Origin of the sequence: Nocardia sp. XZ_19_369, from assembly GCF_015355715.1 — a bacterium.
In the GTDB taxonomy this organism is placed as follows: Bacteria; Actinomycetota; Actinomycetes; order Mycobacteriales; family Mycobacteriaceae; genus Nocardia.
Map to the genome: position 1 here is coordinate 228,225 of NZ_JACVED010000009.1, position 57,671 is coordinate 285,895.

A 57,671-nucleotide genomic window follows, 5' to 3' on the forward strand; every position below is an offset into this window, starting at 1 on the left:
GATCATCCTGGCGTTTTCCAGCTCGACCGGGTCGACGCCGCGGGTGACCACCAGGTAGTCGCGCATCACGATGCCGTGCCGGTTCTCCTCGGCGGTCCAGCGACCCACCCAGGTGCCCCACGCGCCGTCCTGCGAGAAGTTCTCCGCGATCACCCGGTGGTAGGAGGGCAGGTTGTCCTCGGTGAGCAGGTTGGTGATCATCGCCGCCTTGGCGACCTCGGACAACTGCGACTGGCTGGGGTCCCAGTCGACACCGCCCATCGCGGCGAAGTTACGACCCTCGTCCCACGGCACGTAGTCGTGCGGGTGCCAGGCCTTGGCCATCGACAGATGCCGATGGACGTTCTCCTCGGCGACGGGCTCGAGCTCCGTGAGCAGCTCGAGCTGGGTGAGATTTCTCCCCATTTGCGTTACCCCTCAGACGTTTTGGCTCACCTGGCGCTGGCTCGAGCACGACCGCCAGCGCGACAACCTCCGCGAGCCTACGGATCCGTAGGTGGCAATTCAACTGGCCATCCTGGTGCCCCCAGAACTGGTGGCAGTGCCGATGAGTGCGGTGTCGTGGGTGGCGGCGCGGAAGCGCGGGTGGTCGAGGATGTCGTGCAGAAACTCGGCGGTGGTGGCGATGCCTTTGCCGCTGATCCGGGTTTCGGCCAGGGCACGGCGCATGCGGGCGATGGCGGCGGGGCGGTCCGGCGCCCAGACGATGATCTTGGCGAGCAGGGAATCGTAGTGCGGCGGAATGGCGTAGCCGGGGCCCACATGGGTGTCGATGCGAACGAACGGGCCGCCGGGCAGGACGCACTCGGTCAGTGTGCCGGGAGCGGGTGCGAATTCGCGGGTCGGGTCCTCGGCATTGATGCGGCATTCGATGGCCACGCCGCGCGCGGTGGCGGATTCGGTGGACAGGGTCAGCGGTAGCCCGGAGGCGATTTTGAGCTGTTCGGCGACGAGGTCGATGCCGGTGACCATCTCGGTGACCGGATGTTCCACCTGGAGACGGCAATTCACCTCCATGAAGTAGAAACGGCCCTCGGGGTCCAGCAGGAACTCGAAGGTGCCCGCGCCGACGTAACCCACGGCTTGCGCGCCGCGCACCGCGGCGGCACCGATGCGCGCGACGAGTTCGTCGGACAGGCCGGGAGCGGGCGATTCCTCGACGAGCTTCTGGTGGCGGCGTTGCAGGGAGCAGTCTCGCGCGCCCAGGTGGACGACCGTGCCGTGGCTGTCGGCGAGAATCTGGACCTCGATGTGCCGGGCGGAGTCGAGGTAGCGCTCGACGTAGAGCCTGCCGTCGCCGAAGACGGCGGTGGCGTTGGCGCGGGTCTGCTGCCACGCGCCCGCGAAATCGGCCGGATCGCGCACGACTCGCATGCCGCGGCCGCCACCACCGGCTACCGCCTTGATGATCACCGGGTAGCCGATGCCGTCGGCGAGTGCCTGTGCCTCCTCGGCGGTGTCGAGCGGTTCGCGGCTGCCCGGTAGCAGCGGCAGTCCGGCCGCGGCCATCAGGGTGCGCGCTGTCGATTTGTCGCCGAGTTCGGCCATGACCGCGGCGGGCGTGCCGACGAAGAGGAAACCCTCGGCGGCACAGACCTCCGCGAAGTCCGGGTCCTCGGAAAGGAACCCGTATCCGGGGTGGATGGCGTCCGCACCGGTCGCCCTGGCGGCCTCGATGATCGCCGGGATGTAGGAGTAGCTGCGTTTGGCGGGACCGGGGCCGATCCGGACCGCTTGATCGGCGAGCTGTACCGCGGCGGAATCGGCGTCCGGGACCGAGTACACCGCCACCGTGTCGATGCCGAGTTCGGCGCAGGTCCGGATGACCCGGACGGCGATCTCACCGCGATTGGCGATGAGTACCTTGCGGATCGTCCGGGTGGTCACCGCACCACCTCGAGCACCAGCAGGGGTGCGCCGTGTTCGACCGCTTCGCCGTTGTCGACGAGGAATTCGGCCACCCGGCCCTCGCGGGTCGCGGTCACCGGGATCATCAGCTTCATGGCCTCGACGATGCCGATCTGCTGGCCCGCGCGCACCGGGTCGCCCTCGGTGACGAACGGTGCGGCACCCGGCTCCGGGGAGCGGTAGAAGACGCCGACGGTTTCCGAGACAACGGTGAAAGTGGTGGCGTCCGTGGTTGTTTCGCTGGGCGCGGGGGCAGGCGCATCGGTCGGCGGTGGTGTCGCGGTCGTCGGCGCGGACGCCGCATCCCAGCTGATCCGCAGCATCAGTGGACCATTGGCGACCGTCACCGACGTGGGCGCCGTCTGCGCGCGCACGGACAGCGCGTGCCTGGACAGCACGGCGAGTGCATGGTCGGCGTCGGTCGCGGGCAGCGCCCGGCCGACGGGCTCGGTTGCCACGGACAGCGGCGTGTCGGTCTCCCTTTCGCCACTGCTACTCGAGTCGCGATGCGTCGCGGTGGTCATGACATCTCCTGATGGTTCGTGGGCAGGCCGAAGGCCCGGAAGCGCTCGTGGCGCTGGTCGAGTAGTTGCCGGAGGGGCAGCCCGCCGAGTCCGGCGACGGCATGCCGCAGCGCCTGACGCAGGTGTGCGGCAGCGGCGGCCGGGTCGCGGTGTGCGCCGCCGTCGGGTTCCGGCACGACCGCATCGGCCACGCCGAGTTCGAGCAGGGAGGTCGAGTCGACCCGTAGTGCGGCCGCCGCCCGCGGGGCGGCGGACGCGTCCTTCCACAGGATCGACGCACACCCCTCCGGGCTGATCACCGAGTAGACCGCGTTCTCGAGCACCAGCACCCGGTCGGCGACGCCGAGGGCGAGCGCTCCCCCGCTGCCGCCCTCGCCGGTCACCACGGCGACCACCGGGACAGGCAGTCCGGCAAGCAATTTCAACGACTCGGCGATCGCGACCGCCTGGCCCTGCTCCTCCGCTGACACGCCGGGGTAGGCGCCCGCGGTGTCGATCAGGGTGATCGCGGGAATTCCGAGCTTCGCGGCCAGCCGCAGCGCCCGTGCGGACTTCCGATAGCCGCCCGGGGTCGGCATTCCGAAATTGCGCTTGGACAGCTCGGATGCGGTGTGGCCTTTCTGTGTTCCGATCACGACGACCGGTGCGCCGTCGAGGCGGGCCAGTGCGGTGACCATCGCCGGGCAGTCGGTGGACAGCCGGTCGCCGTGCAGCTCCACGAACTCGTCGAACGCTGCCGCCAGATAGTCCAGCGTCGTCGGTCGGCCTAATTCTCTTGCCGCGCGGACGCTTTGCCACGCGTCCCGGATGGGCAGCTTTGCCGGATCCGTCCGCACCGGTGGAGTGGCCGCCACGAATTCGATCCGCCGTGGACTGTCCGCGGCCAGCGCTAGCAGCCGGGCCAGCCGGTCACGCAGCGCGGAGCGGTGGCAGATCATATCGACCACGCCGTGGTCGAGCAGGAACTCCGCGGTCTGGAAGCCGGCGGGCAGGGTTTCGCCGATGGTCTGCTGGATCACCCGCGGGCCTGCGAAACCGAGGCGCGCACCGGGTTCGGCGATGATGATGTCGGTGGAGGTGGCATAGGAGGCCGCGACGCCGCCGTAGGTGGGGTCGGTGATCACCGAGATGGTGAGTACACCGGCATCGTCCAGATCGCGCAGGGCCTGACTGGTTTTGGCCATCTGCATCAGGGCCAGGATGCCCTCCTGCATGCGCGCGCCACCGGACGCGGTGACCAGCACGAGTGGCACGCGGGTGGACAGCGCGGTTTCCGCGGCGGTGGTCACCGCCTCGCCTACTGCCGTGCCGAGACTGCCGCCGAGGAAGCGGAAGTCCATAACTGCCAGCACGACCGGGGCGCCGCCGATGGTCGCGCGCACGCAGCTGACGCCGTCGGCCATCCCGGTGCGGCGCTGCGCCTCCGCGTGCCGTTCGGCATAGCCGCGGGAGTCACTGAACCCCAACGGGTCTCGCACCGTCGCTGCTGGTTCGAGGCGCTGGGCCGAATCCTGATCCACCAGCGAAGCGATCCGCTGGTCGGCGGTCAGCACGCCGTGACCGTCGCAGTCCGGGCAGACGCGGCCGGCCCGGTCGTAGCGCTTCGCGTAGATCATGGTGCCGCAGGACGGGCACACCATCCAGGAGGTCCGGGTGTCCGGCCCGGTTTCGAGTGTCGTCATCGTTGCTCCATCGGTCGCGGAACGAATCGGGTGCAGCCGGCGGGTAGCCGTGCGCCCGCCGTGCGTAGCTGGGCAATGCGCGTGAGATAGGCGGCGCCGAGCATCATCTGGTCGGCGATATCGGCGACGTGCCGATTGCTGAGCGCAGCCAGATAGGTGCCGGCGACCCAGTTGTTGAAGCCGCCCATCGCCGGCCCGCTCCACACCTGGTAGTCGGCGACACGGTCGGCTTCGCCACGAATGCTCCAGCCGGAAGACAGACCCAGATACCACCGGAACACCAGGGCCATCTTGCGTTTCGGATCCTCGGCCGCGCCGACCAACTGCGCCGGGTCGCGCTCGGTGAAGTAGCCGACGCAGTCCTGCCACACCGCGTCCAGCGGCCGCCGGAACAGCGTGGCCTCGAGCTCGCGGCGCAGATCCGCCGGGATGTCGTCGAGGCCGGCGTAGGCGCGGTAGGTGTCGTACAGCCGCTGCGCGCGGGCGGCGAACATGGTGCCCCGGCGCAGCACCTGCACCTGCACGCCGAGTTCGAACATGTCGGAGGACGGCGCCATCGTGCAGTCGGCGAAATCCGCCTGGGCCAGTAGCTGTTTGGTGGTGTCGCACTGGGCGGCCTCGCGGGTGGCCTGATTGATCGAGCCGGTCACCACGTAGGCGGCGCCGAGGGCGAACGCCGCGGCGGCAGCGGCCGGTGTGCCGATGCCACCCGCGGCGCCGATGCGCACCGCCGCGGCGGCGGGCAGGGTGCTCCGATCGCGCGCGGCGATCAGTTCCGGCAGCAGCACCAGGAGCGGCCTGCGGTCGGTGTGCCCGCCGGAGTCGGCCTCGGCGGTGATGTCGTCGGCCATCGGTACCCGCTCGGCCAGCCGCGCCTGCTCGGCCGTCACGTCACCGGCCTCGACCAGTCGGCGCAGCAGCTTGGTCGGTGCGGGGCGCAGGAACGGCTCGGCGACTTCGACGCGGGACACCTTGGCGATCAGCCGGTTCCGGACCTCGAGCTGGCCATGCCGATCCACTCCGAGCCCGGCGACCCGGTAGCGGACGACCTCGGCGGTGAGGCCCATGAAGGCCGAGGCCTCCACACAGCGCACCTGATGGCGGAGACAGGAATCGACGATCGCCCGCTCCAGCGCCGGTTCGGATGGACTGTGAATGAGGTTGCAGGCGAATGGCTTTCCCTGCAACGTAGTGCTCAGCTCGGCCAGTGCCGCATCCACCGCTGCGGGCGTCACGCCTGCGGCGCCGTAGGAGGCGAGGTAGCCTGCCCGTGCCATCGCCGAAACCAGTGCCGGAGAAGCGATTCCGTTGGCCATCGCCCCTGCCACGTAGGCGGCGCGGACGCCATGGGTGGCGTGGAACTGTTTGTCACCGAGCAGCTGCGGCGGTAGCGGAGCGACCGCCGTGAGCACCTCCGAGCGGGCGACGATGCCCTCGTCCGAGGTCGCGCCCACCCGGCCGTCGTGGCGCACGATCCAGCACGGCCGCCGCACGTCGAGCAGCATGGCGGTGATGTCGTCAGCTGTTTCCGCGAGGACGCCCATCCGGGACGTGGTCATCGGCCGTCCTCTCGCTCGCCGAGTTCGACCGCGAGGTCGATGAGTTCGTAGATGCGCAGGCCGGGCTTCCACAGCGAGCCGTCGACAATGACCGTGACGCCGTGGGCGGTGCGCCGCACCTCCTTGATGTGCGCCTCGAGTTCCACCGTGCCGTCGGTGGGCAGGAACTGGCCGCGGTAGCGCCAGCTGAAGGGGATGTCGGCGGGGATGCGGAAGACCGGATCGCTGAGCTCGTCGGCGAATCCGGCGTCGACCAGCCACTCCTGGACCGCGTGGATGACCGACTCCACGCCGAGCGAACCGGGGATCACCGGGTCGAGATGGAAGTGCCGGTCGAAGTACCAGTCCGACGGGTCGATCGCGCGCAGCGAATGCAGGTAGCCCGCTTGGTATTTGCCGCCGCCGTCGACCACGTCGATGTGGTCGATCAGGGCCAAGGTCCGGCGGGCACACAGCTGGGCGTGCGGGTCGGCGCGGCGCGTGGCCACGTCGATGGTGCGGGTCGGCGCGTCCGGGTGCTCGTCGAGCCAGGTCGGGGCGGACTGTCCGGCGTCCAGGCCGGTCTGGTTCGCCAAGGCTTCGTCGCTGAAGTAGCCGAACATGGTCTCGCCGGTGTAGAACGGTTCGCCGTCCACGCTCAGCGTGTAGTCGAACGTCTGGAGCGATGAGCCGGGCAGGATGGTGGTCGACAGCAGCCGGGACGCCTGCTCGATCGTCTTGTCGCGCAAGTCGATCTGCCGCAGTACCGTCGCCGTGCCGCCGAGGTTGCGCAGGCTCAGGGTGACGCCGGGCTGGGTGAGCGTCGGGCCTGCGTAATAGCCCATCAGCAGCGCGGCCTGCAGTGAGGTTTCCATGTAGACGAAGTGCGGCATGGACTCGTTGGCGGTGTCGCCGTAGTACCAGGAGTCGGCGGGTGAGTCGTACTCGGTGCGGTACGCCGCGCTGTCCAATCGGCCTCGCGCACCGTCGAACTCGCGCACTCGGTCGACGAGCAGCAGGCCGCCGGTGGGCAGGCGGGTTGCCCGGACGCCGGTGTATTCCGCGAATTCCGGGCCCATGGCGATGCTTTGGTCGCCGCGGGACAGGTGCGTCATGTGGAACTCGTTGAGCAACAAGCCTGGTGCGGCTTCGCCCGGGCCGACGCTGGTGCCGGCGAGCTCGACTGCTGTGACGGTGACCTGCAAGTTCTCCTGTGTACCAGCGATACTCGCCGTTGCGGTGACGCGTGGTCTTGGTATCAGGTCGATCTCGGTGACGACGAGCTCCACCGTTCCGGTGGACGGCCCGGCGGGCGAACCATTGACCTGCGCGGCCAAGGTGCTTCCGGACAGGCACAGGGGCAAGCCGGTGAACAGGGCGAACACCTCCGCCGCCTGCACCGCCGCCGCGCGTGCGTCGCCGTCGAATCGCGCGACTACGCGGCCTCTTCCGGTGCCACCGCGCAGTTCGATCGTCGTGACCTCGGTGAGCACCAACGGACCGGCCGTGGCGAGCCTCGCCGCCGAGGTGACGCCGGGGCGCTGGTGGTCGGGGCCGAAGACACCGACGACGTCGCCCTCGGTGAGCCGCCGCAACGCGGCCGCATCGAGGTCGGCACGTCGGCTGCGGGCCAGCGGCTTGAACGCCGATTCCGATGCGGTGACAACTGGTTCGGCGTCCACCACGGCTGGGCGGGCGGATGTGATCGTGCCGCGGGCCGCCGGCCGCAAGGTTCTTTGCCACACGGCGCGCTGCAACGCCAACTGGGCCGCCAGTGCCGCGCGGTGGGCGGTCACCACGCCGGTTCGAACCTCACTGAGCGGGTTCGGTACTCGGGCTCCGCTGTCGACAGCTTGGGTCGACTCGGCGATGCGCCGGTCAGCTGCCGCAGCGGTCCGGTCAGGCATCGCCGGAGTGGTCGGGTGGCTCTCGGTCGCCGTCGCATCAGCCACCGGTTCGCGTTCCCCGACAGGCGAGTTCTCTTGTGACGGCTCGTTTCGCAGCGAACGAGGTGTGCGCGCACCGTCATCGGCCACCGCTGGGCCACCGCCCACCGGATCGAAGGCGATGCCGTCGAATTCGAGGACCGTCATGCCATCCACCGCCGCACCGAGGTCTGGAACTTCGCGGTCAGGTCCGGTGTCGTCACCACGGTGACGTCCGAGAAACGTTGCAGCACTGTGCCCTCCATCGTTGTCGCAGTGGCGTCTATGCGGGCGTCGACCCGTCCCGTGCGCGGGTTGTGCACGGTGAGCAGGAAGGGCTCGTCCGCGGGCAGCGGACGGTAGTAGTCGACTCGGCCGACTCCGAGGGGCAGGCAGGCGCCGCCGAGGAGGCGGTGACCGAGAACCGGTGGGCCCTGCAGGATCAGGTCGGCGAGGACCGGGTCGTGCAGGCGGCCCGCGTAGGCACCGTCGGCCACTCGCGTTGCCGGGAGCGAGCATTCGAACACGAGGGCGTCGGCGGCGGCCCGCACCAGGCGCAGGCCTTGTAGCGCCGGGGCGTGGAACTGGATGGCGTCGCGGTAGATATTGCGGTCATCGGCCGGTCCGCTCGGGATCGGCTGGAACGGCGGCTCGTCCGTTTCGGCGGCGAGCAATAGGGTGGTGCGGAAGTGCAGGACCTGGTCGCCGCGGATGTTCGCTTCGATCACTGTCCGGCCCGCCTCGGCTTTCCCTGGGACCAGTTCCAGTTCCAGTTCCGCCACCGGGTGGTCGAACACGATTCCCTTCAGGACCTGGAAGTTCCTGACGCCGACCACGGTCTGTCCTACCAGGCTGCGCTCGGCGAGGTTGATCATCGCGCCGAGGCCGAAGGTGGCGGGCAGCACGATGTGGTCGCCGATTCGATGGGCCTGGATGATCGGATCGTCGGTGAGTCCGGTGAGCAGCCGGGTAGCACGGAGCGCGCTCGCCTCTACGGCGCTGTCACCGGACAGGCCGTTCGCGGGGCCGACCAGGACCACGACGTCCTCACGGTGGTCCGCCGTGAACTGCTCGGTGAACGCCGCCGCGCCGACCTCGGGGTCGAGCAGTGCGATACCGCGGCTCAGGAAGTGACCGCGGAGCGCGGGCGTCACCATGCCGCCGTCCCAGGCGCCCCAGTCGATCGCGGTGACATGGCAGTCGGGATGATGGCGCCGCCAGCTCACCGCGAACCGGGACAGAGCCTCGTTCGCCGCCGCGTAATCGGCCTGGCCCGCGTTGCCGAACAGGCCGGCCACCGAGGTGAACAGCACCAGGTGCCGCAGGTCGCCGAGGGCGGCGAGTACGGTGGCCAGTCCGGCGATCTTGGGCTCCAGTACTCGCGCGATGGATTCGGCGGTCTTGTCCGTGATCATCGAATCCGCCAGTACCCCGGCCCCGTGCACGACACCGGTGATGGTGTCTCGCCACGGCGCGAGTGCGGCACGAACCGCGACGTCGTCGGTGGCATCCACCGCGAGATACTCGGCTCGCGAACCCAATTCGGTCAGCGTCGCCCGAATCTCTCTGGCGGCCAGCACCTCGGCACAGGCGCGCTCGATCTCGCGAGGTTTCGCGCCGGTACCGGCCAGGGCGCGGACCGCTGCGGGCTTGAGTTCGTCGTCGGAAACGCCTGTCGCCCAGTCGGGGTCGGGGTTCAGCTGCGAGCGGCCCAGTAGCACGAACCGCGCCTCGCAACGCTTCGCGAGCGCCGTGACACATGTCGCCGTGACGCCCCGTGCGCCGCCGGTGACCAGCAGGACATCCCCTGCCGACAGCAGGCTCGGCTGCTGCTCGGTGCCGGGCCGCACGATGGTGACGGACGCGGCGGGTGCGTAAGCGCTCGGCATCAGCGTCCACCGCTGACCTGTCGCGTCGATCCCGACTTCGAGGGTATCCCGTGCCGCGTCGAACAATTCGGCCGTCACGAGGCCGGCGAGCTGTTCCGGTGCCAGGGCCGGGTCGAGGTCCAATGCGCGGCAGAACAGCGACGGCTGCTCGGCCGCAAGCGTTTTCACGATGCCGCCGACTCCGCCGAGCAGGGCGCTCACCGGATCCGCCGTGCCCGCGAACCCCAGCTTTCCGTCGAGGTGGGTGACGGTGACGAAACATGCCCGATTGTCCGTATGCCGCATCAGCGGCACGGCCTGACCGGCGGCCAGGATGGTCGCGCCGATCCACTGCTGGGCCGAGTTCCAGTCGGCGGAACCGCCGACGAGGACGAGGCAGACATCTACCGACGTGAGTTGCGGCAGGTCCCCCGAGCCGTCGACTCGGTGGACCACCCAGCCGAGCGCACCGAACGCGGATTCGAGTGCGGCACAGTCCGGCTCCGCCGCGCCGGTGAGATCCAGCAGCGCGACCGTGGCACCTTCCCGGTAGGGCGCGTCCGCGCGGTCCAGCGAGGGCAGGGCGATCAGTTCGACGGCGTGCCGCGGCGTTTCGGCCGCGGCCTCAGCTTTTGGGTGGACATCACCGCCCACCGACGTGGCGAGCTCGTCGACGATCTGATCCAGGGTGCGCAGCGTGCCCAGCTGTTCCGGGCCGAGGCTCGGTAAGTCCGGAAACCGTTCCTGGAGTGCGCCGATCACCTGGACTCGCTTGATCGAGTCGACGCCGAGGTCGGCCTCCAGGTCCATCGACGGGTCGACCATCTCGACCGGGTAGCCGGTCTTCTCGGCCACCACTTCTTGCAGTGCGCGGCGCAGGATGTCACCGGTAGGCGAACCTGTAGCGATCGATGAAGCAGGAGCGTCGGCCGGTGCCGCAGGGGCGGGAAGGCCGGACTGATTCGTTCCGTTCTGAGCAGCTGTGGCTCCATTCGGAACGGCTAAGGCTCCGTTCGGCTCGGACTCGCCGAGTAGGCTTGCGATCTGGTCGAGCGTGCGCAGCGTGCCGAGCTGCTCCGGGCCGAGGTTCGGCAGGTGCGGGAAACGTTCCTGGAGCGCGCCGATCACCTGGACCCGCTTGATCGAGTCGACGCCGAGGTCGGCCTCCAGATCCATCGAGGGGTCGACCATCTCGACCGGGTAGCCGGTCTTCTCAGCTACCACCTCTTGCAACGCCTGCCGTAGCGCCTCGGCGGAGACCTGGTCGTTCGCTTGGGCCGAGTCGGTGTGAGAACCGTGGCCGTTGCGCTGTGGCTCCGGGACATCTTGTGCCGCAGCAGCTTCCACTGAGTGGCGATCCGTTATTACCGGCGGCACAACGCTTTCCACCGGCTGATGTTCGGCCGCCACCGGGGCAGTGGCGAGCGGCCGACGCTCCGGTGCCGACTCGATCGCGGGCTGCCGAGCGGACGCCACCCGACGAGTAGCCGGGGCCGCCACCCGCGGCGCCGGTGCGAAACCGCTTTCCAGCTCGGCCAACTGCGCGAGCACATCGCTGGCCCGCGAATGGCTTTCGCTGATCGCGACGCCGTGATCCTTGACGGCTTCGATGGCGCGCACCGTCGCCTCGTCGAGCGATCCGTTGCCGAGCACGCCGGCGAGTCCGCGGGCCATGTCCAACTGCCCGTCGAGGAATTGGCGGTGCGTCTGGAGGTGCTGCACGAGCGCACTGTCCAATGCGTCCGCGCCTGGATCGTAGGGCTGCGGGGATTGATACACGGTGGTCTCCGTTGGTTCGGTGAAAGTTTGAGCCACGGCCGGTGTTTCAGGCCGGCGATCGACCACGGTGTCGATAGGTGTGGGAGTCGGCGCCGCCACGCTGACCCGGTAGCCGTCGTCGAGCGCCGCGGCATAGGCCGCGCGCCGGCTCTCGGGCACGTACTCGGGTGCCGACATCGTCACGGTCATCGGGCGACTCGGCTTGTGGCGCACCGCGACCGGTGCCGCATGCCGGTTGATCCCGTGCAGGCCGAAGCCGAGCACGGCCAGCCGCACCGCGGCCCGGACCAGCGCGAGATCGCTGTTGCCGATCGGGCCGGAGTCCGTCGGGATGGCGACCACGTCGTCGCCGAGGGTGCGCCGCACCAGGGAGGTGAGCACCTGTTTCGGGCCGAACTCGACGAACACCGTGCAGCCTGCCGCGCGCATCGCCGTCAATGCCGTCGCGAATTCGACCGGCTTGCTGAGCTGTTCGGTCAGCAGGGCGCGGTTGGCCGCGACGTCGTCGCCGTAGTGGGCGTCCGGGGTGTTCGCGTAGACGGGTGCGTTCGGCACGCCGATGGACACCGTGGCGGTGGCTTTCGCGAACGCAGCCACCGCGTGCGCGACGTAGGGCGTGTGGAACGCGCCGGAGACCGGCAGCGCCCTGGTCGCCACGCCGCGCTCGGCGCTGCGCGCGACCACCGCGGCGACGCCCTCGGTGCCGCCGCCGATGACGACCTGGTCGGGTGCGTTGTGGTTGCAGATCCACACGTCCTCGACACCGTCGATCAGTTCCTCGGCGACGGCCCTGGAGGCGCCGAGGGACACCATCGTGCCCGCTTCGACACCTTCTTCTGGCGTCATCGCCACGCCGCGTGCCCTGGCGAGCTCGAAGAACTCCTCGGTGCCGAGCGCGCCTGCGGCCCACAGCGCGGTCAGTTCACCGAAGCTGTGGCCGAGGTAGCCGTCGGCACGGAACCCGTACCCGGTCAGCGTCTGGAACTGCCCGGCCGACAGCGCACCGATCGCGGGCTGCGCGAATTCGGTGCGGCGCAAGGCGGTTTCCTGCTCCCGCGCGGTGTCCTCGTCGAACGCGGGCGGTGGGAAGACGACCGACGACACCCGGGTCGGTGCACCGGCGAACGCGGTGTTGGCCGCGTCGAATGCCGCGCCGACCACCGGAATGTTCAGTGCCGCATCCAGTCCCATGTCGACGTACTGGCTGCCCTGGCCGGCGAACAGCGCGCCGACCTTGCGGTCCGGCAGCGCGGCGGCCCGGAAGTACACGCCCTCCGGGTGATCCCACGCCGCCGCATCCGGCCTGCGGACCAGCTCGTCGACGGCGAGTGCGCGCAGATGCTCGGCGTTGTCGTCGTCTACCGACACGAAGCCGATGCGCGCGTGGTCTTCCGGAATGTCGCCACCGTCGACCGGGTCGACACTGCGCACCGCGTCCACCAGAGCGGCGACATCGGGGGCGTGCCAGAGGTGTGCCTGCGCGGTCCGGTGCAGTACCGGCTCGGTGCGCGCCGCGTCGGCTTCTTCGAGCACCACGTGAAAGTTGGTGCCGCCGAAGCCGAATGCCGAGGCGGCGGCCCGGCGCACCGGGCGCTGCGGATCGCGGATCCACGGACGGGTGCGGGTATTGACGTAGTACGGGGCGTCCGGGGCGGCGATTTCCGGATTAGGCGCCGACACATTGATGGTGCCGGGCAACACCTTCTGGTGCAGTGCGAACGCCAGCTTCATCAGGCTCGCCGTGCCCGCGGCGCCTTTGGTGTGCCCGATCTGCGACTTGACGCTGCCGAGTGCGGCGAACCTCGGCTCCGAAGTAGCCTCGGCCAGTAGGCCTTTCAGCGCGGTGAGCTCGGTCTTGTCGCCGACCGGTGTGCCGGTGGCGTGCGCCTCGATGAGCGCCACATCGGCGGGTGAGCACTCCGCGTCGGCGTAGGCCCGGTCGAGCGCCACCCGCTGACCGCCGGCCCGCGGCGCGTAGATGCTCTTGGCCCGGCCGTCGCTCGACGAGCCGAGACCGCGGATGACCGCGTAGATCCGATTGCCGTCGCGCCGTGCGTCTTCCAGCCTGCGCAACGCCAGCATGGTGATGCCCTCGCCGAGCAGGGTGCCGTTGGCGTCCGCCGCGAACGGGCTGATCTGCCCGCTCGACGACAGCGCACCGACCTTGCTGAAGCACAGGTAGATGAAAATGGTGTTCTCGGTGTCCACGCCGCCGGTGATCATCATGTCGGCCCGGCCGTCCTGCAGCTCGGCGATGGCCGTCCGCAGCGCCGCCAGCGACGCCGCACAGGCCGCGTCGACGGTGCAGTTGATGCCGCCGAGGCCCAACCGGTTCGCGACCCGGCCCGCCGTGATGTTGGCCAGCAGACCGGGGAAGGAATTCGCCTCCCACGGCGCGAAGGCGGCAACGAACTTGTCCGCGATGGCGTCGGCGTCGGTATCGGACAGTCCGACCGAGCGCGCCGCCTCCTTCAGCACCGGCGTGGACAGCCGGGCGGCCAGCGGATGCATGAGCGGCACCGGGCCGGTGGTGCCGAGCACCACGCCGGTCCGGCCCGGGTCGTACCAGGGGGAATCCACCGCACCGGCATCGATGAGCAGATCACGGGCCACGCCGAGGCTCAGCGTCTGCATGGTGCTGGTCACCTCTAGCTGATTCGGCGGCAGGCCGAACTCGAGCGGGTCGAACTCGATATCGGGCAGGAAAGCACCGCGGCGCGAGTACGTCTTGTCCGGGGCGTCCTGATCGGCGTCGAAGTAGTCGTCGAGGCTCCATCGGGACGTGGGCACCTCGGTGGTGCAGTCCACGCCGTCGACGATGTTCTGCCAGTACTCACGATGGTTGTGCGCGTTGGGCAGCAGCCCGGACATCCCGACGATGGCGATCGGGTTGCGCGCCAGGCGTCTGTCGTCTGTCACGAAAGTTCCTCTCGAACCGGATGGAAAGATCAGGCGGCGACGGTGGTCGCTGTGCGCGACGCGATGAGCTCGGCCGCGCCCGCGGCGAACAGGTGGTGACCGAGCGAGCTCGGGTGCAGGCCGTCGGCGGTCCACACCTCGGGCAACGCCCAGTCCGGCTGGGTCGCGATATCCAGCAGCAGGGTGCCGGTGTCGGCGGTGACATCGGCGAGCACGGTGTTGGCGAAGTCGAACCGGGCGCGCAGCAGCGCACGGAAGTTGTCCGGCACCGGCAGCCGGGCCGGGATGTCCGGGTAGCTGGCGGTGAAAACTGTTGCGCCGCTGGAACGCAGCGTTGCGAAGATGGTGGCGAGGTTGCGTTCGAAGCGGTCGGCGTCGAAGTCGCTGACCAGATCGTTCACGCCGACGACCACGCCGAAGAGCGCGGCCCTGGCCGAAACTGCCCGGCGCAGTTGCTGTTCCACGACGACGGTCGTCGTCGCGCCGTGCACGCCGAGGTTGCGCACCGCGGCGGGGCGCAGGCCGAGCTGGCCGCCCAGTCTCGGTACCCAGCCGCGGTAGCCGCCCCCGGCCGCGGCGTCGCCGCGGCCCTCGACAAAACTGTCCCCCAATGCCGTCAGGCCGGGGATGCTCATGCGATGACCCCGTCCTTGGTGACATGCCTTGCGGCCATGGGGAAGTCGACCTTCTCGTACAGGTCGGCCAGCTCCTGTTCGCCGAAGTACTTTTCCGGCGAGTAGATGCCGGCGATGAGTCCGAAGAAGCCCTTCGTGTACTCCGCGTCGTAGCTGGTGGCGCGGAATACCGAGTCGTAGTACGGCGTCAGCGTGAGCTCCGAAATGCTCAGCGTCAGTTCGTAAGTGCTCGCGCTCTGGGTGTCGCGCTCACGCTCGTACTCGGCGAGCACCTCGGCCATCGGGCGGGCACCGGACAGGCCCTGGTGGACCAGGTCGGCCAGCAGCTGGGCGGACTTGAACGCGTCGGTGATGCCCCAGCCGGTGAACGGATCCTTGTGGTAGCCCGCGTCACCGACGAGCGCCCAACCGGGGCCGAACGAGCGGCGGCGGTAGTTGTCCGGGTACAGCATCGGCCGGAACTGCTCGACCCGCTTGCCCGTATCCTGCAGGCGCGCACCGAGTTCCGGGTCGATCTGGGAGACGATCTCCTGCACGCCCGCGTCGGGATCGGTGCGGAACTCGCGGAACCGGTCCCGCTTGCGCATCACCGCGACGAGCGAAAGCCCGTCATTGGTCGGCCAGGCGGCGAACTGCTGCTCGCCGAAGCCGGTGCGGTGCTGCATGCCCCAGTCGACGCCGTCGTAGTAGGAGTAGTAGATGAAGCACGCCGCCGGGGACCCCTCGTACACCTCGGCGCCGACCGCCTTCGCGACCGTCGAATTCGAACCGTCGGCCCCGATCACCAGCTTGGCGCGGAACTCCTGCTCGGCGCCGTCGCCGACCTGGCCGCGCAGGCCAGCCACCTGGTCGCCGTCGAAAACCAGTTCGTTGACGGTGAATCCGTTGATCACTTCGGCGCCCGCGTTACCGGCCGCGTCCACCAGGATCTTGTCCAGCACGGTGCGGCGCGGGCAGTACACGGCGTCGATGCCGTCGGCCGACACATCGGCGAAGCCCTTGATGACGATGTCGGTGTAGGAGAAGTTCAGGTGGCGGATCGGCGGGGTGCCGGACGCCACCACCTCGTCGAGCAAGCCCCACGACTGCAGCAGCCCGAGACCGGCCTGGTGGATGTAGTGGGTCGAGGGGGTGTCGCTGGGGAAGGTCGCCCGGTCCACGGCGAGGACCCGGTAGCCCTGCCTGGCGAGCAGCATGGCCAGCGGAGCACCCGCGACCCGAGTTCCGACAACAATGACGTCGTACATGGTGGCATCACTTTCCGGTAGTCGAATACTGAAATCGAGTCTGTGGCCGACCCAGGGGGAAAACCACCGGAGGCAGCCGTATTTCATCGGGCGATCGGCGTGGGCTATCTACGCAGTCCGATGGCGGCCGCACCCGATCGGGTAGCGCTATAACGCGGGTTGGCGCGACCGGTAGAGGTAATCGATATCGGCCGCATACGCCGCCGCGATGGCGGCTCGACGCAGTTTTCGTGAGGAAGTCAACAATCCGTCCTCGACGGTGAAATCACCGTCTACGATGCGGAATGCTCGAATGGACTCGGGCCGGGAGACAAGGGAATTCGCGTCGTCGATCGCGGACTGGATGGCGGCGGTGAGATCGCGGTCGGCGGTATTGTCGCGCCAGCGCAGCACCTGAATCGGATCCAACGTCACCAGCGCGGTGACGAAGTCGCGGCCGTCGCCGATGACCATGCAGTTGCTCACCAGCGGGTGCAGCCGCACCCGGTCCTCCAGCGGTGCGGGCGCGACGTTCTTGCCGCCGGAGGTCACCAGGATCTCCTTCTTGCGGCCGGTGATGCGCAGGTGGCCGTCGGCGTCGAGTTCACCGATGTCGCCGGTGTGCAGCCAGCCTTGCGCGTCGACGACGGACTGGTCGGCCGCGGCGCCCCAATAGCCGGGCGAGACATGCGGGCCGGCCACCAGCACCTCACCGTCGGTATCGGCGATCGCCACGGACGTGCCGGGGATCGGCCTGCCCACCGTGCCGAGGCGGTTGGTCTCCGGTGCGCTGACGGTCACCGCGGTCGCCGCCTCGGTGAGGCCGTAGCAGTTCAGCAGCAGCACACCGAAGCCCGCGTAGAAGCCGGTGGTGGAATCGTCGAGCGACGCGCCACCGGAGATGACGTGGCGCAGCCTGCCGCCGAGTGCGGCCGCGACCGGATGATCGGCCGGCTCGGGGGTGCCCTGCCCGCGCAGGATATCCAGGCCGCGCGCCACGGCCTCCTGCTCCTCGGTGCCGGACAGCATGGTGCGGCAGTACTTGCGAATCTTCTCCAGCCCGAACGGAATCAGCGCCAGGAAGGTCGGGCGCAGCGTCGGCAGCACCGGGACCAGGTCGGGAATGCCGGGCAGCAGGTGGGTGCGGCTGCCGCCCGCCAGGCAGGCGAACAGGATGGTCTGGCCGAACACGTGCGACAGCGGCAGGGCGAGCACGGTCGTCCCGTCGAACATGGCGCCGGTCTGGCGCACCGTGTTCACCGAGGAGACGAACATGTTGCGGTGGGTGATCAAGCAGCCCTTGGACACTCCGGTGGTGCCGCTGGTGTAGACGATCATGGCCAGGTCGTCAGCGCGCACCGCGGCGATGCGGTCGGCGAGATCGGGGTCAACCGCACCGGCGGCCCAGGTGGCGAGTTGTGCGAACGTCCACACCTCCCCCGCGCCTGCCGCTTTCAGTCGCACGGCGTCCGTCTCGTCCTCGGCGGCGAAGAACGCGCTGCCGCTGTCGGTGAGGATGTGCTCGATCTGCGACGCCGAGGAGGTCGGGTAGACCGGAACCACGACGGCGCCGAGTGCGAGCAGCGCGGCATCGAGCAGCGCCCACTCCAGGCTGGTGCGGCCGAGGATCGCGACCCGATCCCCCGCCGCCACGCCGCGCGCCGCCAGCGCCGAGGCCAGCGCGCGGGATTGCCGGTCGACATCGGCACAGGTGAGTTGCGTTCCGTCGGCGCCGCACAGCGAAAGTCGTTGCGGGTGCTCGGCGGCCGCACCGGAAATCACCGAGTACAAACTCGCGTCGTCCGGAAGGTCGATTCCATTCTCGGTGCTGGACACCGCGGTGACAGACAGTGTGTTCACAATGTTGAATTGTGGTCGCCCGCAGCGAATTACCGTCCGGTCGATATCGCGGTTCCTACCGCGCGAATGTCATGGCCTATCGACGAGACTAGGCCGACAACGCGCGGGCAATATCGATGCGTGCCGGTTCCGGGGATTCCACGCACTCCAGGAAAAGCGATACCGCCGGATTCGTCTCGTCCGCACGCCACACCGCGAACAAATCCAAGGTGGGCACCGGATCGAGCAATTTGACCGCCACCGAGCTGCTGCCCGGCGCACCCATACCCATCGAAATCGCCCGAGGTAGCGAAGCGAAGCCGACCAGCGGGCGCACCGAAACCATGTGCGCGGTCGCGCCGGGATCGTCCGCGGTCTGCGCGACCGAGAGGGTGATCCTGGTGTCCGCGGCCGCACGGAAGATCGAGTCGTACATGGCCGGACACTGTTCGCGAGCGAACAGCACACACTCCTGGCCTTCCAGTTCGGCGAACGGCACGCCGGGCCGGTCGGCCCACCTATGTCGTCGGCCGACGACGGCCACCAGCGGGACCCGGTGCAGCAGTCGGCGATACCGGAAATCCGTGGTGCTCGGGTGGCCGTACACCAGTGCCAGGTCGAGGGAGCCATCGGCGAGCGCGGCGAGCTGCGGCCCGGTGCGTTTCTCCCACAGCGACACCACGATGTCGGGGTGTTGCTCGGTCATCTTGATCAACGCGTCCGGCAGCACATGTCTGCTGGCGGGCAGGTTGTAGCCGATGTTGAGGGTGCCCGCTCGCCCCTCCGCAGTCGCCTTGGCGACCTGGGCGGCCCGGTCCATCTGGGCCACGATGATCCGGGCTTGACTCTCGAATTCCCGGCCCGCCGGGGTCAGCTTGACCTCGTGCGAGTTGCGTGCGACCAATTGCACGCCCAACGACTTCTCCAGCTTCTGCAGCTGGGCGCTGAGACTGGGCTGAGTGAGATGCAAGCGCTGCGCTGCGCGGCCGAAATGTAGCTCTTCGGCAATCGTGATGAATGAAACCAGATGTCGGAACTCCATGCCGCCGGCTCCTTTTCCGCGTACCCCGAAAGGTAAGCGGCGTCGGGTAACCCCGGATGAACCGCGATCGCACAGATGTTGCCGGGACCGTTGCGGGCAGATGAACCGACCCCGGTCGCGAGGCGGAGTGTGCTATCGCGAATCCCGTGACCATCCAGCATCCCCGATCGGACACCGGAGAGCAAGCCCCCGATGCTCCGGATAGTGCCGGAAACGTTGCGGGCCAGGCATAACACTGGGCACGGAAGGGTTTCGGGACGCGCGTTTCTTGTGTGATTGCCGCTCTGATCACCGGGTTGGCTCGGTACGCTCACAGGCGACGTGTGGACGGTGTCACGTCGTGAGGAGTGCCGCTATGCCCGAAACTCGCGCGCGGTTCGGCGTGCTCGGTGCGGTGGAGCTGACGATCGACGGTGTCGGGCAGTCCCTCGGTGGCCCGAAACAGCGGGCGGTACTGGCATATCTGGTGTGCAACGCGAATCGGCCGGTGTCGGTGGAGGCACTGGCGCAGGCGGTATGGGAGGACAACCCGCCGCCGGACATCAAGGTGAGTCTGCATACGATCGTGTCGAATCTGCGGAAGCCGTTGCGCGACAATGGACTCGATGCGCGCGCGATACTCGCTCAGGTGGGTGCGGGCTACCGGGTCGCGGTGGCCGACGGGGCCAGTGATGTGCAGCGGTTCCGGGTGCGCAAAGAGGCGGGCGTGCGGGCGCTGAGTGCGGGGCGTTTCCGGACTGCCAGCGAGTTGCTGTCGAGCGCGCTCGGCCAGTGGCGCGGGCCGGTGCTGGCGGATCTGCGCGGGCTCGGTTTCGCCGACTCCTATGCGGCGGCGCTCGACAACGATCGGCTCAGTGCCATCGAAGCGCGGGCCGAGGCCGATATCGCGGAGGGGCGAGCGGAGGCCGTTGTCTCCGAGCTCGCGCTGCTGGCGGCGGAGTATCCGCTGCGCGAACCGCTGTGGGAGCAGCTGATCACCGCATTGTATGTGGACGGCCGTCAGTCGGACGCGCTCGATGCGGCGCGCCGGTTGCGGGCCACGCTCGCCGATGAGCTCGGCATCGACCCGAGCCTGCCCATTCGGGAGTTGGAGGGGCGCATCCTCCGGCAGGAACCCGTGGACATTCGGGCGAAGGCGGCCGTCGCGTCGTTGCGTGCGACGACGATCGTGGACCAGAGCTCCGGCGGGCCGACGGCGCTGTTGCGCGAACGCTCAGGTGACACCTACGCGATCATGGGCACGATCACCCGGATCGGGCGGCTGCCGGACAACGACATCGTGCTCGAACACGGCAAGGTCAGCAGGCACCACGCGGCGATCCTGCACAACGGGCTCACCTATGTGATCAAGGATCTGCTGTCGTCGAACGGAGTTTTCGTCGACGGCATGCGCATCGTGGACAGCGTCGCACTCACCGACGGTGCGGTGATCCGGATCGGGGATTACGCGCTGACCTTCACGCTGGTGCTGCCGGACTGAGGCCGTTGGTGCGTCGTTAGTGGGCCGTTGGTGGGTGCGGCGACAGTGGTTCTCAGCCGAAACCGGCTGGTCAATGCCTGAAAGGACCACAGATATGTTCCGCACCTCCGTACCTCGCCCCCTGCGCGTACTGCCCATCGCGCTGGGAATCGCGGCGGTGGCCGGTTTCGGCGCCCTCCTCCCCGCGCCGGCGTCCGCGCTGCCCTACGGGCCCTACACCTGCCAGCAAGGATTCGTCTGGCGGGATGCCTACAACGGCGACACCGTGTGCGTGCGCCCCGGCGACCGGGACACCGCGCACGCCGAGAACGCTCAGGCCGGTACCCGGCGTTCGCCGAACGGTGGCGCTTATGGTCCGGACACCTGTAAACAAGGGTTCGTCTGGCGGGAGACGCGGCCTGCTGACCACGTCTGCGTGACACCCGATCGCCGGGACCGCGCCCGGGCCCAGAACAGCCAGGGCGCACAGCATTTCGCCGACGCGTCGCAGTTGCCCGTTGGCAAGGTGCACGTGCGCACGCAGAAGCATCAGCTCGGTGGCTGGATCTTCGTGGACAAGGCCAGTGGGCTGTCGCCGAACGCTCGGCTGGAGTTCTATGCGGCGGGAGTGAACACCAATGGTTTGCGGGCGCTCGGCGACCGGCAGACCGATGGAAACGGCAACTTGCCCAGGGAGACCGCGGCGCTGGCCGATGTGCGCTGCCAGATCCCGCGGGATCGTGCGGCGACGGTGATTGTGGTCGACACTCGGACCGGGATTGCTACGTCGGCTGGTACGACCTACGCGTTCAGCTGCTGAATGTTGTTGTCGCGCAAGTGATGCGATGGCCCGCGGTCTTGTACCGCGGGCTGTTCGGCGGGTGGTAGCTCACCGGCGTGGTGTGGTGGGTTGGGTCGACTGCGGGGTGGTTTGCGTTGGTCGGGTGGGACTGGTTGTGACAGTAGGTGTTCGAGACGGGCTGGTTGTCGAGGTAGTCGTCGGCGTGGGGTGGCAGGTTACGGTCCGGCTAGTTGTCGGTGTCGTCGTGCGGCCGGACTCGATCGACTGCTTCGTAGTGGATCTTGTTGTCGTGGTCGATGTTCGGGGCGGCGTGGTGGTGGTCGTCGATGTGGCGGGGCGCTGTGTGGTCGTCTGTGGTGAGGTGGACCGGCAGAACTCCGACTGACGGGGAGTCGAAGAGGTGGGCAGCGGTGGGCAAGTGACGCACGGGACCGGCCTGCCTTGGATGTCGATTGTCACCTCGATCGATAGCCCCAAGGGGATTCTCGGGAATTCTGTTGTGGTCGTGGGTGTCTGAGTCTCTGTCGTGGTCGAAGGGGGCGGATCGGTGGTCGTCGGCGGCTCTGTTGTGGACGCGGCGGCCAGCGGATCGGTGGACGTCGCCACGGGATCGATGGGTGGCGCAGGGTCCACGGGCTCGATGGGCGTCGAGTCCACCGGTTCGATCGGCGTCGAGTCCAGCGGATCTGTCGACGGTATGGAATCCAGCGGCTCGATGGGCGGGTCGAGGGCCAGCGGGTCTTCTTCGGTTGTGCCCGTATCGGTTTCGCCGAGATCGCCGCTGTCGGTACCCAGGTCGGTCTGCGGGAGTTCGACCGATTGGTCGAGCGTCGGATCAGGCAGGGTGACGGTGAGGGCGGAATCCTCCGGCGTATCCGGTCGCGCTGTGGTCTGCGCCGCCGAACCCGAGATCATCAAACCGGCGGCCAGTACCAAAGATCCAGTAATCGGACCGGATCTTCGCATCGTCCGTGCTGTCTGCCACCACTTTCCGAACATCCATCGAAGCATGGCACGACGGGCCGCTACCGTCGCTCCCCAGTCGAAATGGGGAATAGGTCGGCGGCGCTGGGATGTTCACACACAGATTGTGAAAAACCGCAGATCAGATGGGGTTTTCTATGGATCTCTTCGGCTCAGGTCGATAGGGTCTAGTACATGAGTTCGAGCGGTGAAGAGCATCAGGGGCGGGTCGCTGATCCGCTGCTGGGTGCTGTTGCCGATCTTCTCGAACGGCCGTTGACACCCATGTCGGACGACAAGATCATCGAGTTGTTGCGCGATGTCGAGCAGGCCACTCGGCGGCTGGTGGCGGTCGGGCATCGGCTGATCGTGGAAGCCTCGGACCGAAACCTCCCCAACCAGACGGGAACCGGCACCGCTAAGAAGTTTCTGATGCACACGCTGCGCCTGTCGAACGCCGAAGCGGGCGCGCGGGTCGCTGCAGCGTTGTCGCTCGGGTCGTGGCATGACATGGCCGGCGAGGTGCGGGCACCGCGCTTGCCGAGCACCGCCGCCGCGCAAGTCGACGGTGAGATCTCGGCTGACCATGCGCGTCAGATCGCAGCGGTGATGAAGCGCGTGCCGGGTTCGACGGCGAATGCGGAATTCGAAGCTGCAGAACAACTTCTGGCGGACTTCGCCCGGACCGGGTCGCCCGATGACATCGCCAAGGTGGGCGAGGCTGTTCTTGCCTACCTGGACCCGGACGGGGTACGCACCGACGATACCGACCGGGCCCGCATGCGGGGGATCACCATCGGCCGTCAGCGTGCGGACGGGATGTCGCCGATCAAGGGTGAGATAACCCCGACGCTGCGTGCACTGCTGGACCCTTGCATGGCGAAACTTGCCCGGCCCGGTATGAATAACCCCGATGATCCCGAAAGCCCCTCGGGAGAAGACGGGTTCGTGGATCAAGATCAACTTGCTACCGCCGCTCGGCGCGACGCGCGCAGCGCTGCGCAACGCACCCATGACGGGTTTCTCGCGTTGCTGCGCCACTGTGTCGCGCCGGAGAAGCTGGGAGCGCATCGCGGACTTCCGGTTTCGACGATCTTGACGATGAACATCGCGGATGTCGAGAAAGCCGCCGGGGTCGCGACCACCGCGACCGGCGGCATGGTTCCGATCAGCGAGGCACTGAAACTGGCTGCGGAGTCGGAGCCGTTCTTGATGGTGTTCGACACCGACGGTCTGCCGCTGCATCTAGGACGCACCAAACGTTTGGCTTCTGCCGCACAGCGATTGGCGTTGATCGCTGCCGTACGCGGCTGCTCGCGTCCCGGTTGTGATGCTCCCGCGAGTGTGTGCGCTATCCACCACGTCATGGACTGGAACAAGGGTGGGCCGACCGATATCGGCAACGAGACGCTGGCTTGCGACCAGTGCCATGCCTTGGTTCACGACGGGCCGGGCGGGTGGAAAACGGTTGTCCTCGGACCGGAATCGGCGCACCCCGGGCGGGTCGCGTGGATCGGACCACCACACATCAATCCCAGTGGACAGCCACAAATCAATAATCGTCACCGCCCGGGCGAACTCCTCGCCGAAGCGCTCTCGCGTATCCATGAGCGAAAACAGCACGAGGAGAACGAAAAACATGAGCGGACGCGGCAAGAACAGCGGTTGATCGGCGCTGCGTGAGCCGCTCGGGGCTGGCGTCAGTGCGACGCCAGCCGGGACGACCGGGCTGTCATGATGTCCCCATGTCTTCGGATATGCCGTGCGATCCGGCTCTGTCGTCCAGTACCGCCCTGTCATCCGATCCAGTTGCGCATGCCCGCCACACCCGTGCGGAGTACGACCGCTTGGCGCCGGTGTGGTCATCCGCGACCGACTCGGGGCCCTTCAACGGAGGACTGGAACGGCCGGCTGTCCGTGAATTGGTGCCCATCCCTTTGGACGGAGCGGCAGTACTCGACGCCGGCTGCGGCTCCGGCGCACAATGCGAGTGGCTGCTCGATGCTGGTGCGGAAGTGACCGGAGTCGACGTAAGCCCACGAATGGTCGAAGAGGCCGAGCGGCGGTGTGCAGGGCGTGGGGGCCGCTTCTTTGTGGCTGATCTGGCCGAACCTCTTCCGGTCGACCCGAATTCCTTCGACGGAATCACATGCTCGCTCATGCTGCACTACCTGCGTGACTGGACGATTCCGCTGCGATCCTTCGCGTCTGCACTACGTCCGGGAGGTTGGGTGGTGCTGTCCGCAGATCATCCGTTCGGGCCAGCGCTACCGACCCAACATGGCGGGTATTTCGATACCGAACTCGTCAGCGATACCTGGACCAAGAACGGCGTCGAAGTCACCCAACATTTCTGGCGCCGCCCGCTGTCTGCCGTCATCACGGACTTCAGCCGGGCTGGCTTTGTCGTCGATCGAGTAGTCGAACCTCAACCGAGCAGCGAGGCGCTCGAGCGTTGGCCCGACGAACTAGCTGGAGTCGTCGGAGTGCCGACCTTCATCGTGTACCGCTTGCTGAAGACCTGAAAACAGCAGGGGAAACACGCCAAAACTCTTGCGGCCTTTCAGTATCGGCGCAGGTTCTGCCGATAATTCGCAAGCGCAGTTTTCGTGTTTCGCAGGTCGGCCTCCGCTTTCGCCAACTGTCCCTGTGCATGTTGACTGTCGCGGGAGGTGCTTGCCCGATGAAGCTCAGCACGACGCTGCCGTAAGAAAACTTCCAACCGCGCCGACTCGCTTTCCAACCGCTTGATCTCGCGTTCGAGCCAGATCTTCTCGTCGGCCATATTCGCTCCCACCGTGTCGCGGGGTGTAGAGGTGGTTCCGCGCCGCCTAGACCCGCTGTCGTGTATTCACCCGAGTCTGGCAACCAGCAGCTACGGTGTCTGTCCCCTGAACATTCGACGTGCGACAGACCGACTTTGCGACGGTCGCGCACTGAACGAGCAGCGAGCTCGCTGTCGCGTGGACGAGGGCGGTAGGGGCGGGTAGGGTCTCCCCATTCTGATGAGGAGATCGTGATGAAAAGCATTGCCCTGCTGGCCGTTGGGGTTGCTCTGGCATTGTCGGCGTGTAGTTCTACGACAAGCACCGATGCCGCGCCGACAACCACGGCGAACGACGTGGTGCGGGGTAAGACGTGCGAGAACTACCTGCCGGTATTGAGCAAGTTGAAGGCCGCCAGCGAGGAGTCCGCGAACAGGACGGCAGAGGACACGATCGCGCTACTCCCCCAGTCCCCACAATGGTCGACTCTCAGCGAGGCGGACCGCCAGTCGACCATTGCCGGAATCCGGGACGCGGCCAAGGGAAAGTGCTAGTTCCCCCGATCTGACCGGCTACGAGCGAACAACTCCCGAGTCCAGCGAAACACCGAGCACGACCACGAAATACTCCCCCTTTAGCCATGCCCGGCAACTCGCGCACTGCGAATCACCGCCGATCAGCGAGTCGAGGACCCGCCTTCGCGACCGTGTTCACGACGGTGCAGGGCGAGCTGAATTTCCAGCAGCAGCCGGTCGGCGGGGTCGGTGAGGTCGATGCGGAGGATCTCCTCGACCCGACGGATGCGGTAGCGCAACGTGTTCGGATGGACCTGGAGTGCGGTGGCTGCGTTACGGACGTCGCCGTGTTCGCGCAGGTAGATGTCGACGCTTTCGCGCAAGCTCGCGGAATGCTTGCGGTCGTAGTCAGAGAGGGTTCGCAAGCGGGGGTCATGCAGTTCGGAGCGGGTACCGACGAGGTCGAGGATTTCGCCGAGCAGCACCGCGGTGCGAGATTCAGCGAGGGTGGTGACCCGACCGCGGGGGTAGGTGGCAATAGTGCTGTCGAGGACCCGGTCGACCTCGCGCCTGGCCCCGGCGACGCTGCTCAGGTCGGGCACCGGGCAGGCGATGGCCGCGCGAAGCGCCAGCCCCCGTTTGGATTCGAGCTGCTCGACCAGCTGGCGCGTCCACGCCGTAACAGCGTGCGCGGCTTTGTAACTCGGCAACAGCACATACACCCGTTCGCCGAGGGTGGCCGTCACCGAGTCGTTGCGAAATGAGCTGGCGCGCAGGCGAAGCATGCTGCCCAGCGCGGAAGGTTCGGTGGCGGGCGCACTTTCGGTAGCGGTGAGCGCGAAGCCGACCACGGCGGCAGGCCCGGTCATCGGCAGGTTCAGCGCACTCGCCACGGACACGACATCGACGGGCCCGCCCTCACTGAAAAGTCGTTGCACCAGCAGCGCTTCGGTGGACGGCGCGTCGAGGCTGCGCGAAATGAGACGGCCGGCGATGGCCGAGGCACCGCGCAGAATCTCCGCCGCGTCCGGCTTGAACGGCCGAACACCCTGCTGCAGCCAGATCGTGCCGAGCACCCGCGGCGCCCGCGCGGCACCGTCGGCGGGATGCCGGATGCTCACCGCGAGCCTGCGCTTGATGTTCAGCTCCTCGTGTTCCGGCACATCGATGACCTCGTCGGTCCGCCGCAGCCGGTCGAACACTCCCCACTTCCGCAGGACCGCCAAGTATTCGCGCGGCCCTTCCCTACCCAAGATCGACATCACCCGCATTTGATCGGCCGCCTCATCGGAGGCCGAATACGCCAGCACATGAGACTGCGGGTCTTCGATCGACACCATGCCACCCGCGTTCTGCGCAACGATCTGCGCCAAACCGAACAGGTCGATGTCCGCGGCAACAAGCCCACTATCAACAGCCACGTCTACGCCTTTCGGCCAACTCGACAACACACTCATCCCATCTTTGTCCTTTCGGCCCATTTCCCGGGCACTTTTCCGGTGTTGACTTCGGCTGACCTCACAAATGCCACATCCAGCAGGAGGAACTATGGACGCCATCGTGTCCACACCGCGTCCGGTGAACGAGCCGGTCGGCACCTTCGCCCCCGGTAGTGCGGAACGTACACGGTTGCAGGCGAAACTAACCGAACTCGGCGCGACCCAGACCGAGGTGCACCACGTCATCGGCGGTGAGCACCGGCGCAGTTCGGGCAAGACGATCAAGGTTGTGCAGCCGCACAAGCACGCCGCCGTGCTCGGCACCCTCACCACCGCGAAGCCCAGCGACGTCGAGGACGCGATCGCCGCGGCCACCGCCGCGGCACCCGCCTGGCGCGCGCTGTCGTTCGAGGACCGGGCCGCCGTGTTCCTGCGCGCCGCAGATCTGCTGGCCGGACCGTGGCGCGAAACCATCGCCGCCGCAACCATGCTCGGCCAGTCGAAGACGGCGTACCAGGCCGAGATCGACAGCCCGTGCGAGCTCGTCGACTTCTGGCGCTTCAACGTGCATTTCGCGCGCCAGATCCTCACCGACCAGCCGATCTCCTCCTCCGGCGTGTGGAACAAGGTCGAATACCGCCCGCTGGACGGCTTCGTCTACGCGATCACCCCGTTCAACTTCACCGCCATCGCGGGCAACCTGCCGACCGCCCCCGCGCTGATGGGCAACACCGTGGTCTGGAAGCCCGCGATGACCCAGTCGGTCGCGGCCTACTGGACGATGAAACTGCTCGAGGCCGCCGGCCTGCCGCCCGGTGTGATCAACCTGGTGAACGGCGCGGGACCGAAGGTCTCGGATGTCGCCCTGGCCGACCGTCGACTGGCCGGCATCCACTTCACCGGCTCCACCGCGACGTTCCAGCACCTGTGGCGCTCGGTCGCCGCGAACATCGCCGACTACAACGCCTACCCGCGCCTGGTCGGCGAGACCGGCGGCAAGGACTTCGTCGTCGCGCACAGCTCCGCTGATCCCGACGTGCTGACCACTGCTCTGATCCGCGGTGCGTTCGACTACCAGGGCCAGAAGTGCTCGGCCGCCTCCCGCGCGTTCATCCCGAAGTCGGTGTGGGCCAAGATGGGCCGCGATTTCCTCGACAAGGTCGCCACCCTGAGCTACGGCGACGTCACCGATTTCAGCCACTACGGCGGCGCGCTGATCGACAAGCGCGCCTTCGACAAGAACGCCGAGGCCATCGCCCGCGCCAAGGCCACCCCGGGTCTGTCGATCGCCGCGGGCGGGCACGCCGACGATTCGGTCGGCTACTTCGTCGACCCGACCGTCCTGCTCGGCGAGGACCCCACCGACGAGGCGTTCCACACCGAGTACTTCGGCCCGATCCTGTCCGTGCACGTCTACGACGACTCGGTCCGCGGCTCCTTCGAGCAGACCCTCGACCTGGTCGACAAGGGTTCGCCTTACGCGCTGACCGGCGCGATCATCGCCGACGACCGCGTGGCGATCGCCACCGCCACCGAGGGCCTGCGCTTCGCGGCGGGCAACTTCTACATCAACGACAAGCCCACCGGCGCCGTCGTCGGCCAGCAGCCCTTCGGCGGGTCGCGCGCCTCCGGCACCAACGACAAGGCAGGCTCGGCACAGAACCTGCTGCGCTGGACCTCCGCCCGCACCATCAAGGAAACGTTCGTCCCGGCCACCGATCACCGCTACCCGCACCAGGAGCTCTGATGGCCTTCTCCGCTCTGCTGCGGCCCGCCATGCTGGCCGCGTCCCGTTCACCGCGCATGGAGCGCACCATCACCAGGATGCCGACGACCAAGAAGCTGGTCGACCGGTTCGTCGCGGGCGACTCCGCGGACCAAGCGGTGGCGGCGGTCGAAACGCTGATCAGCTCCGGCCGCTACGTCACCATCGACTATCTCGGTGAGGACACCACCGAGATCGAGCAGGCCCGCACCACGGTCACGCACTACCTGCACATGCTGTCCGCATTGGCGCGCCTCGATATCACCGCGGACACGGAATCGGTTCGACCGCTGGAGGTTTCACTCAAACTCTCGGCGCTCGGCCAGTCGCTGCCCAGGGACGGGCACGCGATCGCCCTGGAGCACGCGCACCGGATCTGCACGGCAGCCCAGGAGGCGGGCGTCTGGGTGAACGTCGACGCCGAGGATCACACGACCACCGACTCCACCCTCGGCATCGTGGGTGAGCTGCGTGCCGACTTCCCCACCCTCGGCACGGTCCTGCAGGCGTATTTGCGCCGCACCGAGGGCGACTGCCGCGACCTGTCGGGCCCCGGCTCCCGGATCCGGCTGTGCAAAGGCGCCTACAAGGAACCGGCCTCCGTCGCGTTCCAAAGCCGGGCCGACGTCGACGAGTCCTACCTGCGCTGCCTGCGCCTGCTGATGCTCGGCGACGGCTACCCGATGGTCGCCACGCACGATCCGGCGCTCATCGAGGCCGCGCGCAACTGCGTCGAGACAACGCATCGCAAACCCGACGAGTTCGAGTTCCAGATGCTGTACGGCATCCGCGACGCCGAGCAGCACAGGCTGGTCGACGAGGGCAACCATCTGCGCGTCTACGTGCCCTACGGCGACCAGTGGTACGGCTACTTCATGCGCAGGCTGGCCGAGCGTCCGGCCAATGTCGCGTTCTTCCTGCGCTCGCTGAAACCCGGTAGCCAGCGCTGACGGGCGGCGCGGTCGCACCGCGCCCGTCCGGTTGGCCAACCACGCTGAACAATATTTGGCCAACTCGCCGATCACAGTCGCGCTGTGGTCGTATTTAGTAACCACAGCTCGAAGTGTGATCTGCGTTACGCATCGTTGCGGAGCGCGGAGGACGAAAGGAAGCACATGTCCATTGCGGAGTTGCGCAGTCAAATGCTGCGCCGCAAACCCATGGGGCAGATCGATGACGACAGCCCTGCCGATGAGCAGCTGGCCCGGTCGCTCGGCCTGTGGCAGCTCACGGCGATCGGCGTCGGCGGCATCATCGGCGCGGGTATCTTCACCCTGGCCGGCGCGGTCGCCAACTCCGTCACCGGTCCCTCGGTGCTGATCTCGTTCCTCATCGCCGGTGTCGCCAGCGCCGCCGCCGCGCTCTGTTACGCCGAGTTCGCCGGCATGGTGCCGAAGGCGGGTTCCGCCTACACCTACGGCTATGTGTCGCTGGGCGAGCTCGCGGGCTGGTTCATCGGCTGGGATCTGTTGCTGGAGTACATCGCCGTGGCGGCGGTGGTCGCCATCGGCGTCTCCGGCTACTTCAAGTTCCTGCTCGAGCAGGTGAACATCGATCTGCCCAACTGGATGCTGGGCGCCAGCGGCACCGGCGACGGCCACGTGGTCGACGTGTTCGCAATGCTGTTCTGCCTCGGTACCGCATGGCTGCTGTCGCGCGGCATCCGCAGCGTCGGCCGGTTCGAGGCCGTCGCGGTGGTCATCAAGGTCGCCCTGGTCGTGCTGATCATCGTGCTCGGTGTCTTCCACATCGACAGCTCGAACTACACCCCGTACTTCCCGTTCGGCGGCGCCGCGGTGTGGACCGGCGCGGCCACCGTGTTCTTCGCCGTGTTCGGCTACGACGCGATGAGCACCGCCGCCGAGGAGTCGACGGACGGCAAGAAGCACCTGCCGAAGGCCATTCTCTACTCCCTGGCCATCGCGATGGTGCTGTACGTGCTGGCCACGCTGGTGCTGACGGGCATGCAGAAGTACACCGAGATCAGCCCGACGAGCGGTTTCTCCACCGCGTTCGAATCGGTCGGCATGCCCGGCATCGCGAACATCATCGCGATCGGCGCCATCGTCGGCATCGTCACCGTGGTGCTCACCTTCATGCTCGGCGTCACCCGCGTCTGGTACGCGATGAGCCGCGACGGGCTGCTGCCCGAGTGGTTCGCCAAGACGCATCCGGTGCGCAAGGTGCCGACCAGGGTGACCTGGATCGTCGGCATCGGCGCCGCGGTGATGGCCGGCCTGCTCGATATCACCGTGGTCGCCGAGCTCACCAACATCGGCATCCTGATGGCCTTCATCGTGGTCTCGATCGCCGTGATCGTGCTGCGGCGCACCAGGCCCGATGAGCCGCGGGAGTTCAAGCTGCCGTTCATGCCGGTGGTCCCGCTGATCGGCATCGGCTTCTCGCTGTACCTCATCTGGTCGCTGCCGTGGGAGACCTGGGCACGATTCGCGGTCTGGCTGGTCGTCGGACTCGCCGTGTACTTCGCCTACTCCCGCACGCACTCCAAGCTGGAGCGCAAGGGTTCGGCGGAGACGGCAGAAGTTATCTGAAGGAACTCCGAGGGGCACCGACGCCAGCTCCTCGGGCCGGTTGGGTGGGTTGGCCGTATGGCCACCCACCCAGCTTGTTTCTCGGCGACGTATCGGACGGAGGTACCGCTTGAGTTCGCACAGGATTCTCGTCACCGGTGCGGGTGGCGGTATCGGCACTCTGCTGCGATCACGCCTACGTCGCCCCGATCGCATTCTGCGCCTCTTGGATTTGGCCGAACTCCCTACTCCTGCACCGGAAGAGCGAGTGGAGATCGTCACCGGATCGCTCACCGACGCCGACACCATGGCCGTCGCGTGCTGCGGCGTCGACGCGATCATTCATCTCGGCGGGATCAGCCGCGAGGACAGCTGGGAACGCGTGCTCGCGGTGAATGTCGATGGCACGCATACGGTTCTGGAGGCCGCACGACAAGCGGGCATCTCCCGCATCGTGCTGGCCTCCAGCAATCACGCGGTCGGCTACCGGGTAGTCGGCGAGGTAGGCCCGGACGGCATTGCCGGCGAGGCACCGCCGCGGCCGGACACCTATTACGGATTCAGCAAGGCGGCGATCGAGGCGCTGGGCAGCCTCTATCACTCGCGGTTCGGCATGGATGTGCTGTGCATCCGGATCGGGTCGTGCTTCGAGCGGCCGCATGATGTGCGCGGGCTGTCGCTGTGGCTGTCCCCCGACGACTGCGCCCGATTGTTCGAGGCGTGCCTGAACGCGAACAGCCCCGGCTTCCGGGTGCTGTGGGGCGTATCGAAGAATTCGCGCGCGGTCGTTTCCCTGCGCGAGGCCGAGGAGCTCGGCTACCGCAGTCTCGACGATGCCGAGAAGTTCGCTCCGGAGATTCTCGCCGCGGCGGCAACCGCGCCGCAGCACCTCGGCGGCGCTTTTCTGGAAACCCCGCTCGGCATACCGAATCCGCTCTGACCTGGCTTTTTACCACAAGGCCTGGTACGGGTCCGACATCTCACGCACACAATTCGCCAGAACACTGAACTCTCTGTGATTCGCATCCGTATTGATTGCGAAATGGTCATACGGCTATCTACTGTCGGGGCTGCGGCACGACGGCTCGGTCGTGCTGGTCACGCGTCGCGGCGTGGCCGAGAGGAGCGGTGGCAGATGGATCTCCAGGACGTCGTATCCGCGGGCGTGCTCGAACAGCGCGCACTGCTGGAGCAGGGCGCACTGTCCACGCACGACCTCGTCACCGCCACGCTGGACGCCATAGACGCGGCCGCCGACCTCAATGCTTTCACCCGCGTGCGCCACAAACAGGCTCGTGCCGAGGCCATCGAGCGGGACCGGGAGCGCGCCGCAGGCGCCGTCGGCCCGCTGCACGGCATTCCTATTGCGATCAAGGACGAGATCGACGTCGCGGGTGCGGTGACCTCCTTCGGCACCCGCGCCAACTCGACCCCCGTGCAGGCCGATGCCGAAGTCGTGCGCCGATTGCGGGCCGCAGGAGCCGTCATCGTCGGTAAGACCACGATGCCCGAGTTCGGCCAGTGGCCGTTCACCGAGTCGAGTACCTATGGCGTGACCCGCAATCCGTGGGATCGAACCCGGACCACCGGCGGCTCCAGCGGCGGCTCAGCAGCGGCGGTCGCAGCGGGCCTGGTCCCGGTCGCGATCGGCAGTGACGGCGGCGGCTCCATCCGCATCCCGTCGGCCTGCTGCGGCCTGTTCGGCCTCAAACCACAGCGCGGACGCGTGCCGGTCGCGCCCTTCGAGCATCTCTGGTGGGCGCTGGGCGTGACCGGACCGTTGACCCGCGGCGTGCTCGACTCCGCGGTCGTCAACGACGTGATCCGCGGCAACACCCCCGGCGACCGGTTCACCGCACCGGACCCGGTGATGTCGTTCGAACAGGCCGCGCGGCAAATCACCACGGGTCTGCGGATCGGGTACAGCACGAAATCGCCTTCCCCGCTGGCGAAGCCGGACCCAGAGCATGTACGCGCGGTCCTGGAGACCGCGAAACTCCTTGCCGATCTCGGTCATTCCGTCTTCGAGGTGGATCCGCACTACCCCGAGTCCCTGCACGCCTTCTTTCCGCAGTTCTTCGGCGGGGTCCGTGCCGAAGTCGACCATGTCGAGCATCCGGAGCTGCTCGAACGCCGCACCCGCCAGACTGTCGCGCTGGGCGCCTGGGCCCGGCGGCCTGTCGTGGAATGGGCGATCCGGCAGGGAGAAGCCGTGGCGCACAAGGTCGATCGCGTCTTCGCCGACTGCGACCTGCTGCTCACCCCCACCCTCGCGGGCCGCCCGCCGCGCATCGGCGTGCTCGACGGGGCGAATACGGTTCGCGCGCAACTGCGGTCCATCCCGATGGTGGCCTACACGGCGCTGTGGAACGTGACGGGTCACCCGGCGGCATCCCTGCCCGCAGGCGTCGGCGCGGACGGCCTGCCGCTGGCGGTGCAGCTGATCGGCCCGAGCAACGGCGAAACGACCATCCTGACGGTCGCCGCTCAGCTCGAACAGGTTCGCCCGCATCCTCGTCCACTGGGCTGAAACACGGTTCGGCGGCTATGGTGGCCGATGTGACCGAATTGGGCGATATCGCACCAGCTTTCGTGGAGCTCGCGCACAGCATCGTCTGGTGCACCGTGTCCACGACCGATCCGGCCGGGCGGCCGCGCAGCCGCGTCCTGCATCCGATCTGGGAGTGGGACGGCCAGGAGCTGACGGGCTGGATCTTCACTGGTCAGACCCCCGCCAAGCTGGCCCACCTCGCGCACAGCCCGTACGTGTCCTGCAACTACTGGGTCCCGACGCACGACACCTGCCTGGCGGAGTGCGCGGCCGAATGGGTCGGCGACCTCGAAACGAAGACCAGATTGTGGGAACTCTTCCGCAGCACACCCCCACCGCTCGGCTACGACCCGGGCGGCATCGGCGTCCCCGGCTGGAACGGGCCGGATTCACCCGGTGTCAGCCTGTTGCGCTTACGCCCGTGGCGACTACGCGTGCTGCCTGGAAAAGACTTCTTCAACGGCCTCCCCGCCACCTCGTGGCGGGAGTGAGCACAGTAACATTTCAGATTTATCGAAGATAATTCAGGACTAAGGCAGGATTTACGAACAAGATTCTGTACCGTCGAGGAATGCGGAAGAATGATTCACCCGGCGGCTCGACTCCACCCGCACCGCCGATCCACCCGCCGGCCGGTGTTCCGATCGATGATATCGACCGGATCCTGCTCGACCAGCTCGCGCGCGACGGCCGGATGACGAACAACGCGCTCGCCGCCGCGGCGGGCATCGCCCCGTCCACCTGCCTCGGCCGAGTACGCGCCCTGGTGGAGCGCGGCGTCATTCGCGGATTCCATGCCGACATCGATCCGGCCGCGCTCGGTCGCAGCCTGCAGGCCATGATCGCGGTGCGGCTGCGAGCCAGCGCCCGCCAGCACCTGGCCCAGTTCGGCGAGCAGATGTCGGAGTTCGAGGAGGTGCTCAACGTGTACTTCATCGCGGGCGCCGACGACTACCTCATCCACGTCGCCACCTCGCACACCGACGAGCTGCGCCGGTTCGTGCTGAACAACCTGAGCGAGCATCCGGCGGTCGCGTCCACCGAGACGATCCTCATCTTCGAGCACATGCGGCCACGGACGAACACCACGACATGACAAGGGCGGCCGATCCACCGGTCGGCCGCCCCTGCGAAACGTGTTACGCAACCAGGCTTTCGGCCGCGTAACCGTGCGCGGCCGCGACGGAAGCGGACAGCAGCACACCACCATGCGTACTGAGACCGCTCGCCAGGCCCTGATCCGCCGCCACCGCCTCGCGCCAGCCGTGCTCGGCCAGCGAAACAACGTACGGCAGAGTGGCATTGGTGAGTGCGACGGTCGAGGTGTAAGGCACCGCGCCCGGCATGTTGGCGACGCAGTAGAACACCGACTCGTGCACCCGGTAGGTCGGATCCGCGTGCGTGGTCGGACGCGAGTCGGCGAAGCAACCGCCCTGGTCGATGGCGATGTCGACGAGCACCGAGCCCGGCTTCATCTGCGCGACCAAGTCGTTGGACACCAGCGTCGGCGCCTTCGCACCGGGCACCAGCACCGCGCCGATCACCAGATCGGCTTCGCGCACGGCCTTTTCGACCTCGAGCCGGTTGGACATGATGGTCCGCACCTGCCCCTTGTACTGCGCGTCGATCTCGCGCAACCGCGCGATGTTCAGGTCGAGCACGGTCACCTCGGCGCGCATGCCGTGCGCGATGGCGATCGAGTTACCGCCCGCGACACCCGCGCCGATCACCACCACGCTGGCGGGCGGGGTGCCGGGCACGCCGCCCATCAGCACGCCGCGGCCGCCGCCGTTGCGCATCAGGTGGTAGGCGCCCGCCTGCGGGGCCAGCCGGCCCGCGACCTCGCTCATCGGGGCGAGCAGCGGCAGCGATCCGTCCCGGCCGGTGACCGTTTCGTAGGCGATCGAGGTGATGCCCGAGCTCAGCAGCGCATCGGTGCATTCCTTGGAGGCCGCGAGGTGCAGGTAGGTGAACAGCACCTGACCTTCCCGCATGCGTGAATACTCCTCGGCCACAGGCTCTTTCACCTTGAGCACCAGTTCGGCGGTGCCCCAGACCTCGTCGGCGGAGTTCAGCACCCGCGCGCCTGCGACGGTGTATGCCTCGTCCTCGAACGCCGACCCGCGACCGGCACCGGTCTCGATGTACACCTCGTGCCCGCGGGAAACGAGCTCGTGCACACCGGCCGGGGTAATCGCAACCCGATACTCGTGGTTCTTGACCTCGCGGGGGACCCCGATCTTCACCTGCGCTCCTGAATGTCGATGGATGTCGATAGTCGATCCGCATAATATGGACCGTTACAGGTAAAATTATGAAGATCATGCAAGATCAGGTCTAGATGTATGAAGATAATTCTTTGAACTGGCTGCTGCGCGGTTGAATCCTCAGTACAGGTCCAGCTTGGCGGGCCTCGCCCGCAAGATGTTCGACCAACTGGCCGCAGCGCAGCCGACTGAAGGTTCGCCACGCACCTCCCGCCGCCTCACGCTCGCCCCTAACCTCACGCACATCCCTCGACCTCACGCACATCCCCTCGACCTTGCGCCCGTCTTGGCTGGCCAGTTCGTTCACGAGCTAAGTGACGTGGCGGCCGGATACACGCAACCGCAGCGGTAACAAACCTCACAGTCGGTTCACGCTAAATCCTGCCTAAGATACAACTTGTGTCTAAGACGTATTCATCAGCCGAGCACGCCTACCGCGAGGTCAAGGAACGCATCCTGACCGGCGGTTTGTCCGGTGGCGAACTCATCAGCGAAGGCGAGATAGCCGCCGAGCTCGGCACGTCGCGGACCCCGGTACGCGAGGCCTTTCTGCGGCTGGAAACCGAAGGCTGGATGAAGCTCTACCCCAAGCGCGGCGCACTGGTGGTGCCGATCCCGCCCGACGAGGCCGAGCACGTCGCCTACGCCCGCTATGTCGTCGAGGCCGCCGCAGTGCGTGCGCTGGCAGGCACCGACCGGACAGCACTGACGTCGCTGTTCCGTTCGTCGCTCGACCGGCAACGCGAACTGGCCGCGGCAGGCGACCTCGACCAGTTCGCCCTGGTGGACACCGACTTCCATCGCTCATACGTGATCGCGGCGGGCAACCCCCTGCTGGCGAGCTTCTACGACTCATTGCGCGAGCGGCAGCGCCGAATGAACAGCGTCGCACTGCGCCGCGGCCCGATCGACATCGACCGGATCATCGAGCAGCACGCACACCTGGCCGGTCTGATCGAAGCCGGAGAGGTGGACCGCTTCGCCACCGCACTGGCCGAGCACCTCTCCGGCGTGCACCAGCTAGAACTACGGGGGCTGTGATGACGACGCTGACCACCGCGCTCCGGCCCACCGCCACCAAGGCCGCCGCCACGAAGGCATGGTGGGGCGTCGCCGCCGCGATGTTCGCCATCGCCTGGGGCGGCAACGAATTCACCCCGCTCCTGGTGATGTACAAAAACCACGGTCTGCCCATCACCACGGTGGATCTGCTGCTGTTCTATTACGTCCTCGGCATCGTGCCCGCGCTCTTGATCGGCGGGCCGCTGTCCGACCGGTACGGCCGCCGCGCGTTGCTGCGTCCGGCCCCGCTGGTCAGTGCGACGGGCTCGCTGCTACTCGCCTTCGGATCCGCTTCTGTGCCTGCGCTTTCCGCCGGTCGGGTGCTGTGCGGGATCGCACTCGGACTGGCCATGGCGGTCGGCAGCAGCTGGCTGAAGGAACTCGCGCAACCGCCGTTCGGTCCCGCACTGCCCGGCGGCACCGGCGCGCGGCGCTCGGCTATGAGCCTCACCGGCGGCTTCGCGGTCGGCGCAGGCTTCGCCGGAGTGCTCGCACAGTGGGCGCCGTGGCCCAACACACTCGCCTATCTGATCAACGTCGCACTGTGCCTGGTCGCCGCACTGTGGGCGGCACGGGCACCGGAAACGGTAGTCCCCCAAGAGAACCCGGGCCGCCTGCGCGATGACCTGAAGGTGCCCGCAGCCGGACATCGCCGATTCCGCTGTGTCGCACTGCCTGTCGCGCTGTGGTTGTTCACCTCCGCCGGCACGGCATACGCGGTCATGCCGACTCTGATGGCGCCGCACATCCACGGCGCACCCATCGCGTTCTCGGCGCTCGTCGGAGTCATCACGCTCAGTTGCGGTTTCGCGATCCAGTCCGTGGCCCGGCGGATCGACAAACCCGGCACCGCACGCGCGGCAGTCGTCTCACTGGCCTTCGTCACCTGCGGAATGATCACGGCGGCTTGGGCGTCCGGCGCGCTGACACTGTGGGCGACCCTGGCAACGGCCGTCGTACTCGGCGCTGGATACGGCATCGGTCTGGTCGCCGGACTCCAGGAGATCGAACGCATCGCCACCCCAGCCGATCTGGCCGGACTGACCGCAGTGTTCTACTCGGTGAGCTATCTGGGCTTCGGCGTGCCCGCTCTGCTGTCGTTCCTACACGAGCAGGCGGGCTTCGGCTACCCCTCGATGTTTGGCGTGGCGGCGCTCGCGGCAGCAGGCTGCCTGGCCCTCGTCATCCGGAATTACCGCACTGAATCACGGGCAACCTCCTTATAGGTAGGCCATAACCCGCCCCGTTGCGGCACACGGTAGCCGGGCGATCGGCCGCGATCGCCGACAGGACAGCGAGGCCGCCCGCAAAATCAGTGGCGACGGCGACCGACCCGTTGCTACGGTTGCCGCCGCGCTGGTAGAGCGCCCGAGAGATCGGTTTGCCCGGGCTGACAGCCCACGGAAGAAAGAGTGTTTATGACCCGGACCGCGCCGAGCGCGCCTCACCGCGTGGCGCCGAGCCGCACCGGTTCCGCCCACGCCCGCACAGCCAACCGCCGCTAAATACTTCCGAGGCGCGCTCGGCCTGCTCCTGCTGTAACTGCATCAAGCCCTCAGCAAAGGAGTAATCCGGGTGTCAGACAACACCTCTCACGGTCCCAGCGCATCGCTGCGTACCGACACCTTCACCTGCGTGCGCTGCGGCCTCGTCGTGGCCACGCTCGCGCCGGACAACAGCTGGCGTAACCACTGCCCGAGCTGCCTCAACTCACGGCACACCCACGACCACGTCGAGGGCGGCACCTCCGACTGCCGCGCCAGAATGGCGCCGCTGTCGATTGCCGTGCTGCGCACCGGCGAATGGGCCGTGGTGCATCGCTGCACCCGCTGTCACGAGCTGGCGCTGCACCCCGTGTGCGGCGACGACAACCAGCTCATCCTGATGCGCATGGCGGTCCGCCCGCTCGCCGAACCTCCGTTCCCCCTCGAAGTTTTCGGCGATCTGTAGGGAGGTGCGACATGCCACGAAGGAAACCGGCGGTCCGCCGCCCACAACGCACCAAGGACGTATTGCACGGCCGCGCAGGCGAATCCGGCGACGCGTTCCGCTGCGTCGGCTGCCGCATGGACGTGCCCGTCACCGCGCCGGGCACCGCCCACCGCAACCACTGCCCGCACTGCCTGTCCAGCCGCCACGTGGACCGACGCGTCCCCGGCGACCGGGCCGAGCAGTGCCGGGGCCGGATGGAAGCGGTGAGCATGTCCGCCCGCGACAACGGCGAATGGCAGCTGGTGCACCAGTGTCTCGCCTGCGGGGCCCTGAAAGCGAACCGCATCGCAGGCGACGACAACGCCCTCGCCCTGATGCGAATCGCCTTGCGCCCGTTGGCCGATCCGCGCATCGGCCACCGAGCGCTACTCGCGCTGTGAACCAGCCCGGTGCCTGCCGATCGCTCGGTAGGCACCGGAACAGCGGGGCAGGCCCGCCCGACTACTCGCCTTCGCTCACCGATCCGGCTTCGGCCTCTTGGTTGTCGGCCTGGATCGCACGCCGCACCTGGGCGGCCTCCGCGTCGAGCGCCGCTGCCTGCAGGTACGCGGCAGTCGTTTCGGTGAGCAGAGTCGTCCACCGGGCGAGACGTTCGGTGCGACGGACAACTTCGCGCTCGGCTGCGGCCAGTGCCGCGTCATCCCCGCCGGCCTCCGCCTCAACTGCCGCTGCGTGCGCCGCACGCAGCTTCTCCTCGGCACGGAACCGGAGTTCGCGGCAATGATCCGGATCGAAAACTTCGGCACGAATGTCGGCGGCTTCGCCTTCCAGTTCGGCGATTCGAGTCAACCGCGGGTCGGTCTGATCGATCGCTTCGTCCGGAACCCATTCCTCTTCGGTGGATTCCCATGGCAGGTCGAAGGTTTCGTCGGTCAGTGTCTTGCGCTGGAGAAAGCGGCGATGGTCTTCTTCGGCCCACTCCAGGTATTCCCGGTACTCCGTCATGTCCTTGTCGGTGATCGGCCGATGCCGCGGATGAGCCGTCATGGATATCGCGACGCTGCCGTCGGCATAGCGCAGCAGCACGGTGACCACGGTGACCGGGCGCGGTTCCGGGTTCCCGTCGACGCGCGCCATCATCACCTCGTACCGGTGTTCCTCCACCACCGTGTCGCAGGCCTGCTCGAACAGTCCGCACGCGACCTCGTAGTACTGCCCCGCAGTGCTACCGGTCAGCGGATGCGGTTCGCCTAGTCGGCTTTCCCCCGAATCAACGGTCACCCCGTCATGGACGATCTCCCAGGTGTAGCGCTCCGCGAGCTCATCCGCGGCCGCACCGGGCGGCGCCTCAGGGGTATCGGTGACCTCGTGCACAGTCCGCTCCCATCTCGTGGCGAACAGCGGACGCGGCCCGGCTTCGAATCGCCGCTCCCGCTGGCGGTTGCACGCCTATATTTCTCCTTCCGAGCTCAGCACGCCAGCGGCAAATCTGGGGATTTTCGAAGAAGCGGAAATCCTCCGGTGGCTCAGTCCGCCGACGGAAAGGTGAGCCGGAAGAGCGCGCCGCCGCCCGGAGCGGATTCGGCGGTGACTTCGGCGCCGTGCAGAGCCGCTACCTGCTGGACAATGGCCAGGCCGAGGCCGTGTCCGGGTTTCGCCCGCGCGGTCGTGGAGCGGTAGAAGCGATCGAAGATGCGCGGGAGATCTTCCGGCGGTATCCCGGGCCCATGGTCCCGCACGGTCAATTCGTTGTGCCGCAACGCAATCTGGACGACGCCTTCGTGTGGACTGAATTTGGCGCCATTGTCGAGCAGGTTGGTGACAGCGCGAACGAGCCGAGCATGCGCACCGCTGATGGTGACCGGCTCGAGCTCGGACTCGAATGTCAGTGTCGGCCAGTGCCGTTCAGCGGTCCGGACACAGTCCGCCACCAGCAGGTCGAGCCGTAGTTCCTCGAAGGATTCCGGCGCGGCGGCCGGGTCGTCGGCACGCGCGAGGTCGATGAGATCGGTGACCAGACCGGACAGCTCCTCGGACTGAATACGCAAGGCGGACGCTGTTTCATCGAGTTGTTCGCCGCTGAGGCGGGCGGCCCGGCGCAGCAGATCGATGTTGGTACGCAGGGCCGTCAGCGGCGTGCGCAGTTCGTGCGAAGCGTCGGCGATCAAACGGTGTTGGGCCGCACGGGAGTTCCGCTCGGCGGTCAGCGCCTGATCGAGCTCGTCGAGCATGGTGTTGAAACTGCTTGCCAGGCTGCGCAATTCGTCGGGTCCGGTGACGGTGATGTGCTGGCGCGGATCCCTGGTGCTCGCGATGCGCTCGGCGGCCCTGGTCAGCGTGGTGACCGGCGCGACGGCCCGACGCGCGACAACGAACCCCGCCCCGATGGCGAGCAACGTCCCGACCGCCGCCGCGGCCAGCAGGGCGTAGGCGACGCGGCGCAGGCTCGTATCCACAGGATCAGCGCGCTGCGCGATCTGCACCGCACTACCGGAACGCAATGGCGCGGTGTACATCCGGAGCGGATACCCGTCGAGCCGGATATCACTGAAGTACGCAGGTCGCGTGCCTGCCGCTACCGCTGCGGTAGCCGCATCGACCGGCAGCGGCTGGTTCGGGTCGTGCTCGGACTCGATCCGCCCGTCCGCGCCCACCACCTGTACGCAGCTCGGCGCGGTCAGGTACCGGCACGGCCCGGACGCAGTCGCCACCTCGGGGTCGGTGGCCACCGTACGGCTGATCCGGGTGGCTTCCCGGCGCAGTCCGAGGTCGAGCGAACGGTCGAGTTCATGCGCGACCACCACGTAGGCCGCCATTCCCATCCCCGCCAGCGCGACCGCAATCGCGACCACGCAGAACAGCGCGATACGGGCACGCAGCGAACCCGGCAGCCTCACGGCGGAGCCAGCCGATAGCCGATACCGCGCAAGGTGTGGATCAGCCGGGGTTCGTTGTCGGCCTCCAGCTTGCGCCGCAGATACCGTATGTAGACCTCGAGCGAGTTCGACGTCGAACCCACCCCGGCCCCCCACACGCGTTCGATGAGCGTCTCCCGCGGCAGCGCCTGACCTTCGTTGCGCAACAGCACCTCCAGCAGCGCGAACTCGGTGCGACTGAGTTCCACCAGCCGGGCGCCCCGTCGAACCTCGTGCGCGGTGGTGTCCATGACCAGATCCGCGCAGGACAGCACAGCACCGTCATCGGGGTAGGTGCGCCGAACCAACGCGCGGACCCTGGCCAGCAGTTCATCCAGGTCGAAGGGCTTGACCAGGTAGTCGTCCGCGCCGGCATCGAGCCCGTCCACCCGATCGGCGACCGCATCGCGAGCGGTGAGCATCAAGATCGGAGTGCGATCCCCCCGCGCGCGCAACTGCCTGCACGCGGTCAGCCCGTCCATGAACGGCATCAGCACATCCAGCAGCACCACCTCCGGCTGCCACCGCTGGATCTCGGCGAGCGCGGCCGCACCGTCCCCCGCAGCGCGGGTTTCATAACCCTCGCTGTCCATCGCGCGCACCAGCGCCTCCCGGACCGCGTCCTCGTCGTCCACCACCAACACGCGCATCTTCCGGATACTACGGATCGGATCCGCGCAGGCCGGGGACCCTCATGTCGTCTCATCGAACTCTCATCCGGCTTCGGCAACGTGCCGGGCATGAGACGTCGGAGCATCGAACACACCTACCGAGGTATCGCCTTCACCACCGTTCTACTGATCGCGGGCCTCACTATCACCGCCTGCGACAGCAACCCCGACAACACGCGACCACAGCAACGCGGCGACCACGTGCTCGTACCGATCGCCGGCGGCCAGGCGGAGGTGGACACCGCATCACTGGCGATCACCGGACTCGTCGACGACGGTGCACGCATCGCCATCTCCGATGGCGCGCCCGGGCTCGGCGCCGCAGGTCCGATCCGGATCACCGGCGACCTGGCCACCTGGACCTACCCCGACAAGGGCTTGACTGCCTCCGCCGACGCCGCCGACGGCCGCCTCCGCGTCGTCCTGCACAGCGACCGCGACGAGCGCCTGGCCTGGCCGGTCACCGGCACCGACCCCGCCGCGGGCGCCCTCCAGCTCCCGCGCGGCGAGGGACTGTCGCTCCCCGTCGACGACCCCTTCTGGAACTCCCCCGACGCCACCCTCATCGACAATCCGCTCGACCTGACCGCCGGACTGACCATGCCGTTCTGGGCCTACCGCATCGGCGACCGCGGCGTCAGCTACCTCGCCCCCACCGACATCGGCACCACCCTGACGGTCAACTCAGTCGGCGGGAAACTCCGCGCAACAGCTGAACACGACTTCGCGGCCAGAGCGGATACCCGTGACTACACAGTCACTTTCGCACTGACCGACGCGTCACCGGTTGCCGCGGCCAAGGACTACCGCGCCTGGCTGATGCAACACGGCCAATTCAAATCCCTGACCGACAAGATCCAGCAGAACCCCGCGATCTCCCAGCTCCTCGGCGCTTTCCACGCCTACCTCTGGGGCGACGGCCGCACCCCCGACGCCATCCGCAAGATGCGCGACCTCGGCCTGACCCGCATGTGGCTCGGCTACGACGCGGGCGACGACCCGATGACCCGCGAGGCCATCGACGCCGCCAAACAGGCCGGATACCTTGCCGGACCCTACGATTCGTACGCCAACGCCCAGGACCCGGCCACCGCCGACAACCCGAGCTCCCGCTGGCCCGACCCGATGTGGCCGACCGGCTGCGTGCACGACGCGGACGGCAAGCCGCGCACCGGCTTCGGCAATCGCGGCTGCTACCTCAGTTCCCAAGCCCTGGCCCAACATCCGCGCCTGCTCGACGACAGGTACGCGAGCATCACCGCCAACGGCGCGAACACCTACTTCCTCGACGTCGACGCCGCAGGCGAGTTCTTCGACGACTACAGCCCCCAGCACCCGATGAACCAGCAGCAGGACCGCACCAACCGGCTGTCCCGCATGCGCGCCCTGGCCGAGGACCGCAAGCAGGTGCTCGGCTCGGAGTCGACAGGCGCGTGGGCAAGCACGGTGCTCGCCTACAGCCACGGCTCCCAGACACCGGTCTCGGATCTGCTGTGGAAGGCGGAGCGCGACAAGGAAACCTGGGGCGGCTGGGCGCCGGCGCGCGCCCCGCGCAACTTCTTCCAGCCCGCCGAACTACCCGCAGCTGTAGCGAAGGCCATGTTCGACCCGGCCTACCGAGTCCCGCTCTACGAAACCGTGCTGCACGACTCGGTGATCAACCTGGACCGCTGGGAGTTGCCGTACTACAAACTGCCGCAACAACAAACGATGCGGGCGCTGACTTCGATCTTGAACAACACCCCCCTGAACCTCGTACTGGACCAGGAGCAACTCACCACCCATGGCGCCGAGATCGCCCGCCTGCAACAGTATTTCGCACCGCTGCACGAAGCAGCCGGCACCGCACCGATGACCGACTTCCAGTGGCTCACCGCAGATCATCTGGTGCAACGCAGCACATTCGGCGACGGCACACTGACGGTCACCGCCAACTTCGGCACACAAACCTACGAAGACCTCCCCGCGGGCTGCGTAGACGCGAAGCTCGAGACCGACAACGCACCGAGGCGACTCTGCCCCGGGGCATAAGCGAGCGAACCCGGTGCCCCTCCGGCACCGGGTCTCGCATCTCGACCCGAGGCCGACTAGACAGGCGTAACTCGCGTGGGCAACGACTCCAGCCCACGGATCACGACATTCGGCTTATACGGCGGCGTGTCGGTCAGCACCTCGATATCCCGCACCTTACGCAGCAACACCTCGAGCAGCACCTCCATCTCCAGCAGGGCCAGCGGCGCGCCCAGGCAGTAATGGATGCCGAGGCTGAACCCGAGGTGCTTCTTCGCCGGATTCATCGGATCGGAGTACCGCGCCACGTCGACCCGATCCGGGTCGGGGTACGCGTCATCGTCGCGATTGGCCGAATTGATCAGCACCACAACGCCATCGCCCGGCTCGAAGTCGTGGCCGGCCACCGTGATCGACTTGGTCGCCGCCCGGGTGGTGATCTGCACCGACGGCTCGAGCCGGAGCAGTTCGTCCGGCGCCGCGGCACACAGGTCGGGACGCGCACGCAACGCGGCGATTTGATCTTGATTGCGCATCAGCTGCAGCAGGCCGGTGCCGATCAGATTCGCGGTGGTCTCGTGTCCGGCCACGAAAGTGGTGATGCAGGTGGCCAGCAACTCCTGCTCGGTGAGCACATCACCACGGTCCTCGACCTGCGACAGCACGCTGAGCAGATCATCCTTCGGATCCTTGCGCCGCTCGTTGAGCAGCTCCCGGAAGTAGCCCATGAATCCGCGCGAGGCAGCGCTACGTGCCCGCAACGCCTCCTCCGGCAGCGTGTAGTCGTGGTCGAAACCGCGCGCCAGATCCTGCGACCACTGGTGCACCTGGTTGTAGGCCTCCGGCGGAACACCGATCAGCTCGCACGCGATGATCAGCGGCAACGGGTAGGCGATGAACTCGACCAGGTCGAATTCGCCTGCCGCCAAAGCCTTGTCGACGAGTTGCTCGGTGAGCTCCTCGATGCGCGGCCGCAACCTGGTCACCATGCGCGGGGTGAAGCCCTTGGTCACCAGATTGCGCAGCCGGGTGTGGTCCGGCGGCTCCATCCAGAGGAACGAGGTGGGCAGTTCCTCGGGCGCGTCCTCCGGCGACACCGTCGGGTGCATCATCGCAGCCTCTTCCGCGTGGCTCCACGCGGTGGTCGACAGCACCGCGACGCAGTCCTCGTAGCGGGTCAGCAGGTGATGGCCGAGCGGGGTCTGGTGCAGTCGCCCCGCCTCGCGCAGCACCCGCGCGGGCGTATACGGGTCGGCTCGGCCCTCCGGGCCGAACAAGTGAGCGATCGCGGTCTGTACGGAATCCTGTTCCGCGACAACCGTGCTCGCGTGCGACGAATCCATGTCGGGTGGTCCCTCCTGTACGGCGCACCGAGCAGGTGCCGCCAGTCGTTCGGAATGCGTCAGCGTTCGGAATGGATAGGGAGGTGCCTGCCCGCGACGATGCGGTGCGTCACCTCGTCGGCTCGATGAGGATCGGGGTACGGTCGACGGACGTCTGCCCGCCGAGTTCGGCGACGCTGGCAGCTTTTCCATTGCCGCGCAGCAGGATTCGACGCACCATGCGCGGGCTCAGCAGCGCGGTCGGCGGCTCGACCAGGTTGGCCACGCGCAGAAACGTCCGCGCGACCAGCGGATCGACATGTGCGGCACGGTGCACGCGCGCCACGTAGGCATTGGTGAGGCGGGTCCGTAGTGTGCGCGGGCCGAGCACACCGGGGTGGCTCAGGTCCGCGCCGGCGGCGAGCTGCCAGGCGACGTCCACCACTTTGCCTGCGGCGCAATAGAACCTGGCAGGCAGCTCGTCCGCCTCGGCACCGTCGGCAAGACAATCACGCAGAGCGAGCGCCTGCTGGGCTGCCACCGCCATCCCCTGGGCGTACAGCGGATTGAAACTGCACAGCGCGTCACCGAGCACCAGAAACCCCGCAGGCACTGCGGCGAGCCGCTCGAACCTGCGACGCACCGGCGCCCGAAAGCGATGCGGCACAGCATCATCGAGCGGCTCGGACGACGTCACGAGGTCGTGAATGTCCGGCGCCGAAATGCTGCGTGCGAACGCCGCGAACCCCTCCGGATCGGTCGGCGGATGGTCGCCGAGCATCCCGGCCAACGTGACGTGCCAGCGGTCACCCTCGACCCGAACCGCCCCGCCGCCACGGCCGTTCGCGCCGGTAGAGATGATCACCGACGAGTGACCGCCCAGTTGCCCCGGTGTGCGCCGGAACATCCGCGACGCGTACCCCAGGTCGACCTCGAGCCGCTCCTCCGCAGGAGCCTGTGCGCCTAATGCGGTCAGCCACATCGGCGCCCGCGAGCCACGCCCGCTCGCGTCGACTATCAGATCCGCCGCGTGCGCCTGCGCCCCGTACGCACCGGAGACCGTGACCCCGCGCACCCGATCGGCGTCGCCGATCAGCCCACCGGCCACCCCTTCGCACAGCCGAACACCGGGCGTGGCCAGCGTGCGTTGCCGCAGCACGGATTCCAGCAGCGGCCTGGTCGCGATCACCGAGGTCAGTCCCGTCGACGTCGGCGCGACCCGCAATCCGCCGACGTGCCAGCGAGTTCCGACCAGCGCCTCCGCGGTGGTCGCGCCGCGCCCGGCCAGCTCGGAGGTGAATCCCGGATACAGCTGTTCGATGATGGTGCGCCCACGATCGAGCAGGCCGTGCAGGTGCCGTGCCTGCGGCACACCCCGTCGGACGCCCGCCCCCTCGACGCTGTCCCGCTCGACGATGGTCACCTGCGCGAAATGCTCGGAAAGCACCCGGGCGGCCAGCAATCCGGCGATGCCCGCGCCGAGCACGACCGCATGCCGTCCCTCGGTCACAGCGTCACCGGCAGCGCCATGATGCCGCGATGGATCAGACTCGGCTGGTATTCGACCACCTCGGCGGCCAACGCCAGCTTCGGCGCCTGCGCGAGCAGCTGGCCGATCGCCGCCTCGGCTTCGATCCGCGCGAGCGGCGCCCCGACGCAGTAGTGGATACCGAGGCTGAACCCGAGATGCTTACGCGCGGGCCGATTTCCGACGTACCGAGTGACGTCGAAGATGTCGGCGTCGGGAAAGACCCGTTCGTCCCGGCTCGCCGACGCGGTCAGCACGACCACGCCGTCGCCCCGCTGGAACCGATGCTCGCCGACCATCGTGTCCGCCAGCGCAACCCGAATGGTGAACTGCGTCGGCGCGTCGTAGCGCAGCATCTCCTCCAGCGCGGGCCCGATCAGCGCCGGGTTGTCCCGAAGCAGCGCAAGCTGTTCCGGGTTGCGCAGCAGCGCGAGCATCCCGTTGCCGATCAGATTGATCGAGGTCTCCATACCCGCGACCAGCGTGAGCAGCGCGATACCGATCACCTCGGGCTCGGTCAGCTGCCCGTCCGCGCTCGCCGCGACCAAGGTGCCGAGCAGATCCGAAGTCGGCTTCGCCTTCTTCTGCTGGATCAGCCGTGCGAAGTAACCCATGCACTCCATCGCCGCGGTGCCGCGCGCGGCCACCTCGTCCGGGCCGAGCAGCGAATCCGGGTCGCTGCCCCGGGCGATCGCCAACTGCCACTGCCGGAACAGCGCACCGTCGGCCGGGTCCGCACCGAGCAGCCGCACCGGCACCATCGCCACGGCCAGCGGCACGGCCAGGTCGTTCAGCACATCCAGCTCGCCGCGCCGCACCGCCGCCGCAATCAGATCGTGCACCACCTGCCCGGCCAGCGGCACCATCTCGGCCATCACCCGCGGCGTGAACGCCTTGGCCACCAGCTTGCGGTAGCGGCCGTGCTCGGGCGGGTCCATCCGGACGAACGAGCCGGGGATCGCGGCGGTGGTGTCGCGGAACGGGCTGATGCCCGCCGCGTACCCGTGCCCCCAGTCGGCGCCGGTCAGGATCGCGGCACACTCCTCGTAGCGGGTGATCAACGTGACCGGGACATCGCCGAAGGCATAGGGGAACAACGGCGCGGCGTCCCGCACCCGGCGATAGGCCGGATACGGGTCGGCCCGTTCGCTCGGCTCGAACGCATCGAAGGTGACATCGGCGGGAACAGCAGTGCTCATCGTGGCTCCTGTATCAGTGCGCGGCCGTGTCTCATCTGCCCTCCAGCCGGACGCGAAGCTGTGACATGCCGCGCACGACCACGTTCGGCCGGTACGGCGGTTCTTCGAGCAAGGTCATGACGCCGACGCACTCGGTGAGTGCGCGCAGCACCACCTGCATCTCCAGCCGGGCCAGCGGCGCGCCCAGGCAGTAGTGCAGGCCCAGTCCGAAGGACAAGTGCCGCTCCGACTTTCGGCCACGCGCATACCGCGCGATATCGAAGCGGTCGGCCTCGGGGAACGCCAGCGGATCCCGGTTGGCCGAGGCGAGCAGCACGATCACCGCGTCCCCCGGCGCGAAAGTGCGGCCGGCGAGGGTGATCTCGTCGTGTGCGGTTCTGGTGGTGAGGTGCACCGGCGCGTCGTAGCGCAGCACCTCGTCCACCGCGGGCTCGCACAGTTCTGGATAGGCCCGCAGCCGCTCGAACTCGTCCGGATTGCGGATGAGCGCCAGCACCCCGTTGCCGATCAGGTTCACCGTCGTCTCGTGCCCGGCCACCACCAGGATCAGCAGCGTGCCGAGCAATTCGGTGGACGTCAGCCGAGCACCCGCGTCGTCGGCCTGCACCAGCGCCGTGATCAGGTCCGCCTGCGGGGCTTTGCGCCGCTCCTCCACCAATTCGCCGAAGAAGTCCAGAAAGGCGTACACGGCGGCCGTCCGCGCGGCCAGCTCGTCCGGCGACAGCAGCACGTCCGGATCCAGACCACGCGCGATGCTCGTCGAAATCTCCCGCACGTGCTCATGCGCTTCGGCGGGCACGCCGAGCAGCTCGCACACCATGGTCAGCGGCAGCGGATAAGCTAGCGCGTCCAGCAGATCGACGTCCCGCTCCGCGAGCATCTTCGCCATCAGGTCCTCGACCAGCTGCTCCGCCCGCTCCCGCATGCCGCTGATGGTCCGCGCAGTGAAAGCCTTGCTCACCAGCCCGCGCAGCCGGGTGTGGTCCGGCGGCTCCATCCACAGGAACGACCCGGGTAGCTCGACATCGCTGTCGCCGTGCAGCAGTTGCGGCTCCTCCGCATGGCTCCAGCGCGGGTCCTGCATGATCGCCTGCGCCTCGTGGTGGCGGGTCACCAGCTGCATGTCGTGCGGGCCCGGCACGAACGGACCCGCGCCGCGCAGCACCTCGTAGCTGCCATACGGGTTGTGCCGCATGTGCGGTGCGACGCTCTCGATGACCGCCAGCTGGACCGGGGTCAATTCCTCGACCGCCGAATGGTCGGAACTCACCGGCAACTCCTGGATAGCTGGATAACTGAACAGAAAGGACGGCGCCGGCAAAAATTCAGCGGCACGTAATTCCTGGCTGTGCAAGTAATTTCGCGTACATCGTCGGCCTTCCCGACACCCGGAAGCTGCGGCGATCACCCGTTCCTATCGAGCAATAGTCGAATTCCTTTATCGTGCACTGCGATTGGTTGATCGCGCTTCTTTATCGAACACCGCAATTCACAATCAGTTCAAGGCGCCGTCACAATGCGCTGTTGTCGTGGCAGTCATGAATTCTGCGGAATCGGTCGAAACCCTGCACGGCCGCATGGCCGACATCGCGGCCGGACACCCAGCGGTGCCTGCCACGTTCTGGTCGGTGTCGGAGACCGTGGATTATGCCGAGCTCGACCGGCGCTCCCGCGCGACCGCCGCCGCACTGGTTCGCCGCGGCGTCCCGCGCGGCGAGCCGGTGGGCATCCTGTGCCCCAACGCGCCCGAGTTCCTGACCAGCCTGTTCGGGGTCGCCGCGGCAGGCGGCGCGGCCACTCCCCTGCCGTTGCCCGCAGGCGCGCGGCACCTGGGCGGCTACCCGCAAAAATTGGCCGCCATCGTCGCGGCCGCGGGCATGCGCAAGGTACTGATGTCGCACCGATTCGCGGACCTGGCCGCACTGCTCGAAGACGCGGTAGACGTCGAATTGATAGACACCGCAACACTACTCAGCGCGACCGACACCGAAGACGTTCCGCTGCCCGTACTCGGCGCGGACGACCTCGCCATCGTGCAGTTCACCTCGGGCAGCACCGCCACACCCAAAGGCGTTCGCCTGACCCACCACAACGTGCTCAGCGGCCTGGCCGCCATCCGTACCGGCATCGCACTGGACCTGGCCGACACCGGCGGTTTCTGGCTGCCGCTCTTCCACGACATGGGCCTGTTCGGCACCCTCTCGGCCATCCTGCGCGGCATCCCCGCGCACGTCTGGTCGCCTATGGCGTTCGTCAAGGATCCGGCGCGCTGGCTCGCTGAATTCGCTACCAGCGCAACGACGATCACCGCCATGCCGAACTTCGGCTACGAGGCACTGCTCGCCGCGATACCGCCGGAGCGGGTGCCCGACTACGACCTGAGCAACTGGCGGATCGCGTTCAACGGCTCCGAGCCGATCTCCCGCGACGTAGTCACCGCGTTCTGTGAGCGTTTCGCGCCCGCGGGCTTCGCGCCGACGACCATGTTCGGCGTCTACGGCATGGCCGAGGCCACGCTCGCCGTCGCCTTTCCGCCCTTGGGCCGAGAACCCTTGTTCGAGTGGGTCGATCGAGCGACGCTCGCGGACGACGCACAGGCACAACGTGTTTCCGCAGACGCACCTGGCGCGCGGGCGGTAGCGGGCGTCGGTTCCGCCGTCGACGGCCTGCGGCTGCGCATTGTCGGCCAGCACGACGACCAACACAGCGATCAGCCCGACCGTCAGCACGACGACCAATACCGCGAGCTGCCCGACGGCGCGGTCGGCGAGATCCTCATCCAGGGCCCATCGGTCACCGACGGCTACCTGACCGCGGCACCGGAAACGGTCGCCGGCTTGTTCACCGCCGGCTGGCTGCGCACCGGCGACCTCGGCTACCTGCGCGACGGCGAACTCTTCGTCACCGGCCGCTGCAAGGACATGATCACCGTGCGCGGCGTGAACTACTACGCCCAGGACGTCGAGGCAGCAGTCCGCGACCTCGACGGCGTCTTCAAGGGTCGCTGCACGGCCGCCACCGACCCCGACGGCGCCGACGTGATCGCCCTCATCGCCGAAACCGAACTGACCGGCGCGGCCGCCGCGGCACTCGCCGACCGGATCAAGGCTCGGATCGCGGCCGGGCTCGGGCTGGCCGCGGTCGAGGTGTATCCGGTCGCGCCGCGCAGCATTCCCCGGACCAGCAGCGGCAAGCTGCAACGGCTCGCCGCCCGCGAGCTCGTCGCCACTCGAAAGCACTGACCACCAAGGCTATTCGCCAACAACCGAACTGGAGTCACCGGTGCACAGCTATGAAGTCTTCCGCCATTACGAGCGCCTGCATTGGAAACTGGCCGACCTGGACCTCGACACCGTCGACCGCGCCCTGGTCCGCCCCGAATACGTGACACTGGCCAAGAGCGCGACGATGGGCGAGTCCAATGTCATCGCCGCCGTGCACGGCTTCATGAACGAATTCGTCGACGACTACGACTTCTCCACCTTCGCGGTCGTGTGGGGCTACCAGGAAGTGCAGCACCACTACGCGTTTCGCGCCTGGCTCGGCGCCGTCGGCGAGAGCGTCGACGACAAGGCGGTCGACGCCATGCGCGAGCCGTACGCCCCCGGCAGCACGCCGTCGGCCACGCTGGCGACCAACATCATCTCCGAGCTCACGGTCAACCACATCTATCGTGCGGTAGCCGCCTGGGTGCAGGAGCCGGTACTGAAAGGCTTGTTGCTCAACGCGAGTCGCGACGAGGCGGGCCACGCACGCGAATTCATCCACTACGCGACGAAGCGACTCGCACAACGTCCAGACGAGCTGCCCTCGGTACTCGAGACTCTGTACGTGTACAGCTCCGAGGCGAAGATCAAACATCCGGTAAGCACCTTCAAAGCCGGCATCAGCGAACTCGGCGACCACGAGACCATCGACACCGGCTTCGAGCTCTTCCTCGAGCAGGTCGCCGCGGAAGGCGAGCTGGAAGTACTGCACGACAAGGTGCGCCGCACCTTCGCCAACATGACGGGATTGGACCTGTCGAGCAATGGCAAGGTCCGCCGCGCGCTGGCCGACGCGATCGCTTAGCGCCATGGACCGCTCCCTTGCCGTTGACCAGCCCAAGCCCGCACCGCAGGCCGCGACGGTCCAGGTCCCATGGTCGGTCATCCCCGACTACCACTGCTTCGGCTGCTCACCACACAACCCGAGCGGCCTGCGATTGGCGTTCACCCCGCACCCGGACGGCTTGCAGGCCGCCTTCCGGCTCGGCCGTGCGTTCGAGTCGTATCCCGGTGTCGTGCACGGCGGCCTGATCGGCGTGATCTGCGACGAGGTGATGGGCAATCTCATCGTGCTCGCGCGCAACTACCCGGCCTTCACGGTGTCCCAGCGCACCCGGTTCCTCACGCCACTGCTCGTGGATCACGAATACCGCTGTGTCGCAACACTGTCCGCACCGGCACCGGACCGGCCGATCCAGGCCGCCGCCGAGATCCTCGACGGCAACGGCGCCGTCTGCGCCACCTCCACCGCCACCTACCAGCGGTTCGCGCTCGACGATGTGCGCCACCAGCTCACCCTGGGCGACGACGAGGTTACCCTGCTCTCCGACGCGCTGTCCGCCGCGAATACCTTCTCTACGAATGGAGTTCACTCATGACGAATCCCGCCGACATCCTGCGCACCGTCACCGAGATCGCCGCCGCCGAGACCGGCATCGCCGAGGCCGACCTGCGGCCCGACGTCGACCTGCGTGGCATGGCGGGCGTCGACTCCGTGCGAGTGCTGCGCATGGTCGCCAAGATCGAGCGCACCTATGACATCGAACTGGAGGACGAGGACGTCTTCGGCCTGTCCACCCTGAACGATGTCGTCAAGGTCGTGGATCGGACGCTGAGCGAGGCGGCCGCATGACCGTCACCGCCGACACCAACCAGCACTACGATCTCGATCCGGATATCTTCGGCCAGTTCCTCGATCCGCTGCGCAAGTACAGCTCCGCGCTGTACACCTCCGACACCGACACCCTGGAGCAGGCGCAGCGCACCAAGCTCCGGTTCGTCGCCGACCGGCTCGGCCTGCGTGGCGGCGAGCGACTCCTGGACGTCGGCTGCGGCTGGGGTTCGCTGATCCTGTTCATGGCCGAGGAGTTCGGCTGCGACACACTGGGTATCAGCCCGGCACCGCGCCAGCACGAGTACATCGCGGAGCAGGCGGCGGCGCGCGGGGTCGCCGAGCGGGTCCATACCCGGGTCGGCCATTTCGAACAGCTCGACCTGCCGCACCGCAGTGTCGACGCGGTGACCCTGCTCGGTTCGATCGTGCACATGCCCGACCTCGGCGAGGTCTTCCGGCGCGCCCGCGCGGTGCTGCGCCGCGGCGGCACACTGTACGTCTCGGAGAGTTGCTTCCGAAATGCCTCGGCGCGAACCGCTTTCGACACCCGGGTCGGCACCGAGTTCGTGCGCGAGGACATCTTCGGCTGGGGTGATCTGCGTCCGCTGTCGGACCTGGTGACCGCCGCCGAGGACGCGGGCTTCTCGATCATCGCGGTGGACGATCTCACCGACCACTACCGGCGCACCATCGACGACTGGATCGCCAATGTGTACGCCTCCGCCGAGCGCATCGACGCGCACGGGCCAGGCCTGGCCGCCAAGCTGCGGCACTACCTGGAGATCGCCAACGCCGGATGGGGCTACACCACAAAGCATTACGCACTGACGTGCCGTAACGCCCGCTGAGGGTCAGGAGAGGCACATGGATATCGAATCGACACTGCTCCCGGTCGACGAGGTGGCCGCGGCGGTCGACGGCTTCCTCGCCGCCTCCCCCGCCGCCCGCGCCTGGGATGTCGAGACCGCGTTCGACTGGTCCCGCGCGGACGCGGGCAGGCTCACCGAAGGGCAACGGTCGGCGGTGCAGTTCGTCACGCTGATCGAGGACCACCTGCCCGGCTATTTCGAGGTGTACCACCGGTATTTCCCGGTCGACGACACCGTCGACCGGGCCGCCTTCATCCATAACCGCGAGCTGTACCACTTCACCGTCCGCTGGGCCTTGGAGGAGGACACGCACGCACGCGCACTGACCCGCTACCAGGAAGCGGCCGGTATCGCCGAACGTGGCGCGCTGCGTACGGAATTGGCGGTCGAGGGGCAGAAACCGTTCGACCTGCCCTACGACCATCCGGTGCAGTTCTTCGCCTACGCGCTGGTGCAGGAGAAAGCCACCCAGATGTACTACCAGCATCTCCGGGACGTCGTCGACGACCCGGTGCTCGCCTCGGTCCTGGCGCGGCTGGCCCGCGACGAGGCACGGCATTTCAGCTTCATGGCCGACGTAGTCGGCCGATACCTGCGGGTGCACGGTGACGCGACGGTCGAACCGATCCGCGACGTGATCGCCAACTTCCGAATGCCGTTGGCCGACACCATGCGTGGGTACTGGCGCTGGGCGTTGAAGATCGCCGACGTGGCGTCCTACGACCACACCGAGGCGTACGAGCACCTGGTGAAGGTGCTCGATCGCGCCGTGGACGCCCGCACCGATCGGCTCGACGAGCTGGTGCACTTCATCGAGGAGTGCCGCACCGTCGCCTGAGCACAGTAGCGAAATGGCCCTGCCCCCGAGTGTGTCTCGGGGGCAGGGCCATTCGGCGCAGCTCACTGCTCCGGGTTGAGCACCAGAATCGTGGTGGAGCCGTGCGCGATCAGCTTGCCGTTGCCGTCGACGATCCGGCCCTCCGCCGTCGCGGTCCGCCTGCCGACGTGAATCGCGTTGGCCTCACAGGTGAGTCGCGAACCGTCCAGCGTGACCGAACGGATGAAGTTCACCTTGAGCTCCAGCGTCGTATAGGCAACGCCGTCACCGAGTTTGGTGAAGACGGCGCTGCCCATGGCGGTGTCCATCAGGGTCGCGATGACCCCGCCGTGCACGGTGAACATGGCGTTGATGGTGGCCGGATTCGGATCCAGGTAGTACCGCGTATAGCCGTCTCCCGCGGTCTCCAAGCGAATCCCCAGCGACGCGCCGACGCCGAGGTTCTCCTGCAGACCACGCTCGAATACCGTGGTCAGTTCGTCGACGCGGGACGCCACGGTGGCGTCGGCCCGCGTGCCTGCGCCGTTGGCGTGTGTGGCCGGCTCGTTGGCATGTGTGTCGGTGCTGGTCATGACGTGTCCTCCCTGGCGAACGATGCCAGGCCATTCGACCAGCGCCCGATGAACACCAGCAGGCTTGCCGCCCTTGCATTTTCAGCTTCGATCGGCTGATCGAAACGCCGAACGGCAGCACCCCAGGATCCCTGGCTACTCGCCTTCCGGCACGCCGAGCACCGACCTGCCGATCTCGCCGGCGATCACCTCGGTCGAGTACGCCATCAGCTGCCCCGCCTCGGCATCACGCAGATGGCGTTGGATAGGCGACTTTTTGAGATAGCCCGACGCACCACCCACCCGCACACCCAATTGCGCGACGTCCACGGCGATCTTGTTGGCGAGATACTTCGCCCGCGACAGATTGGGGAAGAAACTGGGCACTCCGTTGTCGGCCTCCCACAGCGCCCGCTCGTACAACGCATGCGCCGCCGCCAGTTTGGTCTGCACGTCGGCAACCTCGTACTGCACCCACTGCTGATGCGACAGCGGCTTACCGAGGATCACCCGCGCCTGCGCGTGCTCCACCAGCGCGTCCAGCGCCGCGTCGGCGATGCCGAGCGAGATGGCGGGCAGTCCGGCCGGAATCACCGCGAAGTCCCCGAACCCTGGTGCCCGGCCCCGATATTCGGCCCGCAGCAGCGTGTTGTCGAACGACAGCAGCTGACTGCGCGTCGCCCGCAGACCGAGGGTGTCCCAGATCGGAATGGTCGACACCGTCTCGTCGGGCACCACCCCGAAGAACGCGGGCACGTCATCGACGCGTGCGTTCACCAGCAGGTATTCCGCGATCTCACAGCCCGAGACGAATCGCTTGGCCCCCGTCAGCGACCAACCACCCGCGACCGGAACAGCGTCCTGCTGCGGATTGAGAAATCGGTTCCCGCTGGCGGGTTCGGACAGCGCGTTGGCAAAGCGCTTGCCCGTTAGGAACTCGTCGGCGAAGAACGAGCCGAGCGTTTCCTTGGTGAATTCCGCGAGCGCGACCCCGGCCCCCGCGTGCATCGTCCAGATCGTCGCCGTCGACGGATCCGCCTTCGCCAGCACGCACACCACGTGCCCGAACGCCGAGTAGCTCAGCCCGAGCCCGCCTACGCGTTCCGGTAACACCGCCCGATCGACGTCCGCGTCGTGTAGTGCCGTCAGGTGCCCCACCGCGATCTCGGCCCGCTCGTCGTACTCGGCCGCGACGGCCCGAAACCCCTCCGCCAACTCGGCGACTCGGTCGAGCACCTTGCGCTCGACATCGCGGACCGGAAAAGAAAACTGGGCAGTAGTCACGAAACGCTCTCTGGTCGAAGGGATTCGGCTGACCTGCGGTCGACTGGCGACTCGCCGACCCAGGGTACGCAGAACCCATGCCCATCGAAGCAGGAACGGACAAGCCCGGCACAACCACTGCGCCAGCCCGGAATCCCGCCTGACGTGCTACTCCGCTACCGGACGACCGGTTCCGCTGCGGCGCAAGCCTTTATAGTCGTACCACCGCGTGATCACCACGCCGAGCACGAGACCGATGGCCAGTCCGAGCGCCGCCATCCAGACGCCCCTGCTGAGCCCCGCCGGACCGCTCGCGTCGAAATAGAGGATCGCGCGCACCCCGAGGAACACCTGATGCATCGGCTCGAAAGACGCCAGCCAGCTGAAGTATTTCGGCGTCGCCTCGATCGGCACGGTGCCGCCGGAGGACGGCAGCCCGAGAATGATGAACAAGATCAGGTTGATCAGCAGGCCCGCCGACCCCACGGCCGCGAGCACCGACAGTCCGGTGACGCCGACGGCGATGATGGCCAGCGCGCTGTAGAGGAAAAGCCCGAGCGGATGATCGAGCGGCATGCCGAGCGCCTTCGCGACGAGCAGGAACACCCCCGCCACAACATTCGCGGTCACCACCATGACGCCCCACTTGATCAGCAGCGTGTGGAAGCGCGAGATCGGCGTCGGCGGG

The 57,671-nt window shown here is 67.6% G+C and carries 48 protein-coding genes (2 of these 48 cut by a window edge); 24 read left to right on the plus strand and 24 right to left on the minus strand.

Annotated elements, in window-relative coordinates; translation table 11 throughout:
• The 11 genes from IBX18_RS31695 to IBX18_RS31745 all read right to left on the minus strand — a co-directional run.
• On the minus strand, nucleotides 1–405 hold the start of the coding sequence (locus tag IBX18_RS31695; protein WP_135236822.1) for an acyl-ACP desaturase. It extends 600 nt beyond the left edge of the window; 405 of the gene's 1,005 nt are visible here — the first part of the coding sequence; it begins with the start codon at nucleotides 403–405; its stop codon lies off the left edge, out of view.
• 99 nt (nucleotides 406–504) lie between these two features.
• Nucleotides 505–1,887, minus strand: a complete 1,383-nt coding sequence (locus IBX18_RS31700) for an acetyl-CoA carboxylase biotin carboxylase subunit (RefSeq protein WP_306796503.1) — start codon at nucleotides 1,885–1,887, stop codon at nucleotides 505–507.
• The gene (locus tag IBX18_RS31705; protein WP_194837174.1) at nucleotides 1,884–2,432 is read right to left on the minus strand and encodes a biotin/lipoyl-containing protein; all 549 of its coding nucleotides are present in this window, start codon (nucleotides 2,430–2,432) and stop codon (nucleotides 1,884–1,886) included. The genes IBX18_RS31700 and IBX18_RS31705 overlap by 4 nt, the downstream gene beginning before the upstream one ends.
• Entirely contained in the window at nucleotides 2,429–4,114 is a 1,686-nt protein-coding gene (gene accD, locus IBX18_RS31710; RefSeq protein ID WP_194837175.1) for an acetyl-CoA carboxylase, carboxyltransferase subunit beta, read from the minus strand. The genes IBX18_RS31705 and accD overlap by 4 nt, the downstream gene beginning before the upstream one ends.
• The gene (locus tag IBX18_RS31715; RefSeq protein WP_194837176.1) at nucleotides 4,111–5,673 is read right to left on the minus strand and encodes a PfaD family polyunsaturated fatty acid/polyketide biosynthesis protein; all 1,563 of its coding nucleotides are present in this window, start codon (nucleotides 5,671–5,673) and stop codon (nucleotides 4,111–4,113) included. Before IBX18_RS31715 ends, accD begins: the two co-directional genes overlap by 4 nt.
• A complete protein-coding gene (locus IBX18_RS31720; RefSeq protein WP_194837177.1) occupies nucleotides 5,670–7,745 on the minus strand; it encodes a beta-ketoacyl synthase in 2,076 nt (691 codons plus the stop codon). Before IBX18_RS31720 ends, IBX18_RS31715 begins: the two co-directional genes overlap by 4 nt.
• Entirely contained in the window at nucleotides 7,742–14,143 is a 6,402-nt protein-coding gene (locus IBX18_RS31725) for a type I polyketide synthase (RefSeq protein ID WP_194837178.1), read from the minus strand. The genes IBX18_RS31720 and IBX18_RS31725 overlap by 4 nt, the downstream gene beginning before the upstream one ends.
• Nucleotides 14,144–14,172: 29 nt before the next feature.
• On the minus strand, nucleotides 14,173–14,778 hold the full coding sequence (locus IBX18_RS31730) for an SGNH/GDSL hydrolase family protein (protein ID WP_194837179.1): 606 nt from the start codon (nucleotides 14,776–14,778) through the stop codon (nucleotides 14,173–14,175).
• Complete coding sequence (locus IBX18_RS31735; protein WP_194837180.1) at nucleotides 14,775–16,025, minus strand: NAD(P)/FAD-dependent oxidoreductase; 1,251 nt, start codon at nucleotides 16,023–16,025, stop codon at nucleotides 14,775–14,777. The genes IBX18_RS31730 and IBX18_RS31735 overlap by 4 nt, the downstream gene beginning before the upstream one ends.
• A gap of 147 nt (nucleotides 16,026–16,172) precedes the next feature.
• Entirely contained in the window at nucleotides 16,173–17,864 is a 1,692-nt protein-coding gene (locus IBX18_RS31740) for an AMP-dependent synthetase/ligase (protein WP_306796504.1), read from the minus strand.
• Nucleotides 17,865–17,952: 88 nt separating this feature from the next.
• A complete protein-coding gene (locus tag IBX18_RS31745; protein WP_194837181.1) occupies nucleotides 17,953–18,885 on the minus strand; it encodes a LysR family transcriptional regulator in 933 nt (310 codons plus the stop codon).
• Nucleotides 18,886–19,240: 355 nt separating this feature from the next.
• Between IBX18_RS31745 and IBX18_RS31750 the strand changes: the two genes are divergently transcribed.
• From IBX18_RS31750 to IBX18_RS31770, 5 genes are all read left to right on the plus strand, one after another.
• Nucleotides 19,241–20,365, plus strand: coding sequence for a BTAD domain-containing putative transcriptional regulator (locus tag IBX18_RS31750; protein WP_194837182.1), 1,125 nt, complete (start codon nucleotides 19,241–19,243; stop codon nucleotides 20,363–20,365).
• A 94-nt stretch (nucleotides 20,366–20,459) separates the two neighbouring features.
• Nucleotides 20,460–21,164: a hypothetical protein gene (locus tag IBX18_RS31755; RefSeq protein ID WP_194837183.1), complete on the plus strand. Its 705-nt coding sequence runs from the start codon at nucleotides 20,460–20,462 to the stop codon at nucleotides 21,162–21,164.
• 136 nt (nucleotides 21,165–21,300) lie between these two features.
• A complete protein-coding gene (locus tag IBX18_RS31760; RefSeq protein ID WP_194837184.1) occupies nucleotides 21,301–21,531 on the plus strand; it encodes a hypothetical protein in 231 nt (76 codons plus the stop codon).
• Nucleotides 21,532–22,304: 773 nt separating this feature from the next.
• A complete protein-coding gene (locus IBX18_RS31765) occupies nucleotides 22,305–23,792 on the plus strand; it encodes an HNH endonuclease signature motif containing protein (protein ID WP_194837185.1) in 1,488 nt (495 codons plus the stop codon).
• Between the two features lie 173 nt (nucleotides 23,793–23,965).
• On the plus strand, nucleotides 23,966–24,634 hold the full coding sequence (locus IBX18_RS31770) for a class I SAM-dependent methyltransferase (protein ID WP_306796519.1): 669 nt from the start codon (nucleotides 23,966–23,968) through the stop codon (nucleotides 24,632–24,634).
• A 38-nt stretch (nucleotides 24,635–24,672) separates the two neighbouring features.
• Here IBX18_RS31770 and IBX18_RS31775 read toward each other — a convergent pair whose 3' ends face one another.
• Complete coding sequence (locus tag IBX18_RS31775; protein WP_194837187.1) at nucleotides 24,673–24,894, minus strand: hypothetical protein; 222 nt, start codon at nucleotides 24,892–24,894, stop codon at nucleotides 24,673–24,675.
• A gap of 234 nt (nucleotides 24,895–25,128) precedes the next feature.
• Between IBX18_RS31775 and IBX18_RS31780 the strand changes: the two genes are divergently transcribed.
• A complete protein-coding gene (locus tag IBX18_RS31780; RefSeq protein WP_194837188.1) occupies nucleotides 25,129–25,428 on the plus strand; it encodes a hypothetical protein in 300 nt (99 codons plus the stop codon).
• A gap of 122 nt (nucleotides 25,429–25,550) precedes the next feature.
• On the opposite strand, the gene IBX18_RS31785 is transcribed toward IBX18_RS31780, so the two are convergent.
• Entirely contained in the window at nucleotides 25,551–26,810 is a 1,260-nt protein-coding gene (locus tag IBX18_RS31785; protein WP_306796505.1) for a CdaR family transcriptional regulator, read from the minus strand.
• A gap of 127 nt (nucleotides 26,811–26,937) precedes the next feature.
• On the opposite strand from IBX18_RS31785, the gene pruA reads away from it, so the two are divergent.
• The 7 genes from pruA (at nucleotide 26,938) to IBX18_RS31820 (ending at nucleotide 34,771) form a co-directional block, all read left to right on the plus strand.
• The gene (pruA, locus tag IBX18_RS31790; RefSeq protein ID WP_194837190.1) at nucleotides 26,938–28,575 is read left to right on the plus strand and encodes an L-glutamate gamma-semialdehyde dehydrogenase; all 1,638 of its coding nucleotides are present in this window, start codon (nucleotides 26,938–26,940) and stop codon (nucleotides 28,573–28,575) included.
• Nucleotides 28,575–29,543: a proline dehydrogenase family protein gene (locus IBX18_RS31795; protein ID WP_194837191.1), complete on the plus strand. Its 969-nt coding sequence runs from the start codon at nucleotides 28,575–28,577 to the stop codon at nucleotides 29,541–29,543. Before pruA ends, IBX18_RS31795 begins: the two co-directional genes overlap by 1 nt.
• 165 nt (nucleotides 29,544–29,708) lie before the next feature.
• On the plus strand, nucleotides 29,709–31,145 hold the full coding sequence (locus IBX18_RS31800) for an amino acid permease (RefSeq protein WP_194837192.1): 1,437 nt from the start codon (nucleotides 29,709–29,711) through the stop codon (nucleotides 31,143–31,145).
• A gap of 109 nt (nucleotides 31,146–31,254) precedes the next feature.
• On the plus strand, nucleotides 31,255–32,064 hold the full coding sequence (locus IBX18_RS31805) for an NAD(P)-dependent oxidoreductase (protein ID WP_194837193.1): 810 nt from the start codon (nucleotides 31,255–31,257) through the stop codon (nucleotides 32,062–32,064).
• 195 nt (nucleotides 32,065–32,259) lie between these two features.
• Entirely contained in the window at nucleotides 32,260–33,654 is a 1,395-nt protein-coding gene (locus IBX18_RS31810; RefSeq protein ID WP_194837194.1) for an amidase, read from the plus strand.
• A gap of 29 nt (nucleotides 33,655–33,683) precedes the next feature.
• Nucleotides 33,684–34,166 (plus strand): pyridoxamine 5'-phosphate oxidase family protein, encoded by a 483-nt coding sequence (locus IBX18_RS31815; protein WP_373889243.1) that lies wholly within the window; start codon nucleotides 33,684–33,686, stop codon nucleotides 34,164–34,166.
• An 80-nt stretch (nucleotides 34,167–34,246) separates the two neighbouring features.
• Complete coding sequence (locus tag IBX18_RS31820) at nucleotides 34,247–34,771, plus strand: Lrp/AsnC family transcriptional regulator (RefSeq protein ID WP_107656113.1); 525 nt, start codon at nucleotides 34,247–34,249, stop codon at nucleotides 34,769–34,771.
• Between the two features lie 43 nt (nucleotides 34,772–34,814).
• On the opposite strand, the gene ald is transcribed toward IBX18_RS31820, so the two are convergent.
• A complete protein-coding gene (ald, locus tag IBX18_RS31825) occupies nucleotides 34,815–35,921 on the minus strand; it encodes an alanine dehydrogenase (protein ID WP_107656112.1) in 1,107 nt (368 codons plus the stop codon).
• A gap of 420 nt (nucleotides 35,922–36,341) precedes the next feature.
• On the opposite strand from ald, the gene IBX18_RS31830 reads away from it, so the two are divergent.
• The 4 genes from IBX18_RS31830 (at nucleotide 36,342) to IBX18_RS31845 (ending at nucleotide 39,376) form a co-directional block, all read left to right on the plus strand.
• Nucleotides 36,342–36,983 (plus strand): GntR family transcriptional regulator, encoded by a 642-nt coding sequence (locus IBX18_RS31830; protein WP_135236799.1) that lies wholly within the window; start codon nucleotides 36,342–36,344, stop codon nucleotides 36,981–36,983.
• Nucleotides 36,983–38,230, plus strand: a complete 1,248-nt coding sequence (locus IBX18_RS31835; RefSeq protein ID WP_194837196.1) for an MFS transporter — start codon at nucleotides 36,983–36,985, stop codon at nucleotides 38,228–38,230. The genes IBX18_RS31830 and IBX18_RS31835 overlap by 1 nt, the downstream gene beginning before the upstream one ends.
• 349 nt (nucleotides 38,231–38,579) lie before the next feature.
• Nucleotides 38,580–38,954 carry an RNHCP domain-containing protein gene (locus tag IBX18_RS31840; RefSeq protein ID WP_107656109.1) on the plus strand — a complete coding sequence of 125 codons (375 nt, stop codon included), beginning with the start codon at nucleotides 38,580–38,582 and terminating at the stop codon, nucleotides 38,952–38,954.
• Between the two features lie 11 nt (nucleotides 38,955–38,965).
• Nucleotides 38,966–39,376: an RNHCP domain-containing protein gene (locus IBX18_RS31845; RefSeq protein WP_107656108.1), complete on the plus strand. Its 411-nt coding sequence runs from the start codon at nucleotides 38,966–38,968 to the stop codon at nucleotides 39,374–39,376.
• 61 nt (nucleotides 39,377–39,437) lie between these two features.
• Here the strand turns inward: IBX18_RS31845 and IBX18_RS31850 are convergent, their stop codons facing one another.
• The 3 genes from IBX18_RS31850 to IBX18_RS31860 form a co-directional block, all read right to left on the minus strand.
• Complete coding sequence (locus IBX18_RS31850; RefSeq protein WP_194837197.1) at nucleotides 39,438–40,310, minus strand: hypothetical protein; 873 nt, start codon at nucleotides 40,308–40,310, stop codon at nucleotides 39,438–39,440.
• Between the two features lie 152 nt (nucleotides 40,311–40,462).
• Nucleotides 40,463–41,833 (minus strand): HAMP domain-containing sensor histidine kinase, encoded by a 1,371-nt coding sequence (locus IBX18_RS31855; RefSeq protein WP_306796506.1) that lies wholly within the window; start codon nucleotides 41,831–41,833, stop codon nucleotides 40,463–40,465.
• Nucleotides 41,830–42,501: a response regulator transcription factor gene (locus IBX18_RS31860; RefSeq protein WP_194837198.1), complete on the minus strand. Its 672-nt coding sequence runs from the start codon at nucleotides 42,499–42,501 to the stop codon at nucleotides 41,830–41,832. The genes IBX18_RS31855 and IBX18_RS31860 overlap by 4 nt, the downstream gene beginning before the upstream one ends.
• Before the next feature lie 90 nt (nucleotides 42,502–42,591).
• On the opposite strand from IBX18_RS31860, the gene IBX18_RS31865 reads away from it, so the two are divergent.
• Nucleotides 42,592–44,553 carry a glycoside hydrolase gene (locus IBX18_RS31865; protein WP_194837199.1) on the plus strand — a complete coding sequence of 654 codons (1,962 nt, stop codon included), beginning with the start codon at nucleotides 42,592–42,594 and terminating at the stop codon, nucleotides 44,551–44,553.
• 56 nt (nucleotides 44,554–44,609) lie between these two features.
• On the opposite strand, the gene IBX18_RS31870 is transcribed toward IBX18_RS31865, so the two are convergent.
• From IBX18_RS31870 to IBX18_RS31885, 4 genes are all read right to left on the minus strand, one after another.
• Nucleotides 44,610–45,875, minus strand: coding sequence for a cytochrome P450 (locus tag IBX18_RS31870; protein ID WP_194837200.1), 1,266 nt, complete (start codon nucleotides 45,873–45,875; stop codon nucleotides 44,610–44,612).
• 109 nt (nucleotides 45,876–45,984) lie between these two features.
• Nucleotides 45,985–47,364 (minus strand): FAD-dependent monooxygenase, encoded by a 1,380-nt coding sequence (locus IBX18_RS31875; protein WP_194837201.1) that lies wholly within the window; start codon nucleotides 47,362–47,364, stop codon nucleotides 45,985–45,987.
• Nucleotides 47,361–48,581 (minus strand): cytochrome P450, encoded by a 1,221-nt coding sequence (locus IBX18_RS31880; protein ID WP_194837202.1) that lies wholly within the window; start codon nucleotides 48,579–48,581, stop codon nucleotides 47,361–47,363. The genes IBX18_RS31875 and IBX18_RS31880 overlap by 4 nt, the downstream gene beginning before the upstream one ends.
• Nucleotides 48,582–48,612: 31 nt before the next feature.
• Entirely contained in the window at nucleotides 48,613–49,851 is a 1,239-nt protein-coding gene (locus IBX18_RS31885) for a cytochrome P450 (RefSeq protein ID WP_194837203.1), read from the minus strand.
• 268 nt (nucleotides 49,852–50,119) lie between these two features.
• Here IBX18_RS31885 and IBX18_RS31890 point away from each other — a divergent pair, with 268 nt between their 5' ends.
• Genes IBX18_RS31890 through IBX18_RS31915 form a run of 6 tightly spaced genes read left to right on the plus strand, consistent with a single transcriptional unit; the run spans nucleotide 50,120 to nucleotide 55,169 of the window.
• On the plus strand, nucleotides 50,120–51,823 hold the full coding sequence (locus tag IBX18_RS31890; protein WP_194837204.1) for an AMP-binding protein: 1,704 nt from the start codon (nucleotides 50,120–50,122) through the stop codon (nucleotides 51,821–51,823).
• A gap of 40 nt (nucleotides 51,824–51,863) precedes the next feature.
• Nucleotides 51,864–52,652 (plus strand): ferritin-like domain-containing protein, encoded by a 789-nt coding sequence (locus IBX18_RS31895; protein ID WP_194837205.1) that lies wholly within the window; start codon nucleotides 51,864–51,866, stop codon nucleotides 52,650–52,652.
• Nucleotides 52,653–52,656: 4 nt separating this feature from the next.
• Complete coding sequence (locus IBX18_RS31900; RefSeq protein WP_194837206.1) at nucleotides 52,657–53,226, plus strand: PaaI family thioesterase; 570 nt, start codon at nucleotides 52,657–52,659, stop codon at nucleotides 53,224–53,226.
• Nucleotides 53,223–53,480, plus strand: a complete 258-nt coding sequence (locus IBX18_RS31905) for an acyl carrier protein (protein ID WP_194837207.1) — start codon at nucleotides 53,223–53,225, stop codon at nucleotides 53,478–53,480. The genes IBX18_RS31900 and IBX18_RS31905 overlap by 4 nt, the downstream gene beginning before the upstream one ends.
• Complete coding sequence (locus IBX18_RS31910) at nucleotides 53,477–54,310, plus strand: cyclopropane-fatty-acyl-phospholipid synthase family protein (protein ID WP_194837208.1); 834 nt, start codon at nucleotides 53,477–53,479, stop codon at nucleotides 54,308–54,310. The genes IBX18_RS31905 and IBX18_RS31910 overlap by 4 nt, the downstream gene beginning before the upstream one ends.
• Before the next feature lie 16 nt (nucleotides 54,311–54,326).
• Complete coding sequence (locus IBX18_RS31915; RefSeq protein WP_194837209.1) at nucleotides 54,327–55,169, plus strand: acyl-ACP desaturase; 843 nt, start codon at nucleotides 54,327–54,329, stop codon at nucleotides 55,167–55,169.
• A 62-nt stretch (nucleotides 55,170–55,231) separates the two neighbouring features.
• On the opposite strand, the gene IBX18_RS31920 is transcribed toward IBX18_RS31915, so the two are convergent.
• The 3 genes from IBX18_RS31920 to IBX18_RS31930 form a co-directional block, all read right to left on the minus strand.
• Nucleotides 55,232–55,741, minus strand: a complete 510-nt coding sequence (locus IBX18_RS31920) for a PaaI family thioesterase (protein WP_194837210.1) — start codon at nucleotides 55,739–55,741, stop codon at nucleotides 55,232–55,234.
• A gap of 135 nt (nucleotides 55,742–55,876) precedes the next feature.
• Nucleotides 55,877–57,004, minus strand: a complete 1,128-nt coding sequence (locus IBX18_RS31925; RefSeq protein ID WP_306796507.1) for an acyl-CoA dehydrogenase family protein — start codon at nucleotides 57,002–57,004, stop codon at nucleotides 55,877–55,879.
• Between the two features lie 147 nt (nucleotides 57,005–57,151).
• Nucleotides 57,152–57,671 carry the end of an ABC transporter permease gene (locus tag IBX18_RS31930; protein WP_194837378.1) on the minus strand. Its footprint extends 758 nt past the window's final position, so 520 of the gene's 1,278 nt are visible here — the last part of the coding sequence; the start codon falls outside the window, past its right edge; the stop codon is at nucleotides 57,152–57,154.

Excerpts from the sequence above, each read along its gene's own strand:
- IBX18_RS31705 (WP_194837174.1), bottom strand. The coding sequence starts at position 2,432 with ATGACCACCGCGACGCATCGCGACTCGAGTAGCAGTGGCGAAAGGGAG.
- accD (WP_194837175.1), bottom strand. The coding sequence starts at position 4,114 with ATGACGACACTCGAAACCGGGCCGGACACCCGGACCTCCTGGATGGTG.
- IBX18_RS31715 (WP_194837176.1), bottom strand. The coding sequence starts at position 5,673 with ATGACCACGTCCCGGATGGGCGTCCTCGCGGAAACAGCTGACGACATC.
- IBX18_RS31720 (WP_194837177.1), bottom strand. The coding sequence starts at position 7,745 with ATGACGGTCCTCGAATTCGACGGCATCGCCTTCGATCCGGTGGGCGGT.
- IBX18_RS31730 (WP_194837179.1), bottom strand. The coding sequence starts at position 14,778 with ATGAGCATCCCCGGCCTGACGGCATTGGGGGACAGTTTTGTCGAGGGC.
- IBX18_RS31735 (WP_194837180.1), bottom strand. The coding sequence starts at position 16,025 with ATGTACGACGTCATTGTTGTCGGAACTCGGGTCGCGGGTGCTCCGCTG.
- IBX18_RS31745 (WP_194837181.1), bottom strand. The coding sequence starts at position 18,885 with ATGGAGTTCCGACATCTGGTTTCATTCATCACGATTGCCGAAGAGCTA.
- IBX18_RS31750 (WP_194837182.1), top strand. The coding sequence starts at position 19,241 with ATGCCCGAAACTCGCGCGCGGTTCGGCGTGCTCGGTGCGGTGGAGCTG.
- IBX18_RS31755 (WP_194837183.1), top strand. The coding sequence starts at position 20,460 with ATGTTCCGCACCTCCGTACCTCGCCCCCTGCGCGTACTGCCCATCGCG.
- IBX18_RS31765 (WP_194837185.1), top strand. The coding sequence starts at position 22,305 with ATGAGTTCGAGCGGTGAAGAGCATCAGGGGCGGGTCGCTGATCCGCTG.
- IBX18_RS31775 (WP_194837187.1), bottom strand. The coding sequence starts at position 24,894 with ATGGCCGACGAGAAGATCTGGCTCGAACGCGAGATCAAGCGGTTGGAA.
- IBX18_RS31780 (WP_194837188.1), top strand. The coding sequence starts at position 25,129 with ATGAAAAGCATTGCCCTGCTGGCCGTTGGGGTTGCTCTGGCATTGTCG.
- pruA (WP_194837190.1), top strand. The coding sequence starts at position 26,938 with ATGGACGCCATCGTGTCCACACCGCGTCCGGTGAACGAGCCGGTCGGC.
- IBX18_RS31795 (WP_194837191.1), top strand. The coding sequence starts at position 28,575 with ATGGCCTTCTCCGCTCTGCTGCGGCCCGCCATGCTGGCCGCGTCCCGT.
- IBX18_RS31800 (WP_194837192.1), top strand. The coding sequence starts at position 29,709 with ATGTCCATTGCGGAGTTGCGCAGTCAAATGCTGCGCCGCAAACCCATG.
- IBX18_RS31810 (WP_194837194.1), top strand. The coding sequence starts at position 32,260 with ATGGATCTCCAGGACGTCGTATCCGCGGGCGTGCTCGAACAGCGCGCA.
- IBX18_RS31820 (WP_107656113.1), top strand. The coding sequence starts at position 34,247 with ATGCGGAAGAATGATTCACCCGGCGGCTCGACTCCACCCGCACCGCCG.
- IBX18_RS31835 (WP_194837196.1), top strand. The coding sequence starts at position 36,983 with ATGACGACGCTGACCACCGCGCTCCGGCCCACCGCCACCAAGGCCGCC.
- IBX18_RS31845 (WP_107656108.1), top strand. The coding sequence starts at position 38,966 with ATGCCACGAAGGAAACCGGCGGTCCGCCGCCCACAACGCACCAAGGAC.
- IBX18_RS31860 (WP_194837198.1), bottom strand. The coding sequence starts at position 42,501 with ATGCGCGTGTTGGTGGTGGACGACGAGGACGCGGTCCGGGAGGCGCTG.
- IBX18_RS31865 (WP_194837199.1), top strand. The coding sequence starts at position 42,592 with ATGAGACGTCGGAGCATCGAACACACCTACCGAGGTATCGCCTTCACC.
- IBX18_RS31870 (WP_194837200.1), bottom strand. The coding sequence starts at position 45,875 with ATGGATTCGTCGCACGCGAGCACGGTTGTCGCGGAACAGGATTCCGTA.
- IBX18_RS31880 (WP_194837202.1), bottom strand. The coding sequence starts at position 48,581 with ATGAGCACTGCTGTTCCCGCCGATGTCACCTTCGATGCGTTCGAGCCG.
- IBX18_RS31890 (WP_194837204.1), top strand. The coding sequence starts at position 50,120 with ATGAATTCTGCGGAATCGGTCGAAACCCTGCACGGCCGCATGGCCGAC.
- IBX18_RS31900 (WP_194837206.1), top strand. The coding sequence starts at position 52,657 with ATGGACCGCTCCCTTGCCGTTGACCAGCCCAAGCCCGCACCGCAGGCC.
- IBX18_RS31905 (WP_194837207.1), top strand. The coding sequence starts at position 53,223 with ATGACGAATCCCGCCGACATCCTGCGCACCGTCACCGAGATCGCCGCC.
- IBX18_RS31910 (WP_194837208.1), top strand. The coding sequence starts at position 53,477 with ATGACCGTCACCGCCGACACCAACCAGCACTACGATCTCGATCCGGAT.
- IBX18_RS31915 (WP_194837209.1), top strand. The coding sequence starts at position 54,327 with ATGGATATCGAATCGACACTGCTCCCGGTCGACGAGGTGGCCGCGGCG.
- IBX18_RS31920 (WP_194837210.1), bottom strand. The coding sequence starts at position 55,741 with ATGACCAGCACCGACACACATGCCAACGAGCCGGCCACACACGCCAAC.